General features: G+C 52.9%; 49 protein-coding genes (2 of these 49 only partly in view). 19 read left to right on the top strand and 30 right to left on the bottom strand.

Going from position 1 to position 57,671, the window contains the following annotated elements; all coding sequences use genetic code 11:
- From IT895_RS05665 to IT895_RS05650, 4 genes are all read left to right on the top strand, one after another.
- Positions 1-523, top strand: partial view of a tripartite tricarboxylate transporter substrate binding protein gene (locus tag IT895_RS05665; RefSeq protein ID WP_199284979.1) — the 3' portion only. It extends 458 nt beyond the left edge of the window; only the last 523 of its 981 coding nucleotides appear in the window; the start codon falls outside the window, past its left edge; the stop codon is at positions 521-523.
- Between the two features lie 11 nt (positions 524-534).
- Positions 535-1,002, top strand: a complete 468-nt coding sequence (locus IT895_RS05660; RefSeq protein WP_199284978.1) for a tripartite tricarboxylate transporter TctB family protein — start codon at positions 535-537, stop codon at positions 1,000-1,002.
- Between the two features lie 3 nt (positions 1,003-1,005).
- Positions 1,006-2,520 carry a tripartite tricarboxylate transporter permease gene (locus tag IT895_RS05655; RefSeq protein WP_199284977.1) on the top strand — a complete coding sequence of 505 codons (1,515 nt, stop codon included), beginning with the start codon at positions 1,006-1,008 and terminating at the stop codon, positions 2,518-2,520.
- Positions 2,521-2,610: 90 nt separating this feature from the next.
- Complete coding sequence (locus tag IT895_RS05650) at positions 2,611-3,498, top strand: NAD(P)-dependent oxidoreductase (protein ID WP_199284976.1); 888 nt, start codon at positions 2,611-2,613, stop codon at positions 3,496-3,498.
- 139 nt (positions 3,499-3,637) lie between these two features.
- Here IT895_RS05650 and IT895_RS05645 read toward each other — a convergent pair whose 3' ends face one another.
- From IT895_RS05645 to IT895_RS05630, 4 genes are all read right to left on the bottom strand, one after another.
- Complete coding sequence (locus tag IT895_RS05645) at positions 3,638-4,525, bottom strand: NAD(P)-dependent oxidoreductase (RefSeq protein WP_199284975.1); 888 nt, start codon at positions 4,523-4,525, stop codon at positions 3,638-3,640.
- Positions 4,526-4,602: 77 nt separating this feature from the next.
- Positions 4,603-5,655 (bottom strand): Ldh family oxidoreductase, encoded by a 1,053-nt coding sequence (locus tag IT895_RS05640; protein WP_199284974.1) that lies wholly within the window; start codon positions 5,653-5,655, stop codon positions 4,603-4,605.
- A 1,269-nt stretch (positions 5,656-6,924) separates the two neighbouring features.
- Positions 6,925-7,920 (bottom strand): GntR family transcriptional regulator, encoded by a 996-nt coding sequence (locus tag IT895_RS05635; RefSeq protein ID WP_199284973.1) that lies wholly within the window; start codon positions 7,918-7,920, stop codon positions 6,925-6,927.
- Between the two features lie 460 nt (positions 7,921-8,380).
- The gene (locus tag IT895_RS05630; protein ID WP_199284972.1) at positions 8,381-9,910 is read right to left on the bottom strand and encodes a UxaA family hydrolase; all 1,530 of its coding nucleotides are present in this window, start codon (positions 9,908-9,910) and stop codon (positions 8,381-8,383) included.
- A 187-nt stretch (positions 9,911-10,097) separates the two neighbouring features.
- Between IT895_RS05630 and IT895_RS05625 the strand changes: the two genes are divergently transcribed.
- The 5 genes from IT895_RS05625 to IT895_RS05605 all read left to right on the top strand — a co-directional run bounded on the left by IT895_RS05625 (position 10,098) and on the right by IT895_RS05605 (position 15,570).
- The gene (locus tag IT895_RS05625; protein ID WP_199284971.1) at positions 10,098-11,114 is read left to right on the top strand and encodes a TRAP transporter substrate-binding protein; all 1,017 of its coding nucleotides are present in this window, start codon (positions 10,098-10,100) and stop codon (positions 11,112-11,114) included.
- A gap of 73 nt (positions 11,115-11,187) precedes the next feature.
- Positions 11,188-11,691 carry a TRAP transporter small permease gene (locus IT895_RS05620; RefSeq protein ID WP_199284970.1) on the top strand — a complete coding sequence of 168 codons (504 nt, stop codon included), beginning with the start codon at positions 11,188-11,190 and terminating at the stop codon, positions 11,689-11,691.
- A 7-nt stretch (positions 11,692-11,698) separates the two neighbouring features.
- The gene (locus IT895_RS05615) at positions 11,699-12,961 is read left to right on the top strand and encodes a TRAP transporter large permease (RefSeq protein WP_199284969.1); all 1,263 of its coding nucleotides are present in this window, start codon (positions 11,699-11,701) and stop codon (positions 12,959-12,961) included.
- A 14-nt stretch (positions 12,962-12,975) separates the two neighbouring features.
- Positions 12,976-13,965 carry an AraD1 family protein gene (gene araD1 / locus IT895_RS05610; RefSeq protein WP_199284968.1) on the top strand — a complete coding sequence of 330 codons (990 nt, stop codon included), beginning with the start codon at positions 12,976-12,978 and terminating at the stop codon, positions 13,963-13,965.
- A 24-nt stretch (positions 13,966-13,989) separates the two neighbouring features.
- Positions 13,990-15,570, top strand: a complete 1,581-nt coding sequence (locus tag IT895_RS05605; protein ID WP_199284967.1) for an aldehyde dehydrogenase (NADP(+)) — start codon at positions 13,990-13,992, stop codon at positions 15,568-15,570.
- Between the two features lie 394 nt (positions 15,571-15,964).
- On the opposite strand, the gene IT895_RS05600 is transcribed toward IT895_RS05605, so the two are convergent.
- Genes IT895_RS05600 through IT895_RS05580 form a run of 5 tightly spaced genes read right to left on the bottom strand, consistent with a single transcriptional unit; the run spans position 15,965 to position 21,475 of the window.
- Positions 15,965-17,227 (bottom strand): Zn-dependent hydrolase, encoded by a 1,263-nt coding sequence (locus IT895_RS05600; protein WP_199284966.1) that lies wholly within the window; start codon positions 17,225-17,227, stop codon positions 15,965-15,967.
- On the bottom strand, positions 17,220-18,413 hold the full coding sequence (gene argE / locus IT895_RS05595) for an acetylornithine deacetylase (RefSeq protein WP_199284965.1): 1,194 nt from the start codon (positions 18,411-18,413) through the stop codon (positions 17,220-17,222). The genes IT895_RS05600 and argE overlap by 8 nt, the downstream gene beginning before the upstream one ends.
- A 32-nt stretch (positions 18,414-18,445) precedes the next feature.
- Positions 18,446-19,918 carry a tripartite tricarboxylate transporter permease gene (locus IT895_RS05590; protein ID WP_199284964.1) on the bottom strand — a complete coding sequence of 491 codons (1,473 nt, stop codon included), beginning with the start codon at positions 19,916-19,918 and terminating at the stop codon, positions 18,446-18,448.
- Positions 19,919-19,946: 28 nt separating this feature from the next.
- On the bottom strand, positions 19,947-20,450 hold the full coding sequence (locus IT895_RS05585; RefSeq protein WP_199284963.1) for a tripartite tricarboxylate transporter TctB family protein: 504 nt from the start codon (positions 20,448-20,450) through the stop codon (positions 19,947-19,949).
- A 59-nt stretch (positions 20,451-20,509) separates the two neighbouring features.
- Positions 20,510-21,475 carry a Bug family tripartite tricarboxylate transporter substrate binding protein gene (locus IT895_RS05580; protein ID WP_199284962.1) on the bottom strand — a complete coding sequence of 322 codons (966 nt, stop codon included), beginning with the start codon at positions 21,473-21,475 and terminating at the stop codon, positions 20,510-20,512.
- 283 nt (positions 21,476-21,758) lie between these two features.
- Between IT895_RS05580 and IT895_RS05575 the strand changes: the two genes are divergently transcribed.
- Complete coding sequence (locus IT895_RS05575; RefSeq protein ID WP_199284961.1) at positions 21,759-22,682, top strand: LysR family transcriptional regulator; 924 nt, start codon at positions 21,759-21,761, stop codon at positions 22,680-22,682.
- Positions 22,683-22,958: 276 nt separating this feature from the next.
- Here IT895_RS05575 and IT895_RS05570 read toward each other — a convergent pair whose 3' ends face one another.
- From IT895_RS05570 to IT895_RS05550, 5 genes are all read right to left on the bottom strand, one after another.
- Positions 22,959-24,185: a metal-dependent hydrolase family protein gene (locus tag IT895_RS05570; protein ID WP_085918916.1), complete on the bottom strand. Its 1,227-nt coding sequence runs from the start codon at positions 24,183-24,185 to the stop codon at positions 22,959-22,961.
- A 26-nt stretch (positions 24,186-24,211) separates the two neighbouring features.
- Positions 24,212-25,519: a TRAP transporter large permease gene (locus tag IT895_RS05565; RefSeq protein WP_085918917.1), complete on the bottom strand. Its 1,308-nt coding sequence runs from the start codon at positions 25,517-25,519 to the stop codon at positions 24,212-24,214.
- Positions 25,520-25,529: 10 nt separating this feature from the next.
- Positions 25,530-26,030 (bottom strand): TRAP transporter small permease, encoded by a 501-nt coding sequence (locus IT895_RS05560; RefSeq protein ID WP_199284960.1) that lies wholly within the window; start codon positions 26,028-26,030, stop codon positions 25,530-25,532.
- Entirely contained in the window at positions 26,027-26,656 is a 630-nt protein-coding gene (locus tag IT895_RS05555; protein WP_199284959.1) for a TetR/AcrR family transcriptional regulator, read from the bottom strand. The genes IT895_RS05560 and IT895_RS05555 overlap by 4 nt, the downstream gene beginning before the upstream one ends.
- 61 nt (positions 26,657-26,717) lie before the next feature.
- On the bottom strand, positions 26,718-27,854 hold the full coding sequence (locus IT895_RS05550; RefSeq protein ID WP_199284958.1) for a C4-dicarboxylate TRAP transporter substrate-binding protein: 1,137 nt from the start codon (positions 27,852-27,854) through the stop codon (positions 26,718-26,720).
- A 172-nt stretch (positions 27,855-28,026) separates the two neighbouring features.
- On the opposite strand from IT895_RS05550, the gene IT895_RS05545 reads away from it, so the two are divergent.
- From IT895_RS05545 to tal, 9 genes are all read left to right on the top strand, one after another.
- A complete protein-coding gene (locus IT895_RS05545) occupies positions 28,027-28,749 on the top strand; it encodes an AzlC family ABC transporter permease (protein WP_199284957.1) in 723 nt (240 codons plus the stop codon).
- Complete coding sequence (locus IT895_RS05540) at positions 28,746-29,057, top strand: AzlD family protein (protein ID WP_085918921.1); 312 nt, start codon at positions 28,746-28,748, stop codon at positions 29,055-29,057. The genes IT895_RS05545 and IT895_RS05540 overlap by 4 nt, the downstream gene beginning before the upstream one ends.
- Positions 29,058-29,270: 213 nt before the next feature.
- Positions 29,271-29,999 (top strand): SDR family oxidoreductase, encoded by a 729-nt coding sequence (locus tag IT895_RS05535; RefSeq protein ID WP_199284956.1) that lies wholly within the window; start codon positions 29,271-29,273, stop codon positions 29,997-29,999.
- Between the two features lie 177 nt (positions 30,000-30,176).
- Entirely contained in the window at positions 30,177-31,115 is a 939-nt protein-coding gene (locus IT895_RS05530; RefSeq protein ID WP_085918923.1) for an ABC transporter substrate-binding protein, read from the top strand.
- 61 nt (positions 31,116-31,176) lie between these two features.
- Positions 31,177-32,679 carry a sugar ABC transporter ATP-binding protein gene (locus IT895_RS05525; protein WP_199284955.1) on the top strand — a complete coding sequence of 501 codons (1,503 nt, stop codon included), beginning with the start codon at positions 31,177-31,179 and terminating at the stop codon, positions 32,677-32,679.
- Complete coding sequence (locus tag IT895_RS05520) at positions 32,676-33,656, top strand: ABC transporter permease (RefSeq protein WP_199284954.1); 981 nt, start codon at positions 32,676-32,678, stop codon at positions 33,654-33,656. The genes IT895_RS05525 and IT895_RS05520 overlap by 4 nt, the downstream gene beginning before the upstream one ends.
- A 69-nt stretch (positions 33,657-33,725) precedes the next feature.
- The gene (locus IT895_RS05515; protein ID WP_199284953.1) at positions 33,726-35,267 is read left to right on the top strand and encodes an FGGY-family carbohydrate kinase; all 1,542 of its coding nucleotides are present in this window, start codon (positions 33,726-33,728) and stop codon (positions 35,265-35,267) included.
- 9 nt (positions 35,268-35,276) lie between these two features.
- A complete protein-coding gene (locus IT895_RS05510) occupies positions 35,277-36,008 on the top strand; it encodes an SDR family oxidoreductase (protein ID WP_199284952.1) in 732 nt (243 codons plus the stop codon).
- Between the two features lie 17 nt (positions 36,009-36,025).
- Positions 36,026-36,979: a transaldolase gene (tal, locus tag IT895_RS05505; protein WP_199284951.1), complete on the top strand. Its 954-nt coding sequence runs from the start codon at positions 36,026-36,028 to the stop codon at positions 36,977-36,979.
- A gap of 19 nt (positions 36,980-36,998) precedes the next feature.
- On the opposite strand, the gene IT895_RS05500 is transcribed toward tal, so the two are convergent.
- The 16 genes from IT895_RS05500 to IT895_RS05425 all read right to left on the bottom strand — a co-directional run.
- Positions 36,999-37,997 (bottom strand): LacI family DNA-binding transcriptional regulator, encoded by a 999-nt coding sequence (locus tag IT895_RS05500; protein ID WP_199284950.1) that lies wholly within the window; start codon positions 37,995-37,997, stop codon positions 36,999-37,001.
- 106 nt (positions 37,998-38,103) lie between these two features.
- Positions 38,104-39,288, bottom strand: coding sequence for a hypothetical protein (locus tag IT895_RS05495; protein ID WP_199284949.1), 1,185 nt, complete (start codon positions 39,286-39,288; stop codon positions 38,104-38,106).
- A gap of 90 nt (positions 39,289-39,378) precedes the next feature.
- Entirely contained in the window at positions 39,379-40,284 is a 906-nt protein-coding gene (locus IT895_RS05490; RefSeq protein ID WP_199284948.1) for a glycosyltransferase family 8 protein, read from the bottom strand.
- On the bottom strand, positions 40,281-41,597 hold the full coding sequence (locus IT895_RS05485; protein ID WP_199284947.1) for an O-antigen ligase family protein: 1,317 nt from the start codon (positions 41,595-41,597) through the stop codon (positions 40,281-40,283). Before IT895_RS05485 ends, IT895_RS05490 begins: the two co-directional genes overlap by 4 nt.
- Positions 41,598-41,821: 224 nt before the next feature.
- Positions 41,822-43,246, bottom strand: coding sequence for an MBL fold metallo-hydrolase RNA specificity domain-containing protein (locus IT895_RS05480; RefSeq protein ID WP_199284946.1), 1,425 nt, complete (start codon positions 43,244-43,246; stop codon positions 41,822-41,824).
- A 223-nt stretch (positions 43,247-43,469) separates the two neighbouring features.
- Entirely contained in the window at positions 43,470-44,447 is a 978-nt protein-coding gene (locus IT895_RS05475; protein WP_199284945.1) for an IS110 family transposase, read from the bottom strand.
- Between the two features lie 305 nt (positions 44,448-44,752).
- Positions 44,753-46,720 (bottom strand): polysaccharide biosynthesis protein, encoded by a 1,968-nt coding sequence (locus IT895_RS05470; protein WP_199284944.1) that lies wholly within the window; start codon positions 46,718-46,720, stop codon positions 44,753-44,755.
- Positions 46,721-46,873: 153 nt separating this feature from the next.
- Positions 46,874-48,049 (bottom strand): DegT/DnrJ/EryC1/StrS family aminotransferase, encoded by a 1,176-nt coding sequence (locus IT895_RS05465; protein WP_199284943.1) that lies wholly within the window; start codon positions 48,047-48,049, stop codon positions 46,874-46,876.
- 65 nt (positions 48,050-48,114) lie between these two features.
- The gene (locus IT895_RS05460) at positions 48,115-48,735 is read right to left on the bottom strand and encodes an acetyltransferase (protein ID WP_233337379.1); all 621 of its coding nucleotides are present in this window, start codon (positions 48,733-48,735) and stop codon (positions 48,115-48,117) included.
- Complete coding sequence (locus IT895_RS05455; protein WP_199284942.1) at positions 48,735-49,331, bottom strand: sugar transferase; 597 nt, start codon at positions 49,329-49,331, stop codon at positions 48,735-48,737. Before IT895_RS05455 ends, IT895_RS05460 begins: the two co-directional genes overlap by 1 nt.
- Positions 49,332-49,341: 10 nt before the next feature.
- Positions 49,342-50,580: a glycosyltransferase family 4 protein gene (locus IT895_RS05450; protein ID WP_199284941.1), complete on the bottom strand. Its 1,239-nt coding sequence runs from the start codon at positions 50,578-50,580 to the stop codon at positions 49,342-49,344.
- Between the two features lie 87 nt (positions 50,581-50,667).
- Positions 50,668-51,786, bottom strand: coding sequence for a glycosyltransferase family 4 protein (locus IT895_RS05445; RefSeq protein ID WP_199284940.1), 1,119 nt, complete (start codon positions 51,784-51,786; stop codon positions 50,668-50,670).
- Positions 51,776-52,897 (bottom strand): glycosyltransferase family 4 protein, encoded by a 1,122-nt coding sequence (locus IT895_RS05440; protein WP_199284939.1) that lies wholly within the window; start codon positions 52,895-52,897, stop codon positions 51,776-51,778. The genes IT895_RS05445 and IT895_RS05440 overlap by 11 nt, the downstream gene beginning before the upstream one ends.
- On the bottom strand, positions 52,894-54,777 hold the full coding sequence (gene asnB, locus IT895_RS05435; protein WP_199284938.1) for an asparagine synthase (glutamine-hydrolyzing): 1,884 nt from the start codon (positions 54,775-54,777) through the stop codon (positions 52,894-52,896). The genes IT895_RS05440 and asnB (IT895_RS05435) overlap by 4 nt, the downstream gene beginning before the upstream one ends.
- Before the next feature lie 256 nt (positions 54,778-55,033).
- Positions 55,034-56,947 carry an asparagine synthase (glutamine-hydrolyzing) gene (gene asnB / locus IT895_RS05430; RefSeq protein ID WP_199284937.1) on the bottom strand — a complete coding sequence of 638 codons (1,914 nt, stop codon included), beginning with the start codon at positions 56,945-56,947 and terminating at the stop codon, positions 55,034-55,036.
- A gap of 7 nt (positions 56,948-56,954) precedes the next feature.
- Positions 56,955-57,671, bottom strand: partial view of a hypothetical protein gene (locus IT895_RS05425; protein ID WP_199284936.1) — the 3' portion only. 588 nt of this gene lie beyond the right edge of the window; 717 of the gene's 1,305 nt are visible here — the last part of the coding sequence; its start codon lies off the right edge, out of view; its stop codon occupies positions 56,955-56,957.

Genomic DNA, 57,671 nt, shown 5'->3' with positions numbered 1-57,671 from the left:
CTTTAAAGCTTCAGGTACGGGCCAAGGGGGTGTATGGCATCTAGCCTTTGCTGGCTTCCTGATGGATCAGGGACTTGAAGCTAACCGTGTTACATGGATTCCCAGTCAGGGAGCGGCACCGGCTATGACCGAACTCGCTGCCGGTGGTATCGACATTGTTCCTAGCTCAGTTCCAGAAGCGCGCTCAATGATCGAAGCAGGCCGCGCAAAAAGCCTAGGCGTAATGGCACCAGAGCGCATAGACAGCTTCCCGGATGTACCGACCATTAAAGAAGCCGTTGGGAGCGATTACCTAATAGGTGAATGGCGCGGTATCACTGGCCCTAAGGGTATGGATGAAGACATCGTTGCAACTCTTGAGGAAGCGCTCGAAGCTGCTTATAACAGTGACACCTATCAAGACTTCATGGCTAAGCAAGGTTTTGGTACCGAGTGGCGTAATGCTGAAGAGTTCGGCGAGCTAATGGTCGAAATGGATGCGGTGTATGGCAAGATTGTTGAGAATGTTGGGCTAAGTCAATAAGAGGCTAAGAAATGAGAGACCTCCTCTTGGGTCTAGCTTTTATGCTGCTAGGCGCTGTCGTGATTACTGTCGCAAGTCAGTACCCTACGATGGCTAGCCTTCAATATGGTCCATCTCTGTTTCCCTCCCTCATTGGGGGAGGGTTTCTTATTGGTGGTTTCGTACTTTCAGCAATACAGCTACCAGCACTAAAAAGTCAGTTGTCTAGCAAAGATGACAGTATCAGGATGTTCGACTTCCGACCCATCCTTTTGTCACTTCTTCCTTGCGCACTAATTATATTCTATATATTCGCAAGCGAGTTTCTTGGGGCGGCTCTTTGCTTGGGCATCATAATGCTAGTACTAATGCTTGTTAAAAGGACCTCCTTAATCTTGGCATTGTGCGTATCAGTCATCGCGTCACTCGTCATTTATTTCATATTCTCGCGATACCTATTGATCCCCCTTCCTGAAGGGCTACTGAATTTTTGGGGTTAGATTATGGAAGCATTTCTGTTAGGGCTCCAGCTAGTCTTCAATGTAGAAACGATGTTGGTCATCCTAGCAGCAGCCATTTTTGGTGTTTTCGTGGGTGCTGTCCCAGGACTGACCGCCACTATGGCTGTTGCACTACTGGTTCCGATAACCTTTTACATGGACCCTACTCCAGCTATCGCCGCCATCGTTACAACGTCGGCAATGGCCATCTTCGCTGGAGATATTCCAGCCACCTATTTGAATATACCTGGAACGCCATCCTCTGCTGCCTATGTCGGTGATTCAAATTTATTAGCACACAAAGGCAGAGCTAGAGAAACTCTGGGTATAAATTTAATCTGCTCTGTATTTGGCGGTTTATTCGGAACGGTAATATTGGTATTTGTTTCCCCCTCACTAGCTGAGGTTGCGCTCCAGTTTAGTTCTTTTGAATATTTCTGGCTAGCACTTCTGGGTTTAAGCTGCTCTATCTTCATAGCAATTGGCTCCAGAGTTAAAGCCTTCCTCTCTCTAATGATCGGCTTGCTACTCTCGACAGTCGGATTGGACATGATGAGTGGCGCCCCTCGCTTCACTTTTGGAATCCCAGATTTAATGGGGGGCATCAATTTCATTCCGGTAATGATCGGTATGTTCGCCCTCAATGAGCTCATGCTGTTTTATGGTTCGAGCAATGAAAAAAGGAAGTTGCCTTATTTATCCAAAGACAGTGTTTTTAAGCAGGCACCCAGACATGTAAAGGCCTATTGGCGCAATATGATACGCGGCAGTTCGATAGGAACGTTGATCGGGGCCCTACCAGGTGCAGGTGCTGATATCGCTGCTTGGATCTCCTATGCAGTTGGCAAAAGCCGCTCTAAAGAGAAACAGGCCTATGGTACCGGTCATATCGAGGGCATTGTCGATGCCAGCTCCGCCAATAACTCCGGCATTAGTGGCGCCTGGGTTCCAGCGTTGGTATTCGGCATTCCTGGCGACTCGATAACGGCCATTGTGATAGGTGTGCTTTACATGAAAGGCATGAACCCCGGCCCAACCATTTTTATGGATGGGACCGGATTAATCTATGCCCTATTTATCGTGTTCTTTCTAGCAAATTTAATAATGTTGCCGATTGGCTTTGCAGCAATAAGATCCGCCAAGGTATTCATATTGACGCCCCGCAAGATCCTGATGCCAATCATTTTGTGCTTTTGCATTATCGGTGCCTTCTCGATCAATAACTCGATTACAGATGTCTGGATAATGCTTCTGATCGGTTTCATTGCCTCTATCCTCGTCAGGTGCGACTTCCCCATGGCTCCCGCAATTCTTGGCCTGGTACTGGGGACTACATTGGAAAACAGTTTCATGAGCTCCATGCTGAAGAGCAACGGCGATTTACTGAGCTTCTTTTCCCGCCCGATTAGCGCCGGTCTTGGTGCGCTCGTTATCTTGCTGTGGTTCTCTCCTTTGTTAACAATGGCCTACAGAAAAATCAAGAATAATCAAGCTGACAAAGCACCAAGAAATTCATGAAACGCTATACACCGAACCAATTGGAAGGTTGATTAAAAACGCGACAAATACTTCTCATGCTTTATTTTCTTTTAACGGTGACAAGCAGTAATGAGTAAACAAATAACCGTAGGTTTTATTGGCACCGGCATAATGGGTGCTCCGATGGCCGCAAATCTCGCTGAGGCAGGATATCAAGTACGGGCCTGGAATCGCAGCCCTGATAAAGTTCTAGCGCTGTCATCGTTGGGCATAGAAGTTAGCGAAACACCCCAGCACGCGACCGAGCAAGCAGACGTTGTTGTGGTGATGCTCAGTTCAGGGCCTGTTTGCGATGAAGTAATCCTTGGCCCCGGCGGATTGTTGGCATCAATGAAGCCGCACAGCACCTTGGTGGTCATGAGTTCGATCCCGGTCGAAACAGCCCAGAATCAAGCTCGTGCGGCTGCTGAGCAGAGCATTGGTTACCTGGATGCCCCCGTATCAGGTGGAGAACAAGGCGCCAAGGAAGCTAAGCTTGCGATTATGGTCGGTGGTGAAAATGATGTATTCGATCGGACGAGCGCCCTACTCAGTATCCTAGGGAAACCCGTGCGCGTCGGGCCGGCCGGAACCGGACAACTGGCCAAGTTAGCCAATCAATTAATAGTCGCTAATACCATCGCCACCGTATCAGAGGCCGTAATACTGGCCGAGCGTGGTGGCGCTGATCCGTCCAAGGTACGTGAAGCACTACTAGGTGGTTTTGCTGATTCAACCATATTGCAATCACATGTACCACGCATGATTGCTGACGATTTCATCCCCGGCGGCCCCTCTAAATGGCAGCTTAAAGATACGCAAACAGCCATGTCACTGGCCGAAAAACTGTCGCTTGAACTTCCTGTATCATCACTGGTTAATGAATTGTTCACTGACCTTGTCGCACACGGTGACGGTGAGCTTGACCATAGTGCCTTAATACGAGAACTAAAACGCAGAAACGGGATGTCAATATAGACAGGGTCTCACTAATTAACCCTGGCTGCGAAAATAAGCGCAAGGACATGTCTCCAACTACGACAACTTTTTCTATAACTGGAGGCACGAGAAACTTGAGAAATTCGGATCACACCGGACTTTCGCCTAGCTGTTATTTCTAAGCATTGCGGCGAGTGCAGGTATCGTAAGACTGGGGAACAAAAGCGTCCGGTCCTATGTCAAGCATGGCATGATTTAGGTACTCGCACAGGGCGGGAAGCATGCTAGCCTTAGTCTGATAGTTGACCAAGGTCTCAGTGAGATAACGCATATCTTTCTCGGCATTTCCGATGCTGAACTGCAGCCGAGTACACTCTCCTTTCAGAACCCACTCCATGATAGGCGCCAGCATGGCACTATTTGCCCCGCCCTGAGAGCAAATCTCCAGTAGCTTGTGCTGGTCGACCTCCATACTGGCAGCCATGCCCGCGGCCTCAGAAACCAATGCCGCCGCACCCAAAGACAGAAAGTTGTTGATCAATTTTAATTTATGCGCAGAACCTAGTTTACCGACATGAAAGATGTTCTCAGCGAAGCACTCGATGACCGGTCTGATGAGAGCTACTGTATTCTCTTCCCCGCCCACCATGACGTTCAGGCGCCCCTCACGGGCTTCCTTGGGCGTCCGGGCTAAGGGCGCATCGACCAGGGTGATGCCTTGGAGCGATGCGAGCTCGGCGAGGCGTTCCGTTGATTCGGGATGCACCGTCGAGCAATCAACGACAACCAGCCCGTCCTGCCCACCAGCCAGCAGTCCCTGCTCACCAGTGACAATCTCTCTAACCTGTTCGGATGTCGGAACACAGATGAAAACGATATCGCTATGCCTGGCCATCTCCGCAGCCGTTGTGACCTCTACTGCGCCTTCAGTGCACAACGCCTCCAGTGGCTCCCGGTTTCGATGAACCATAACGGCCAGTGGATAACCGCTGCGCACTATATGTCCGGCCATCTCCCTTCCCATCAGCCCCAGACCAATGAAGCCTATGCGTGTCGTCTCTTTCATACTTCCCTCCTGAATCGTCGTTTGCGCACGGCTCACTTTCAAAGCCGTGTTTTCAAGGCCGCGCTTTCAATGCCTTGTCACACTGCCTGCGGAAAAGACACCCCTAACCGCTCGGCCCACTCGGTAAGCGCCTCGGGCACTCCGTCCGGGAGAGGAACCCCCTCCTGCATATAGGTATCATGGAGTGCCAGCCCCCTTTCACCGGGAATCCTCACTGACGGATCGCCTTCGGCGACGGGATTGGTGCGACAGGCATCGACTAACGCCCCCGTTTCACGTTTGAAAGCTTCCAAACCACCGAAAGCTTCCGGATCCAGCACCTGTACCATGACGGAGGCCCCCCACTGGTTCGGCGCCTGCACACGACCGAAGCCCGCCAAGCCCGAGGTCAGCGCCTCCACCATCAGGCCAAGCGCATAGCCTTTATGGCCGTGGTCAAGTCCGCCGATGGGCATAATGCTGCCCTTTGGCTCGTTAAACAGGACGATGGGGTCATCGGTTGCGTGGCCCTGATGGTCCTTCAGCCATGGGTAAGGTAGGCGACTGTTTTGCTTATTGAGACGGCCGACCATGCCATTAGTGGTAATGGATGTGCTGACATCTAAAAGAACCGGGCCTGAATCAGTTGGGTAGCCCACCGCGATGGGGTTGGGCGTATGGGTTGCCTCTAAGCCGCCATAGGGCGCTACGGATTTGGTGGCCGGATCAGAAGACTCGATCACTACCACCAGGTCACGATCAGTTGCCCATTTGAGATAGGCGGCCAGACAAGCGATATGATTCGAGCGGCGAATCACCACTGTCCCCGTGCCACATATCTGCGCCATTTCCTTGGCTGACTCCAGCGCTTGTATAATCAGCCAAGGCCCTGGCAGATATCGTCCATCCCATGTCTCCACCGCTGCACGTTGGGAAATCACCTCCGGCCCACCGGACACCGCCATCCGTCCGGACTGAACTTCCCCAAGATAGGGAGCTAACAACTGGAGTCCGTGCGTGGTATGCCCCATCAAGTCACCAGCGACTAGTATCTCGGCCACCACTCGCGCCTTGTCGTCATCGAGTCCGGCAGCTGCGAGCAACTCGTTGCTGAAACGGGTCATCTTTTGAACGTCGTAATGCTGGCTCATATCCTATTCTCCTAGGTGTTGGTTGTTCAGCGTGAGGCGACTCGAAAACATCACAAAGGAATTCACCGTTGATTTCGTTTTTCCGCCGTGTCTTTGGGATTCCGTCGACGCTGCAACCTGCCCTGCACTTCCCGTGTACATAAATAATAGGCAGTGCGATCACTGGGTTTTCGACGATTTTGAGGCCTCATGCTCTTGTTATGGATTATAAGGGCGTAATAGAGCCATGGAGACTGGCATTATCTTCACTCTATTAATTAATGGCTTTGTTATTAAATTACGCTCTATTCACATTTCATCGCCATACTGCAGCTCAATGGCATCAGCAAAGCTCCGAATTACAGTACCAAAGAAATGCACTTGCACTTACACTTACCCAGGCTCCCGGAATGAAGGATATTTAAAGTGGTGGTGTTCAAGATTCGCGATTGAACGAAACATGTACTGCTCGCCACTCGCAAAATCGTGCAGCCATAAAAGCGAGCCATTGCGTTGGATAGAGAAGTTACCGGCCCACCTCGGGTAATTCACCGATAACCACCTCAGGATCGCTCAAATCGCGCAACTTAGAATGAGCTCAATAAAGGTAATTCTGTTTTTCCGTAACGTGAACGGAAAATTCGTTGCTAAATGCATAACCGACTCGAAATACTTCCCAGCCCTACATCTACACAGGGCAATTCCTAAAAAACGCATATTTTTTTAATTAATATATTCCTTAATAAGTTTATTATTAATAGGCTTCACTGTTCGTGTGGCTCACCCCATGAAGCCATAGCGTGCTTGGCACATAAAATCAATCTAGATGAAATGAACATTGCATTCAATGCCCATAATATAGAACGATAGTCTAATGCTCTTAGCCCGGACTTCTCATAGCACCTCAGCCAGTACCGCGCTCAAGCTGTAACACCCCTAAACATTTATTGGATCTACTGATGTTGCCTACTTTTTTAACCTCTTCCCGTCGTTCAGACACACCTCCTCTCTCTCCATTGCGCCGACTGCCTGCAACATCTTAATGGCCTCGCGCGCACTCGACTAATGCCCAGACTATGGGTGAGCTCGTTTTCTAAGGGGAGATAATCACCAGGTTTTACTCCGCCAGAATCAAAGCCGCTATGATCCGCTCAAGAACCTGCATGGCGACGGAACTTCGTTCCATGGAATCGCCCTCATCATCCACTTATCGACAGACACCGCATCCGCCGACCGGCTACCAAACGTTCAGGTACTGCTGATGTAAGTCGGTACTGATTGCCATCGGTTTCAACGCGTGCGTACGGCGTCCTTGTGAATGAGCCGGGGTAAATACTCCGGAATTTTGACTTCCGGGTTGTCTCGAAATTGCTCCAAACGATGCTGCACCTTCGATTCAGACGCCGTGAGGTGCCTGAATAGGGATTTGCTTGCTTGTTCTGGCTTTCGTGAAAGCATTAAGCTGAAAACTTCACGATGTTCATCAAAGAAAGGATCGCTTTGAGGAAAGTCGATTTTGCCCCCCAGCAGGTGCTTGCTGATCAGCAGTATGGGACGTGTACGTTGCAGCATTGTCACGACCTCATCGTTTCCACCTGCCACCATGGCATGCTGATGAAGATCATTTTCCAGTTCGTCGAGAAGCCCCCCCTGAATGTTGGGGTATTGGTTTTCTGCACTGTCAAGACGCTCGATATACCGCTTGATGTCGGAATCAGGCAGCCGACCAGTGGCTTGAGCGATCATGAAAGGCTCAAGCTGCTGTCGGGCCTCATACAGTTGGTGTAGACGGTCGTCATCAAGTGGCACCACCGTCCAGCTGCTGTATTTGTTGTTTTCAACCAAACCCAGGGACTGAAGATAAAGCAGGATCTTCTGCGTGGTGGTTCGGCTGACGCCAAGTGACTTGGCTAACTTCAGTTCGTTCAGCTCCATGCAGCCCAGCATCGAGCAAAGAACGATGTCACGCTCAATCTCTTCGGCAAACTTCCTCCAGGAGTCGGTGCGCCGGACAGATATCTCTCCACCGGATAGTGTGAAATCTTCCTCGGTAATCTGTCGCCGGATCACCTCTTCCGGTTGGTTCCCGACCAGATATCCTCTTCCGTCGAAACGACTGATTTTCCCTTCATCGTGAAGCCGTTCGAGCGTTTGGCGTACTGGAGAGCGACTTAACTTGAAAAGCTCAGAAATATTGCTTTCCAACAGCACAAGACCAGTTTCAAGGCGGCCACCCTCTATGCTCTCGGATAATATGTGGTAGAGCTGATCTTTTAGAGTACCCATTTCGACTCTCCGATACCTTGTTATTTCTGCTTTTAGCATCCTTCCCTCAGGGCAACGCGCCTGGCAATGAGGGAAATGACGACAGCGAGGACAGTGCCCGAGGTTGTCACTGCTCACCAGCATGTCTATTCATGCTACCGGGTGGGCGTAAAGGCCAGCAGTAGCCTTCGCAAACGCCGTCAGGTGGCCACCTGGCCTTGATGGTAGCGTATCCATCTCGTCCTGAAAGGTCGCCCCTAACAGATTCAACGCTTCCCACTGCCTGTCGTGTTAGACAATGCGGGGTGGGAAGTACAGACCTCTCTAACTATCTTTGACACCATACGCTGGCGAGAAGCAGCGTGGACGAGCGGCCTCAAGCAGCGCGTTCCAGGCCCGGCCCGACGATGGTTCGTGGTCATGACTGTCTTGCCGGGCACGTGTCCTGGCATTCTGACATCGCAACTGCCGACGGGTGCCCCTAGGTCACGGCGCCGACCATCCACGGGACGAATTCATTGTTCCCATATCCAAGTGTTTCGCTCGCACTCAATTCTCCTGACGCAGCCGCGATGATCTTCTCAAAGATTATTTCGCCGACTTCCTCGACACTTGCTGTGCCATCAGCGATAACCCCACAGTTGATGTCCATGTCTTCGGCCATGCGCTCATACATGGTGGTATTAGTCGCAAGCTTGATGGACGGAGTTGGCTTGTACCCGGATACAGAGCCTCGTCCGGTGGTGAAGCAGACCATGTTGGACCCGGAAGCAATCTGCCCAGTGACAGATACCGGATCGTAACCAGGGCTATCCATGAAATTGAAACCGGGTCGAGTACGAGGCTGGGCATACTCGAGGACATCATTGAGGCTGGTGGACCCACCTTTAGCAACTGCCCCCAGCGACTTTTCCAATATCGTGGACAGGCCTCCGGCCTTGTTTCCCGGAGAAGGGTTGTTATTGAGCTCTGCACCATTGATTTCTGTGTAATGCTTCCACCAGGCGAGACGGTCAAGGAGCTTGCCTGCCACTTCTTTGCTCACTGCCCGATCCAGTAGCAGGTGCTCGGCTCCATATATTTCAGGAGTCTCGCTGAGAATCACACTTCCACCGTGCTTGACGATGAGATCCGCGGCGTGCCCGAGCGCCGGATTGGCGGTTATCCCGGAGTATCCATCCGACCCACCACATTGGAGGGCTACGGTGAGGTTGCTCAAAGAACTGGGTTGACGCACTGACCTTGGATGGCTGTGCGCCATGTCTAAGATCTTGTTGCGTGCCAGCTCAATGCTTGCCCTGGTGCCGCCAACGTCCTGGATATTGAAATAGTAGAGACGAGATGTATCGGTCAATCCTGATTTTTCCACCAGTTGCTTGACCTGGTTGGTCTCGCAGCCCAGACCGATGATCAGAACAAATGCGAAGTTCGGATGCCTTGCATAGCCTGCGATGACCCTCTCCAGAAAGGCAAAACCTTCTGTATCGGTGTTCATGGCACAGCCTGAGCCATGTGTCACCGGGACGACACCATCATAACCGAGCGCTTCAACTTCGCCAGACGCATTTAGCTGTTCTGCGGCCATTTTCGCGACGGTAGCTGAGCAATTTACCGTGGAAAGGATACCAATATAGTTGCGTGTACCGGTCTGACCATCCGAACGAAGGTAACCATTGAAGTACCTGCTGCTGGGTTCAGTGTTGGTCATCGGAGCTGGAGTAAACCCTTCCAGGGATGTGGTGCGCTCGAGCATCGATACATTGTGTGTATGTACATGCTCGCCCTGGGCAATGTCACAGCTGGCATTGCCGATGACCTGCCCATATTTGGTAATGCTGTCGCCAGCAGCTATTGCCCTCAAAGCAACTTTGTGTCCCGCATCAATATTCTGCAAGGACAGGTTGGAGTCATCGTCAATCGGCATGCCTTGCGGCAGGGCACGAGTAGCGACCCCTACATTGTCCTGGGAATGCAAACGAATGACAGCGGGCGTGTTGTTGATTAACTGCATGGACGGCCTCTGGAAGAGAAATCACAAACTGGCGGAAAGCTTATCAGCTTTGGAAAGCATGACGATTAGACTATAGTATCAAAAAATGATCATTGCGCGCAATGATCATTTGATTTAACTTTGGCCCCGCATGCTGCCCAGTTGCCCACAGCAGGGCAGATGAAAAACAGCAACAACAGGTGACACAATGAAAAAAGCAACAGCATTTTTGACGGCTGCGACCCTTACGCTTTCAAGTGGTGCCATGATGGTTGCCACGGCCAACGCCCAGGCAGCGACTTCACTGCGCCTTGCACACACCTTCAACCCTGGAGAAGCCAGTTACGAATTGCTGGATACATTAGGCGATCGGGTAGAAGAAAGAACCAACGGCGAACTGAAGATTCAGGTATTCCCGAGTGAACAGCTTGGATCGGAAGTACAGCTGCTCCAACAGTCAAAGAATGGTTCCATCGATATCGTTGTACCGGGCTATTCCGGTGCCAGCACTCTTCTCCCGGCCATGGAAATTTCAAACGCGCCTTTCATTTTCCAAAGCTGGGATGAGGCACGTCATATTCTGGAAGGGGACGCCTATCAGCCGATCTTCGATGAGCTGAAGGAGCAACACAACCTGGTTCCCCTGGCAAAGACTTGGTACTGGGGATGGCGCAACCTCACCTTAAATGGTGATGAAGTTCATAGCGTCGAGGATATGGAGGGGCTCAAGATTCGCGTGCCCGAGTCGCCGGCCTGGGTAGAAATGGTGAAGGCGTTCGGTGCTTCCCCGACCCCGATCCCTTTCAGTGAGGTATACCTGGCCCTGCAGCAGGGTACTGTTGATGGCCAGGAAAACCCGATTCCCACCATCTATTCTCGCAAGTTCTATGAAGTTCAGGATCAGTTGGTCATGAGCAAGCACATGCTGCAAAGCCAGGTTGTGCTGATTAATTCTGAGAAGTTCGAGTCTCTGTCGGACAGCAATCAAAAGATTCTTCGAGAAGTGGTTCAAGAGCTGGCCCAGGAGAACTATGAGCTGCAGACCGAGCGTGAGGACTCCATGCTTGAAGAGCTTCGTGACGGCGGCCAGATCAACGTTGTCGAAGACATTGATCGCGCGTCTTTCGAGCAAGCCTCCGAGCAAGCCAGAGAAAACCTGGTCGATCGCTGGGGTGAAGAAGACTATCGCCGCGTCATGACAGCGATTGAAGACTACCGCAACTAAATACTGCCATCTTTCCGCCTTGTCTCGCCGGCTTTTAGCCACGGGCAAGGCGGGGATTGGTCAATGGTGAAACATGACTAGTTTTCTCGTGAAGGTGAACAGCGGTTTGCTTACGACAGAGAAGGTGACCATCGGGGTGATTCTGGGCATGATGGCACTGCTTCTCACTTTGGGAGTGGCATTTCGATACATCCTTGGCGCTCCTTTCGTATGGAGCGAAAGTGTCTCGAAACTGCTGATCGTCTGGTTGACATTTGTGGGCACTAGTGTGGCTTTCGCTGAAAAACAGCACATCACTGTGGATTCAGTGGTATCAGCCATGCCGGGCAGCGTAAAAACAGTCGTCCATACGCTGGTCCTACTCATCTCCATTGCCATCCTTGGCAGCATGGCGTTTCTTGGATACGAGTACTGCCTGACGGTGGTCAGCAGTACATCTCCAATATTGGGTATATCCCTTGCCTGGTTCGCTTATGCAATGCCGCTGTTCTTTGTATTCAGCGTTTTTCACTTGATTGCGAACGCTATCGTTGAACGCTCTTTCAATGCGTTCGAAACAGATATGGAAAATGTATAGGTGTGAAATGCTGATTATTATACTCGCCGTACTGTTTTCCTTGATTCTTCTGGGTATGCCGATTGCCCTGGCGATGATGGGTGCCTCTGTTTTATCCATCATCTCTCTGGATATTCCGCTGAATGTACTGGCACAACGGGTGTCTTCCGGGGTCGAGTCCTTTCCGTTGCTGGCCATACCTCTTTTCATGCTCGCCGGCGGCATCATGAACAAGAGTGGTATCAGCGAAAGGCTTTTCGATTTCACAAGGTCCCTAGTCGGCCACCTGAGAGGCGGACTTGCCCACGTTAACGTCCTGTCCAGCGTCCTGATGGCCGGCATCTCCGGTTCTTCTCTTGCTGACTGCGCCGCGACGACACGGGTCATGGTTCCTCAAATGGAACGCAATGGCTATGATCGTGGATTTTCGGTTGCTCTCACGGCCTCTTCTGCCACGCTGTCGCCTATCATTCCCCCTTCAATACTGATGGTCGTTTATGGCTGGCAGGCCAATATCTCCATTGGCGATCTTTTCATTGCAGGGATCCTGCCTGGCCTGCTGATCGCCTTCCTGCTAACCCTTCTTATCACCGCCATTAGCATCATCAAGCAATACCCGAAGGATGAAGGTTTCCAACGCTCTCGCGTAGCCAACTATTTCAAGCAGTCGGTATGGGCGTTGCTCATGCCCGTGTTGATTATCGTTGGATTCCGCATGGGCATCTTCACCGTCACCGAAGTTGCTGCGGTCGCCGTTGCGTACTCCTTCTTCGTAGGGAAGTTTGTTTACAGAACATTGAGCTGGAAGGACATGGGAGAGCTGCTCGTCTCCACGTCGCGTGAGGCGGCTTCCATCTTAATCATTATCGCTGCTTCGGCGCCTCTGGCCTGGTCGCTGAGCATATTGCAAGCGCCTCAGGAGGTGGTCACATGGATCACCGGGCTGACGGATGACCCTCTATTGGTTCTGCTGCTGCTGAACCTGGCGTTGTTGGCCATTGGTATGTTCATGGAAACCATCGCCGTGATCATCGTCCTCGTGCCGATACTCATTCCTCTGCTGAATGCTCTGGATATCAGTCTTGTCCATTTCGGCATCATCATGCTGTTCAACCTACTGATTGGCCAGATTACCCCGCCGCTCGGCGTCCTGATGTTCGTAAGCTGCAATATTGCCAAGTTAAGCACGCTGCAATTCCTGCGCTCGTCTCTGCCGTTCTTTCTGGTGCTGCTGCTGGCCCTTCTGGTGATCACTTACGTTCCCGGCTTATCCCTGGCATTCATCAACTAACAAGGTCGACATCCATGCATATTGTACAAGTGGTAAATAAGGGTAATGAGGTCGTGGCAGCTGTCGTCAACGGCGATGAGCTCGAACTGCTATCGCAGCCTCTCTACACCATTGCGCTTAAGGCCGCGAACAGCGGCAAAAAGCTCGTCGAGTCGTTGGCGGATTTTCGCACGGCTGACACCATGTCCTACGACACGGCCATCCGCAATGGATGCCTTCGCGTGCCGATCACCCACCCCGAGCCTGCGAATCTGCTGCTGACCGGAACCGGCCTGACTCACCTTGGTAGCGCAGCGCCCCGTAGCCAGATGCACACAGGGGAGAAAGACGAGTCTAAGACGGCTCAGCCGACCGATACACAGCGCATGTTCGACCTTGGCGTTGCCGGCGGAAAGCCCGCATCGGACGAGGTGGGTGCGCAACCAGAATGGTTCTACAAGGGCACAGGGCATACCCTGCGTGCGCCCTTCGCCGAGATCACCATGCCGGACTTTGCCCTGGATGGTGGCGAAGAAGCCGAGCTTGCAGGCATTTATATCGTCAATGACGAGGGACGCATCTTCAGAGTCGGCTTCTCCCTGGCCAACGAATTTTCCGATCATGTGACAGAAAAGCAGAACTATCTATACCTGGCTCATTCCAAGTTGCGTGACTGCAGCATCGGCCCTGAAATCTTCGTTGGCGATCTGCCGGAGGAGATACACGGGAGTGTTTCCTTGCACCGCAATGGCGAGCAGCTGTGGCATCGCGCTTTCATGAGCGGTGAAAGGCATATGTGCCACTCGGTGAGCAACCTTGAATACCACCATTTCAAATACGCGACGTTCTGCCAGCCCAATCAGCTACATATCCACTTCTTTGGTGCTGCGGTGTTGAGCTTCGGTGACGGAATCGCACTCGAAAATGGCGATGAGATGCGCATCGAGTGCGACATCACGACTCGCCCACTGAGCAACGTACTGAAGCGCACCCCCGCGGCGAAGCCGACCATCGAGACGCTGTAACACGAGATTTGAAGGAGATTATTGATGTACACATTGGAAGGCAAGCAACTGATCGGCAGCCAGGCCATCACGGCTAAGGGCGAGCCCATCCACGCGATCAACCCGGCCACCGGCGAGACCCTCAAGCCCGGCTACCCGGCAGGCTCCAAGGCCGAAGTAGAGCGCGCCTGTGAACTAGCATGGGCTGCCTTCGACCGTTACCGCGAGACCGGTCTCGAGGCGCGGGCGGCGTTCCTCGAAACCATCGCCGACGAGATTGAGGCCCTGGGCGACGCCCTGATCGAGCGCGCCATGGCGGAATCCGGCCTGCCCCAGGCCCGGATCGTCGGCGAGCGCGGACGCACCTGCGGTCAGCTCAGACTGTTCGCTTCGGTGGTACGCGCCGGTGAATGGCTCGACGTGCGCCACGACCCGGCCTTGACGGAACGAGAGCCGATGCCACGCGTCGACCTGCGCCAACGTCACATAGCCCTGGGACCGGTGGCGGTGTTCGGTGCCTCCAACTTCCCGCTGGCGTTCTCGGTGGCCGGTGGCGACACTGCCTCGGCGCTGGCCGCCGGCTGCCCGGTGGTGGTCAAGGCCCACTCCGCCCACCCTGGCACCTCCGAGCTGGTCGGCCGCGCAGTGCAGAAGGCGGTGGCGCGCTGCGAGCTACCCGAAGGCGTGTTCTCGCTGCTCTTCGGCTCCGGCCGCGAGATCGGCCAGGGCCTGGTCAGCGATCCACGGATCAAGGCGGTGGGCTTCACTGGCTCGCGCAGTGGAGGCACCGCTCTGATGCAGACCGCCCAGGCCCGTCCCGAGCCGATCCCGGTATACGCAGAGATGAGCTCGATCAATCCGGTGTTCTTGATGCCCGAGGCGCTCAAGGCCCGCGGCAAGGCGCTGGGCGAGGCCTTCGTCGGCTCCCTGACCATGGGCGCAGGCCAGTTTTGCACCAACCCGGGGCTGGTGATCGCCATTGATGGCGAGGCGCTAGACAGCTTCATCGATGCCGCCGCCGAGGCGGTCGAGGGCGCGGGCGCACAGACGATGCTGACGCCGGGCATATTTGATGCCTACCGCAAAGGCGTGACCACCCTCGCCGGGAGCGACAAGGCCCGTGAAGTGGCGCGCGGCCCTGCCGGCGACGGCCCGAACCAGTGTCAGGCCGGCTTGTTCGTGGCCAAGGCCAGCGATTTCCTCAATGACGAGGCGCTCCAGGCCGAGGTGTTCGGCTCGACCTCCCTTGTGGTCAAGTGCGCCGATCTCGACGAGGTCAAAACGCTGGCCGAAGGACTGGAAGGTCAGCTGACCGCCACCCTGCAGATGGACGATGGCGACATCGACACCGCCCGCACCCTGCTGCCGGTGCTCGAGCGTCGCGCCGGCCGGGTGATGGCCAACGGTTGGCCAACCGGGGTGGAGGTTTGCCACGCCATGGTTCACGGTGGCCCTTACCCTGCCACCTCGGACTCGCGTACCACCTCGGTGGGCAGCGCCGCGATCCATCGCTTCCTGCGTCCGGTGTGCTACCAGAACCTGCCCCAAAGCCTGCTACCCGAGGCCATTCAGGACGGCAATCCGGTCGGCGTAAGCCGCTTGGTCGATGGTCAGCGCGAAGCCTAAAGCGAGATACAACGGTGGAGTAGAGGCTTGATCAATGCACTTTGTTTACCGGCGTTTTACGCGGGATAATGGAGCTATCCCAGTCAGTTAAGCCTATTCTCTATAAGCTGATCATGAGGCTTTCCCGTGTCAGTGTGACTGACACGGGAAGGTCCAGTCGTTTCAGCGACGCCGTTGAAGCCATCGCTAATCCCCTGCCCCGGAATTGAGATAATCCGGAACAAGGCACTCCTTAACATCATTCAACGAATTTCTTCACCTTACCGCCTTACTCCTGACGAGGAAACGCTACCCCTACCGTGACACAGTGATGTCGACGTCACCCCCAGATTGATTAGCGGCCTTCTCAACGTTGTTGTATCTTCAGAAACCAAACGTTCTTCCACAAAGTGTCTCAGCCTAAATAGTGATCGAGACTTTTTAGCGCTTTTTGTATCACGCGGCAGCCATTAGACGCCTGCTGCTGAGTGATAAGCTCTTCCGGGCAGTGGCTTCTCCCTTCGTGACAAGGAACAAACAGCATGCCAGTCGGGGCGATTTGTGCCATATAGACAGCGTCATGTCCGGCGCCGCTAGTCAAGCTCATGGAATCCAAACCGCAGGCTTGGGCGGCCTCCCATATTTTTGACTGAACGAGCTCTGCACAAGGAGTCGGAAGCCCCTCACTGAGTGGCTTTGCGATAATCTCAAGACCAAGGGTTGAGGCATTGCGCTTTGCTTGGTCGAGGATAGGCGGAAAGAAGTTTTGGAGCAGATGAGTATTATTACTTCGTACTTCCAGCACCATCTCAACTTGCTCTGGAATCGCGTTGGTCGCGTTGGGAGAAACGTTCAAGCGACCCACTGTCGCAACCAGATAATGATCTCCGGCGCTCTGACGCTGCGCTTCTTGCTGGATCGCTTTGATCAAACCCGCTGCTTCCGCGAGTGCATCACGACGTAGCTCCATTGGCGTGGTGCCAGCATGATCGGCCTGACCCAAAACCTCAATATCGTAGCGATGAATACCGACGATATCGCTTACTACACCAATGGGCACATGGTTTTCTTCCAGTACGCGTCCCTGCTCGATGTGTAGTTCCAAAAAAGCAGCAACATCACCCTGCTGCCGCAAAGGCGTAACCAAAGCATCCGGGTTACCCCCCATACGACGGATAGCATCGCCTAAACGCTCACCGCCCGGCTCTCGAAAATTGAGCATCTCGCCTGTCAGAGCACCCACCATTCCACGGCTACCGACGCACGAGATGCCATATTCACTTGGTTCTTCGGATAGAAAATCGATAACCTGGACATCATGCCGTAACGGTTCACCCATTTCCTTCAGGCTCTGCACCGCTTCTAGGCCGGCGAGAACGCCAAGGATTCCATCATAGCGCCCTCCGCTGGGCACCGTATCAATATGGCTGCCAATGACTAACGGCGCTAACGAAGGTTCGCTACCTGGCAGAGTGCCAATCAAGTTACCCGCATCATCCAATCGAGTCGTAAGCCCAGCAGCATGCATAGCCCGCTTGAGCCAGTCGCGCCCCTCCTGATAGCGTTCTGTGAACGCTCGACGCGTCCAAGGCCGCTCAGGATCGGTAATCGTCGATAATGCCTCAAGGTTCTGCCATAGACGTTTGGCGTTAATGGTCGTGATGATGTCCTTATCCATGTGTCATCCAACCCCCCAAGGTGTCGAAGAACTCTAGGCACTGAGTAAGTTGATCAATCTCAATGAACTCGTCAGGTTTATGAGCTTGGCGGATCGAGCCTGGTCCAATGATCACGGATGGAATGCCGCCATCAATCTCAAACACCCCGCCTTCAGAGCCATAAGAGACCTTACCGCCACGCGGCGGCAGAATCGGCTCTATAAGTTTAAATAGCTCGCTGCCCGTGGCATCGTCCATGGCAGGATAAGAGAAACGCTCCTGCCACTCGATGCCCGCTACTGTCGAGGCATTGCGCATTTCTGGCAGCAAAGTGGCTTCCACCTCGTCAATTAAGGCCCGCATATCGCCCCAAGCAGCCTGCTGATCGATACTACGAAGCTCGAAAACAAACTCACAGGTGTCAGGCGTTACGTTGGTCGCGACACCACCGTTGATCAAAGTGGCCAACGCAGTCGCATGGGGTACGCTAAAGTCATGGTCGAAAGGTCCCTCACGCTCATATCGTCGTGATCGGTCACTGATCATGGCGATAATACGTGACGCATACTCCACGGCATTGACGTGCTGTGGCGCAAAAGAAGAATGCCCCCCTTCTCCTCGCACCGTGACCTGCATGGCAATCTTTCCCTTCTGGCCATTAACAAGGTGCATTTCGCTAGGTTCGCCAATGATGGCCAGACCAGGCGGGACTTCCAGCCCGGCCAAGTGTTTCGCGATCGCCGGAGCCCCTATACAACCCACTTCCTCATCGTGGGAAAAACAGAAATAGAAGGGGCGCTGCAAGGGGCCTTGTATCAGTGCGGGTGCCGCTGCCATTACGCAAGCTGCGAAGCCTTTCATGTCGCAACTGCCACGTCCAAATAGCCGACTTCCCCGCTGCTCCAGGTGAAACGGATCGCTCGTCCAGCGCTCAGGGTTAGCCGGTACGACATCGGTGTGCCCAGACAGCACAATACCAGGCACATCTTTAGGACCAATGCAGGCGATCAGATTGGCTTTCTCACCGCTCTTGTCATAAAGCACCGTGGTCTCCATCCCTAACTCGTCAAAGTAGCGCTTCAAGTACGCAATGATCTCGAGATTTGAATGGGCGCTGGTCGTATCGAAGCCAATTAGATCCTCAAGATGGGAAACGGCAGTAGCAAGCCGAGGATGATCTTGGAGCTGAGCGCTGCTGGCGTGCATAACGTCTAATCCTTTTGAAAGTGAATAAGGTGTCAGGCCTTGGCTTTCTTAAGCTGCTGGCGAATAGTGATCACAATCACGAACACCGCTAGCGAGGCGAACAACCAGGTGATAGGCGATGAAACCAGAATGCTCGGGTCACCTCGGGAGATGGCAAGGGCACGGCGGAGGTTTTCCTCCAACATTGGCCCCAGGATGAAGGCGATCAGAAACGGGGCTGCGGGGATCGCGAACAAGAACATGAAGAAACCGAACACCCCCATGGCCAGCAACACGATCACGTCGTACATGCTGTTGGAAATCGAGAAGATGCCAAATAGGCACAGAACCAAGACGATGGGTGCCATTAGGCCAGGCGGAATCCGCGAAATGTGCGAGAAAAAGCGCATGGTAGCCTTACCAGCACCAAACAGCAGGACTGACGAGAACAGCATGCCGATAAACAGCATGTAGACTTCGTGAAGGTTGGTCTCGAACAACATGGGGCCTGGTGTCATTCCGTGAATCATAAAAGCACCAAGCATGACCCCGGTGATCACATCACCTGGCACACCAAGCGCCAAAAGCGGGATCATCGTCGAACCGCAACAGCCATTGTTGGCTGACTCAGAAGCCGCAATGCCCTCGACCTCACCCTTACCAAAGTTTTCGCCGTTCCTGGAGCTACGCTGGGCCTCACCGTAGGACGAAAACGCCGCCGCTGACGGCCCAATACCCGGTATTGCCCCCATGATCACACCGATCATGCTTCCTTTAAGCATCGACTTCAGAGAACGGCGAAACTCTTCGCGGGTAACGCGGTTGTCGCCAAGCTGCATGGCCTTTTGAGTCTCAGTATTTCGAAACACCACTATTTTAAGCAGCTCAGGAATCGCAAACAGACCGATTAACACCGGCGCCACAGCCAGTCCGCCGCGCATGTCCATGGTAAGGTCGAAACGGAAGGAGCCGTACATGTCCTCACCGACGGTTGCCAACAAAAGTCCCAGGCAAGCAGATACCAGCCCCAGAATAAGCGAGCGACCCGAAACCCCGGACACCGTCGTCAGTGCGAATACCATCAGCATAAAGTATTCGGGCGGCCCGATTCGCAGTGCAAGGAGGGCAAGTGGTGCCGCAATAAAGATCAACGAGATATTGGAAATGAAGTCACCTGTGCACGACGAGTAAAGCGCCATGTTGAGGGCCTTCCCCGCCTTACCCTGGCGGGCTAGCGGATAGCCATCCAGGGTTGTGCAAGCTGCCGACGCAGTACCAGGGGTTTTGATGAGAATCGCTGACACCGAACCGCCGTAAGTCGATCCCTTATAGAGTGCGACCAGCAGTAGGATGCTGGGGATGGGCTGCATATAAAAGGTAAACGGCAGCGCAAGCGTTACGGCCATGGTGCCAGTCATGCCAGGAATGGCGCCGATGATCACGCCGCCCCAGATACCCGCGGCCATGATCAGGAAATTTTCGATCGTTGCGACTGCCTGAAAGGCAATCAACAGGTCATTGAGCATGGTGATGGTTCCTGTAGTGCGCGGTGCGTCAGAAGCCTAAAGCTTTGAGCAAAGTGCCGGCAGGGAAGCGCGTATTGAGCGCGCTGGAGAAGAATAGGTGGAGTAAAAGCGGTAGCCCCACGGCAACGCTCAACGATATCCATTTATGGTGCCAATAGCCTGTCAACACGAGCACTGCAGCCAGTAGCAGGATGCAGGCTAGAAGAAAGCCAAGCAGTTCAACAGCAACCACGAATAGCGTGAAGGCCAGCACTGCCAAACCGAAACGTGCCATCAACTTACCCAATGGCGTATCACCACGGATCTCGCTGGCCGCCTCAGGGTCGGCGATTGCCTCGGTTTTCTTAGATAGCGACAGTCCAAGCAATAGCAAGCCGAGCAACATTCCAAGAATTGAGACCGCCCTTGGCCACATATCAGGGGGTGGTGCAAATCCAGGAATGAAATTGGGGCGGGGCACATAGATAGGGATTAGCACAAACAACACTAACCCAAACAGCATCGTTACGATCACGCCGCGTGTAATACCCATATGCCCCTCCCAATGCTTGTTATCGCCTCATAAGTCGGATGACTTACGTCTGCCACTGATCACTCCAGGTAGCCAAATTCTTCAGCAAGACCGCGATAGAACTCATACTGCTCTTCGGCATAAGTCGCCATATCGACGCTACCGATCGTTGAGATCGATCCACGGTCATCAGCACGGCTCAGCCAAGTGTCACTCTCAGCGACCTCTGCCAATACGCCGTCCCAAGTCGTCACGACCTCTTCGGGCAGGTTGGGCGGACCGTACAGAGCGCTCCAGCCGACGACTTGTCCGGCCAGTTCATAGCCAAGCTCTTCAGCGGTGGGGACATCAGGCAACGAGTCCATGCGCTCCGGTGCGTAAACCATCAGGGGACGCATATCGCCGCTTTCAATGTGCGGCATCAGTGACCCAGCAGCGATCGCCAAGAAATCAACATGCCCACCGAGTAGCGCAGTTGCCAAAGCACCACCGCCACGGAATGGCACCAGCGTCGCGGCAGAAAGCGGATCCATTCCCGCGTCAGAAAGTAGTGTCTGCACGGTAAAGCCATCAATAGCGGTCGCGCCTGAAGCCGCATAGGCCATAGCACCTGGATTGCTTTCGACTCCCTCAAGCAACTCCTCGACGCTTTCATAGGGAGAATCCTCGGCTACCGCCAGAATCATCGGCGTGGCTTCTAGAGAACCAAGAAAAGTGTACTCGTCCCAATCGACGCTGCTGTTCTCGTTCACGGCGGGTGACAGCGCCATACCCACTCGAGCCAGCAACAGGGTATAACCATCGGGTTCAGACTCCGAGACCGCACGGGCACCAGTCATCCCCCCAGCGCCGGACTGGTTTGACACTGTGATTGGCTCGCCAAGGAACTCCCGAGCGGATTCAGCCAACGCTCGACCAGCAAGGTCAGAGGCACCGCCAGGGCCATAGGGAACAACCAGCGTCACGGCTTCGGACGGATAGCTTTGCGCATGGGCCGTACACGTCACCATTAGACCCACTGCTGCGAGGTTCAATATGCGTTTCATTCCTGTCTCCTTGATTATTTTTGCTTGCGCTACGTCTGGGCACTCAGTGCTACACGCCAAACGAACAGACTCAGCATAGACAGGTATGAAAATAATTGCAATAAACTGTCTCAGCATGCATTTTAGTACTAGCAAGACTACAAAACTGCATGCCAGACGATGTTGTAGGATGTAAATATGAAGGGGAAAGGCACGCTAAAGACTCAGGGCTCTTTGGGTTTAATTGGGGAAAAAGCCGACACCGTCAATGTATATACCTGGCTAAAAGCCTCGAGGAGGAGAAATGAAACTTAAAGAAATTGAAGCCTTCGATGCTTTTATGAAGCATGGCACGACTAAAGCCGCCGCCGATGCATTGGCAATCAGCCAATCGATGGTAAGCCGCCTCCTCAGCGGATTAGAGGAAGAAGTTGGTTTTGTTCTGTTCAAGCGAACACGTAACCAGATTGAACCAACCGCCGAGGCCTTCGCCTTCCATGACTCAGCACTTCGGTTGATATCGAGCATACGCGACACTCAAAAAGATGCTGAAGCCATCGCCAACAATCAAGTCGGTAACGTCGTGATCGCTGCACAACCGATCTTTTGCGATACATTTCTGCTTGATGTGATTAAACGTTTCAAAGAGCGACACCCCAAAGTCGGGGTTCGCCTGATCGATGTAGGAATGCAGGAACTACTCAAGATGATAGATAATAACACCTGCGATATGGCGCTTGGCATTACCCTTGAAGCCGATACCTATGGCGCCAGCGTGACTAGCTTAGCGCGCTGTTCTGCCCGCTGTATCATGCACCGAAAACATCCGCTGGCTGCGCTCGACACCGTGCCAATTACCAGCTTACAGAACCAGACCTTTATTGAACTAATGCCTGATAGCCCACTGCGGTCACGGGTCGACTACATCATGCAAACCATTGATATAAAGAGGAACATTGCAGCAGAAATTCGTCCTATGCGCGGCGTCTGTGCACTGGTCGATCGAGGGGTAGGCATTGCCGTCGTTGACCCCATTGCTGAACTATTACTGCCAGGTACTGATGTCGTCTCCAAACCTCTTGACCCAACAATAGAATGGGAAATTGCCCTTCTAAAATCTAAACGCAGACCGCTAAGTAACGTATCCGCAGCCTTTTACGATGAACTAGAAAAAGAAATTGCCAACTTAATAAATATGGGCATCATGCAGGAAAGACGACACGTTTAAATAAATAGAGATCAGCCATGATCGAGCCACCAAAGGCTATCGCCCGACGAAGTCTGGCTACTGCAGTGGCTGGGAGACTACTTAGAACTATGTGGGTGCGAGGTTCGTAAGAGCCCAATTCATTGGGCGATCAGAAAGGATCAAGCCACCAATGCGATCCCCCGGAGAAGCCTTGTATTGACAAAGACCGGAAGACCCATGGTAGCCAGTTCTTGACTAAAGAGGCCTTATAAAGGCCTCTTCAGTCCACATCACAACGTTCACTACAGCGTGTTATTACAGCGTGTTTTTATAAAAGGCACCGTCTTTCATGATGAGCATCAGTTGTTCATCCGGCTGGGTGAGCACATTGATGTCATCCAATGGATTATCCTTGAGAATAATAATATCCCCGCGTGCGCCTGGAACAATCTCGCCAAAATCGCCAACGTAATCAAAGGCATCAGCGGCATTGCAGGTGGCGGTACGGATCAACTCATCGGTTGGCACCACATCCTTGCGCAGATGAAATTCATTGAGCTGATGACGCTGCATTCGGCCCAGCAAATCCGTGCCGAATAGCATCTTGACGCCATGGCGTTGTGCCATTTCCAGCGCCTTACCACCCGCATCAAGAACATCAAACACCTTACGCTGCAAGTGCTCCGCCATACCGGCCTCCACACCTTCCTTGGCCAGGGCATCATAGGTGGCAAGCGTTGGCGTCAGGTAGGCGTCGTGCTTGATGAACAAACGGCAGCTCTCTTCATCCATCAGGTTCCCGTGCTCAATGGTTTTGACGCCCCGGGGAATCAGCCGGTTGATGGCGCGCGCCGTGTAGGCATGGGCCATGGTATGGATATTGGCGGCCGTCGCTTCCTCGACGATCGCGTCGATTTCCTCGATGGAAAACTGGGTGCTATCGATACGATCCGTGGGCGATGAAACGCCGCCGGACGCCATGATCTTGATCTGGGTGGCCCCCTTTCTGATTTCGTCCCGGGCAGCACGACGCACTTCACTGACACCGTCGCAAACCCGGCCCAGGCCAGAGCAACAGAAGCAGCCTTCGAAGGTTTGCTGCCCCGGCCCGCGCATATCAGCATGACCACCGGTCTGGGAAAGCGCATTGCCCGCGTACATGATGCGCGGCCCCACCAAAGCCCCTTCATCGACCGCCTTCGCCAGGCCGTAATCGGCACCACCGGCATCCCGCACGGTGGTAAAGCCACGCATCAGCATATCTTCAAGCAGCTCACTCGACTTGGCGCCGACATAAAACGGCGAAAGCGTTTCAAGCAAGGCAAAATTGGGCGTGATGGCCGTCACATGAACATGAGAATCAACCAGGCCCGGCATCAGGAAGTGCCCACGGACATCGACGACCTGGTCATCGTCGCCCTCTAAGGGGGAATCACTAACCGCAACGATACGGCCCTCTTGTACACGCACCTGCTGGTTGGCAAGTACTTTACCGTTACGCGTATCAATAACGTTGGCATTAATAAAACGAGTCGATTTCATTGGAATTCCTTTTGATAGAGCGAGCGTTAAAACATTTTTTGTGGGAGATAAAGTGACAGTGCCGGGATCAGCACGATCAGTAACAGAGCGATAACGTCCATGACGATGAACCAGCTTACGCCCCTGAAGACTTCCGAAAGAGTGACGCTTTTACCCAGCGCGCCCTTGATGACATACACATTCAGCCCGATAGGCGGCGTCACCAGCCCCACTTCAAGCAGCTTGACGACGATAATCCCGAACCAGATCAAGTTGAGATCGGCGCCTTCGACCAATGGCAGGATCAGCGGCAGCGTGAGAAGCAACAGGCCGATGGAGTCAATGAACATACCCAACACCAGATAGATCAGCGCGACGGCGAGAATGATCCACCACGTCTCGGTGCTGACCCCCAGAATCAGCTCGGAGAAGGCAGCAGGCACCCCACTCATGGCGAGAAAGCGGGTGAAAAAAAGCGAGCCAATCAGGATAATGAAGATACTCGCAGTGCTTACCGCCGTGCTGACCAGCGCCTCCTTGATCGCCTCCATGGTGAGGGACCGTCGCGCAAAGGCGATGACGGCCGCGATGGTAGTGCCCACAGCGCCAGCTTCCGTAGGCGAGAAAACACCCAGAAAAATCCCGCCCAGCACAGAGCCGATCAGAAGAGGTAACGGCCAGATATCTTTAAAGGCGTCCCATTTCTCGTCCCAGGTGGAACGCACATCAACGTCGCCGGCCAAGCTCGGGTTAAGCTTGGTCCGCACCATGATCATGGCGATATAGAGCAGCGCCGAGAGCACCCCCGGAATAAAACCGGCCATGAACAGCTGGCCCACCGAAACCTGAGCGTAAACACCGTAGAGCACCAGCAGCACACTGGGAGGAATCAAGGAGCCCAAGGTGCCTGACGCCGCCACCGTACCTGTAGCCAGCCCTTTGTCGTAGTGGTGCTTGAGCATCTCGGGGACGGCAATGCGCGACATGGCCGCCGACGTTGCAACGCTGGAGCCAGAGGCGGCAGCAAAGAAGGCAGATGCCATCACACTGGAGACGGCCAAACCACCAGGCAACCGAGCCAGATAAAGCCGCATGGCATGGAACAGCCCCTGGGTCATGCGGGTGCTGGTACACAAATAGCCCATGAACAGGAACATGGGCGCGGCCGTCAGTTCCCAGGTGCCCGCAAAGTCGAACGGCGTGGCAGAAATCATGCCCCAGGCCACCCGCATGTTGGTCAATTCACTGATGCCGATGATCGACACAAGTCCCAGGGCGATGCCAATGGGCACCCGCAGGGCGATCAGGGCCAAGGCGATGGCAATACCTGCCACGCCTATTTCGATATTACTCATGGGGGTACTCCTACAGGGCTCGGCGTAGACGCAGCGCCTTGATCATATTGGCGATGATGGCCAGGCACATGGCGGCAAAGCCAACCGGTAACGCCCAGCGGCTAGGCCAAAGATAGAACTGGAAATTCGCCATGGCAGTTTCCAGTCGTATTGTGGCCTCTAAAGCATCGAGGAAGCTCTTGTAGCAGAGCATGCCGAAATAGATCAGGCCGAGCGAACTGGCAAACAGGTAAAGCACTAGCTGCAAGGAAGGAGGGAGTCTTCCGGCCAGTACATCGACACTGATGTGCTCCTGCTGGAGCTCGACATAGGCCAGCGGCAGGAAGACCACCGCGACCATGTAATAGAAAGAAACAAATTCCAGCGTCCCCGCGAACGACTTTCCGAACACGTATCGAAGCGCTACGTCCAGCGAGACATGCAACGCCATCAGTATCAAGAAGAGCGTTGCCAGCACCAGGGCGCTTTTGGCAAACCAGTAGCTCAGAGACTCGAAGCGCTTGATGATCATGCGGGCTCACTCCTCGTCGAATCTGAGGCAGAAAAACCCAGTTTCAGAAGCGTCTCTTTCCAGAAAACCAGCATATCCCTGTAGAGCTCAGGGTCATCACGCCATATGCTCTGAGCCCCCATGCCTCGCATCATGCACAGGGTGGCATTAAGAGCGACCCGGTTCTGATGCGATGTGTGTTCCGAGCTGGAGACTAACTGCTCCCAGATTTTCTCCAAGGAGTCATTGAACCTTGCGGCAAGCGGCACCAGTGCACTCATGATGTCGGGATCGGTCCGCGCATTGGTGAGGAACTCCAGGGTCACCATGTACATGTCCCCCTTGAAATGCTCATGCAAGGCTTTCAACAGGCTATCGAAGTTCATCCTGCCTTCGCTGACGCCTATCGCCATTTCCCGGACGCTTTCAACCTCACGGTTGAGCAAATCCTCGAGCGCGGCCTGCATCAACAACGTTTTAGACGGGTAGTGATGAACCAAAGCGCCTCGAGAAACACCGGCCTGACGCGCGACATCAACGGTAGAGGTCGCACGAATCCCCTTGGCAAGAATGCATTCAATCGTTGCCTGCGTGACCCGGGTCTGGGTTTGGTGTGAGCGTTCTTCCTGGTTCTGTCGCTTTGTCATGGCGAACCCTTCCCTATCTCGGCCATGGCCGCCTCATTGAGGCGGCCTTGCGGCTTAAGCATTAATAAATACCGTAGTCTGCAGGAAGTTTGTCGAAGATTTCTTCCATGGCCAATTCCGCTAACGCCTCTTCGTCTTCGCGGTCAACCTCACTGATCAAGGCTTCCCACTTGTCATAGGTGGCCAGGAAATCATCGATCAGCGCTTCCGGGTCTTCGACGCCGTATTGATCGCGGGCCTTGTCATAGACGTTTTCCAGCGCTTCATCGCGGAACGTTTCCACCGACGCCATCAGGTCGTCTTCAGGCTCGTAAATATTGTTGCCGTTTGCTTCGGCCTCTTCCATGGCGGCTTCAGCCGCGCCGATGTATTGAACCACCATGCGCGTCATGGCCTTGGCGCTTGCTTCCTTGAAGACCTCACGCTGCTCATCGCTAAGGTCGGCCCAGAAACCCGCGTTGAAGCCCCACTGAGGGCCGGACCAATACATACCGGTAGGCAAAAGAGTGGTGTGTTCGGCGACCTCCCACAGCGAGCGATCCACCAGATCATTGACCGCATTGGTCGCACAATCCAGTGACCCGCGGTCGAGCCCGCTGTACATCTCGCTGGAAGGCACGTTGACCGGCGTGCCCCCTGCTTCCTCGACCCATGCAGACACCGTGGAACCGGCCGTGCGGATGCGCTTGCCACTCAGCTCTTCAAGGTTGCGAACGGGTTCACGACACATCAACACATAAGGCGGGGTGTTGTAGGCGCCCAGGTAGACGATACCCAGTTCTTCCCACTCGGCAAGTTGCGTGGGATTGTTCAAACTGAAGTCGGTAACAGCCAGAACACTGATCAACGGATCCGAATAGTTGAACCCCAGTTCCTGCACGGCATTGGCTACCGGCATTTCGGAAGGCGTGTAAATAGCCGCATGATGAGCGACTTGAGCAATATTGTCCTGGATCCCTTGCAGGCTGGCACGGGGGGCTAGCAGCACCGTCCCGGTATACACCTCGGGTTGAAGTTCACCATCGGAAAGCTCTTTGACCGTCTCAGCCCACTCGATGTAACCATAGCGAGAGAAAGGGTGCTGCTGGTCATAGAAGGAATTGGCAATGAAGGAAGTCGATGCTTGTGCTGAAGCTACGTAGGCAGGAAGCGCCAGAGCGGCGACGACGAGCGGTAGCGTATTGCGAGTAACGTTCATACAGTTTCCCCGGCCGAGTTAATCGACAGTTTGTTGCTATTATCTTGCTGTATATAAGGCGGCACCTAGCGGATTGGCGAGTGCACGATATTCAATGTAGACTTCAAGAAACAAAAAAACAAGCAGGTCTGTTTGTTTTATAGTGGCCTGCCGTTTTGAGAAAGGTTACGCGATGACATCAAAGGAAAACCCGACTCGACTCGATAGAGCGGGCACCTGGAAAGGGATACGCCTGATGCTGCCGCTGGCGGCTTTCACGGTGGCGTTTGGCTTGGCGTTCGGCGTTGCGGCCGTGCATCAGGGGCTAGCCGATTGGGAAGCGATGCTGATGAGCCTTTTTGTGTTTGCCGCCCCCTCGCAGTTTGCGGCCCTAGAGCTTTGGCACACGCCCCTGCCCCTGCTGGCGTTGGCCGCGATCACCCTGGCCATCCATACCCGGCATATGCTGATGAGTGCAGCACTCTACCCCTGGCTCAAGCCACTGCCGCGCCGTCAGCAATTCGCCATGGTGATCCTGCTCACCGACTCGAACTGGGCCATGGCCCTGGGGGAATATCACCGGGGGGAGCGTAACCTGGGCGTTCTGCTGGGGGGAGGGATCGCGCTATGGAGCGCTTGGGTGGTAGGGACCGCCATCGGGCTGGTATTTGGTGGCGGCATCACCGAGCCAGAACGGTTCGGTCTTGACGTGATCATGCTCTGCTTTCTACTCATGATCGTGGTAGGAGGAAAGCCCCGGGCCATCATGGCCGTCCCCTGGCTGGCGGCCGCCATCAGCGCGCTCATGGCGTACTGGTGGCTCCCCCCCTATCTGCACGTCATGGTAGGCGCCCTGACGGGGGGAGTGATCGCCGTGCTGTTGCCCGGGCGCTGGTTCAGGGAAACTGGCTCATGAGTTCGCTGCAGGTCTGGCAATCGTTATTGGCGATCTCATTAATGGCCCTGATCGCCTACGGCTCCAGGGTCCTGGGGCTGTTGATCATGGCAACGGTGCCTTTAAGCCCCCTGGTACGGCGCTTCGTCGATGCCATGTCAAGTTCAGTGCTGATTGCCGTGATAACGCCCATGATCGTGCATGGAGACGGAGGCGCGCGGCTTGCAGCCGTGGCCGCCGGGGCGGTAGCGATTGGCCTGCGAAGCCCCCTGGTATCAATCGCGGTAGGGATAACCTGCGCGGCATCCTGGCGGTGGTGGTTTTCCTGAAAGTAAATGACAAAACCTAGTGGGCACTTGCCCTCCCCCCAGCCCCCACGCTAGACATTGGTCTACCCTCCATTGATTTGCCCATGGCGGACGACTAGTGTTCATTAATGTTGACGTTAACATTCGAGAGATATCAGCACTCACCCGCTGTACAAATGTTTGTCTAACGTCAAGTTGCTTTAACGACAAAAGACAATTAAAGGAGAGAATTTGATGGCTAATGAATTGGAAGGAAAAGTAGCCGCCGTTACAGGCGCAGCGTCGGGAATAGGGCTTGCGACGGTAAAGGCGATGATTGCATCAGGCGCTCGCGTCGTACTGGTTGACCGCGACCAGGCCGCACTGAAGGCAATCTGTGAGGAATTGGGCGATGCGGCGATTCCGCTGGTCATGGACTTGCTCGATCCCAAGGACTGCGCAACGCTGCTGTCACAAATCCTGGAGAAAGCCGGCCAACTCGATATCTTCCACGCCAATGCGGGTAGCTATATCGGGGGTGACTTGCTTGACGCTGACCCAGATGCCATTGACCGCATGGTGAGCCTCAATGTCAGCGTCGTGATGAAGAACGTCCAGAACGTCTTGCCACACATGATTGAACGCGGAACAGGCGACATCATGGTGACAAGCTCGGTCGCCGGGCACTTCCCCGTCCATTGGGAGCCGGTCTACGCCTCCTCCAAATGGGCCATGAACAATTTCGTTCAGACCGTGCGGCGCCAAGTCCTGAAACATGGCATCCGGGTGGCTTCGGTGTCACCGGGTCCTGTCAACAGTGCCTTGCTGGCTGACTGGCCAGAAGAAAACCTGCGCAAGGCGAAAGAGTCAGGCAGCATTATTGAGCCAACGGATGTATCTGATGCTGTCATGTACATGCTGACTCGCCCACGCAATGTCACCATTCGTGACATGGTGGTCCTGCCCAGCAATTTCGATATGTAAAGTAAACCTCGGAGAGAGTCATCAGGCGCTAGTAGACATTGGTCTGAGTTCTATTGCTTTGTCATCAGGACTCTTCTAGCTTTTAAATGTTGACGTTAACATTTCAATAAATGTCAGCTTTCTCGCATCATTAAATGCCACAAAAGCAATGCCACAACAAAAACCCTGGAGCCAACCATGAAAATTAATGATATCGCAGCCCCCTTTCGCAAGACGGCCATCGTCGCCGCCAGCGCCGCCGTTTTGACAGCGGGAACCGCAACGGCCGATGAGCATAACCTTAAGATCGGCATGTCTTTTCAGGAACTTAACAACGAATACTTCGTGACCATGCAAAAGGCGCTCGAGAGCGCCGCGGAGAGCATTGGCGCCGAAGTGATCACCACCGATGCCCGCCACGATGTCTCCAAGCAGGTCAGCGATGTCGAGGATATGATCCAGCAAGACATCGATATCCTGCTGCTCAATCCCGCCGACTCGGTCGGTGTTGAAACGGCGGTGCTGGCCGCAGAGGAAGCAGGCGTCACCACCGTTGCCATTGACGCTCAGGCCGAGGGTCCCGTGGACGGCTTCGTGGGGTCAAAGAACTACGACGCCGGTTATAAAGCCTGCGACTACCTGGCCCAGGAACTCGGCGGAGAAGGTCAGGTGGCGCTACTGGATGGCATTCCGGTCGTGCCTATCCTTGAACGCATCGAAGGCTGCAACGATGCGCTTGCGGAATACGATGGCATTGAGGTCGTCGACAAGCAGAATGGTCGCCAGGAGCGTACCCACGCCATGTCCGTGACCGAGAACATGATTCAGGCCAACCCCGAGCTCGACGGCCTGTTCAGCGTCAACGACATCGGCTCCCTGGGGGCCCTGATCGCCATCAACTCCAGCGGCAATGATATCAAACTGGTGAGCGTCGACGGCCACCCCGAAGCCGTTGCCGAGATTCAGAAAGACGACTCGCAGTTCATCGCCACCTCGGCACAATACCCCGCCGACATGGTGCGTGTGGGCCTGGGCCTGGCGCTGGCCAAGCATTGGGGCGCTGAAACCGCACCCGCAGAAATCCCCATCGACGTCGAGCTGATTGACCGAGATAAAGCCGCCGATTTCAGCTGGTAACCCTGATACCACTGACGCTGACAACGTGTGCCGCCGCCAGGCGGCACATGAGGGTATTTCCATGACTCCATTACTTTCCCTGAGGCACATCTCGAAGTCGTTCCCCGGGGTGAAGGCCCTGCAAGATGTGTCGCTCGATCTCCACGCTGGCGAGGTGCATGCCCTGCTTGGCGAGAACGGGGCTGGCAAGTCGACGCTGATGAAGATTCTCTGCGGCATCTACCGTCAAGATGAGGGAGACATCATCATTGATGGCAAGCGCTGCGAATTTCACGGTTATCAGGATGCGCTCGACTCCGGGATCGGCATTATCTTCCAAGAGTTCAGTCTGATCCCCGACCTGGACGCCGTCGACAATATTTTCCTGGGACGTGAAAAACGCAACCGACTAGGGCTACGTGACCGACGTGGCATGGTCGCCGAAGCTCAGCGCCTGTTCGAGCGCCTCAAGGTGAGTATCCCCCTGGACTGCCCTATCGTGGAGCTGAGCGTCGCCGACCAGCAGTTTATCGAAATTGCCAAAGCACTATCGCTGGATGCACGCATCCTGGTGCTTGACGAGCCAACCGCCACCTTGACGCCCAGCGAAGCCGACCACCTGTTCAGCATCATGCGCGAACTGCGCAAGCAAGAGGTCGGCATGGTGTTCATCTCTCACCATATGGAAGAAATCTTCACCATCTGCGATCACGTCACCGTGATGCGTGATGGCGAAAAGGTCTATGACGGTGACACCGCCTCGACCACCCCCGATGACCTGATCGAGAAGATGGTCGGACGGCGTGTGGACAACCTGTTCCCCGAATACCGGTGCGATGCCGACCACGCTGACGTGGTGCTGGACATTGAGTCGCTGCGCCTCGACCCCGGTGGTCCCGAGTATTCATTGAAACTGCATCGTGGCGAGATCCTTGGCTTCGCTGGCCTGGTAGGCTCCGGTCGCACGGAACTGGCCATGGGACTTATCGGTGCGACACGTCCCGCACATGCCAAGGTCACTATGGAAGGCAAGCCGATCAAGCTCCGCCACCCGGCAACCGCCCTTGAGCAGGGAATCGGGTTACTACCAGAAAGCCGCAAGACCCAAGGACTGGTCCTGCCATTTTCTTGCCGCGATAACATCTCCCTGAATAACCTGGCGCAATTCCAGGGCGCCTTACCTTTTATCAAACGCCGTCAGGAATCAAGTACTGCCGCCGACCTGATGAACTCGGTGCGGGTGAAAGCACCTAGCCCCGAAACGCCGGTCGACAACCTTAGTGGTGGCAATCAGCAAAAAGTGGTCATCGCCCGCTGGCTGGGACACCAGTGCAAGGTATTGATCTTCGACGAACCTACCCGCGGCATCGATGTTGGCGCCAAGTCGGAAATCTATGCCTTGATGAAGGAGCTCACCGCACAGGGCGTGTCGATCATCATGATCTCCTCAGAACTACCCGAAGTGCTCGGCTTGTGTGACCGCGTCGCGGTCTTCTATCAAGGCCGGATAGCCGCCGAACTCGAAGGCGAACATCTCAGCTCACAATCTATCATGCACCATGCTACTGGGGGACTCAGCGCATGAACCAGCTTGCATCTACTCCCGGCTCCGCCCGTCAGTCACTCAAGATGCGACTGGCTCGCTGGCGCCGCACGCCAGTCTTCTACCCGTTGATCGGTTTCATCGTCGTCTTCCTCGCCATGGGATTGATCAATGACAACTTCCTGTCAGGCAGCAATCTGGCCAACCTGGTGCGCCAGTCGTCGATCATCGCGATCATCGCCGTCGGCATGAGCCTGGCCATCCTCACCGGCGGCATCGACCTGTCGGTCGGCCCGGTCATGGCGCTATCAGGAACGCTCATGGCCGGCATGATGGTAGCCGGGTTGCCACCGTCGCTGGCGATCGTGCTCGGGCTCTTGGTAGGTGCCGCTTTCGGGGCCTTCAATGGTGTCTTCGTCGCCTTTGCGGGGATGCCCCCGATCATCGTCACCCTGGCGACCATGGGCATCGCCCGTGGCCTTGGGTTGATCTACACCGGCGGCTATCCGATCTCCGGTCTGCCGGAGGGGTTTGCCTTTTTCGGGCGCGGCAGCGTGGCCGGTATCGAGACGCCGATCCTGATCATGATTGCCGTTTATGCCGTCGGTTATGTACTGCTCAGCCATACATCGACCGGTCGCTACCTGTATGCCATCGGTGGCAACGAGGAAGCGACCCGGCTGTCCGGTATTCGCGTCTCCCGCTACAAACTGCTGGTCTACACCCTGAGCGGTACCACGGCCGCTATCGCCGGGTTGATTCTGACCTCACGGCTCATGAGCGGGCAGCCCAATGCGGGGGTCGGCTTCGAACTCGATGCGATCGCCGCCGTAGTGCTGGGGGGCGCCGCCATCACCGGCGGGCGCGGCATGATCCTGGGTACGTTAGTCGGCGCCATGCTGCTAGGCGTGCTCAATAACGGCCTCAACCTGATGGGCGTGTCGCCCTATCTCCAGACCGTCATCAAGGGCCTGATCATCCTGCTGGCGATCTATATCAGCCGCAAGCGCACGCTGTGAATCCCGACATACGCTTTGGCGAGATTCAGCCCCGCGTCGATAGTCGAGAGTCGAGAAAAGGAGAGCTGCATGGAAACTGTGATCGGTATCGATATTGGCACCCAGAGTACCAAGGCGCTAGTGCTCGATGGCAAGGGCCAGATACTGGCCGAACATAGCCGGGGTTATCGCGTTGACACGCCGCATCCACTCTGGGCTGAACAGTGGGCGGATGTGTGGTGGGAGGCGGTGCTCGACTGCCTTCGCGACTGCCTGGCTGACCCGAGGGTCGACCCCCAGCATGTCAAAGGTCTATGTGTCAGCAGCCTTTACGGCGGTTCGGGTATCCCGGTCGACGCGGATATCCGGCCCGTCTATCCCTGCCTGATATGGATGGACCGTCGGGCTGAGGCTCAGGTGCAGTGGGTGAAGGCGCACGTCGACCTCAGCCGGTTGGGGGATATCACCGGCAACGGCGTGGACAGCTACTACGGGTTCACCAAGATGATGTGGCTCAAGGCCGAACGCCCCGAGGTCTGGGAGCAGACCTGTTATCTGCTGCCGCCCAACAGCTACATCAACTACCGCCTGAGTGGCGAAATCGCTATCGATCACAGCTCAGCCGGTAATATCGGCGGTATCTACGACCTGGAAAAACGCGCCTGGTCCCCCGAAATGCTCGATGCGCTGGGTCTCGATCGAGACAAACTGCCGAACCGGCTGGTGGACTCGGGAGCGACAGTCGGCGGCCTGGTGCCATCGCTGGCCGAATCGCTAGGGCTGCAAGCCGGTATCCCCGTGGTCGCCGGAGGCGTCGATGCGGCGATGGCCACGCTGGCGGCAGGGGCGACCCGTCCAGGCAACCACGTCGCCATGATAGGGACCAGCATGTGCTGGGGGGTGATCAATCGGCGCGTCGATGCCCGGCAGGGGCTCATCAGCATGCCGCATGTGCTGAACGGCGACCAGGACCTTTACACCTTCGGCGGGGCCCTGACCGCAGGTGCTTCCGTCAGCTGGTACGTCGATACCTTCTGTGGTGAGGACAAGGCCGCCGCCGGTGAGAGCGGGAGTGCCTTTGAACGTCTCGAGCCGCCAGCGCGCGAACTACCCCCGGGGGCCAATGGCCTGCTCTTCCTGCCCTACTTGATGGGCGAGCGCAGCCCCGTATGGGATGCCCATGCCAGCGCCGGTTTCATCGGGCTCAGCCTTTATCACCAACGCCATCATCTCTACCGAGCCGTGCTGGAAGGCGTGACCTTCGCGCTACGGCACAACATCGAAGCAGGCTCCCAACAGGGAGTAACCCTCGACGACCACCTGATCGTGGTCGGCGGTGCCACTCAGTCGGATCTATGGATGCAAATCATCGCCGACGTGACCCGCATGCCCGTCTACACCTACCGGGAGAGCGTTGAGGCCGCCCTGGGGGCTGGCCTGCTGGCCGGTCAGGCTTGTGGTTTGCTCGACCTCGCCCAGCCGCTACAGCATGGCACCCTCGTCGAGCGCGCCACGCCATGCGAGACGGCGGCGTGTCGATACGATGAACTCTTCACACTTTATTGCCAGCTCTATCCGACGCTCAAGCCGATCATGCATCAGCTCAATACCCGCCACACACAGAGCGAGTGAACGTATTCCATGAATTTCGAACTGCAGAATCAACGCATTCTCGTCACGGGCGCAACCAGCGGTATCGGTCTCGACATTGCCCAGGCCCTCGCTGAGCTGGGCGCCGAATTGGTGCTGTTTGGACGCAACCGAGAGAAGCTCGCTGAACTCAAACAAGCGCTGGGGGCTCACACTCTGGCCGTCGATATTACCGATGAAGCGGCGGTCACCGCGGCCTTCGCTGAAATGCCTGTCATTGATGGCCTGGTCAACTGCGCGGGCGTCTCGATCCTCGACGACGTTCTCGACGTCAAGGCGAAAGACCTTGAGCAAATCATGGCCACCAACGTCACCGCCAGTGCCGTGGTCGCCCGGGAGGCAGCACGTCACATGATTGCGAATGGCCGCCAGGGCAGCATCGTCAATGTCTCCAGTCAGGCGGCCATGGCGGCCCTGCCGGGGCATCTCGGCTACTGCGCGTCCAAGGCGGCCATGGATGCCATGACGCGGGTGCTGTGTCTCGAACTTGGCCCCAAGGGCATTCGCGTCAACAGCGTCAACCCGACAGTGACACTGACCCCCATGGCCGAACGCGCCTGGTCAGACCCCGCCAAGCGCGACCCGATGCTGGCAGCCATTCCCCTGGGGCGCTTTGCCGCTCCTCGTGAAGTGGCGCTGCCGGTTGCCTTCCTGCTCAGCTCGGCGGCCTCAATGATCAGCGGTGCCAGCCTGCCGATAGACGGCGGCTTCACGTCTCACTAATGCCAAGGGGAAACTCCATGACCTATCAGCTCGATGCGCTTCGTCAGCACTCCATGGTGGTCGCCGACACCGGTGACCTGGAGGCCATTCAGCGCTACCAACCGCACGACGCCACGACCAACCCGTCATTGCTGCTCAAGGCCTTTGAGCTACCGGGTTACCAGGCATTAATTGATCAGGAACTTGCTGCCGTCAAAGGCGAGACCCGCGACCAGCAGGCAGAACATGCCGTGGATCGCCTCGCCGTGGCCATGGGCAGCGAGATTGCCAAGCTCATCCCCGGTCGCGTATCCACCGAAGTGGCCGCGAAGCTATCCTTCGACACCGAGGCCAGCATCCGCAAGGCCCACGAGCTGGTGGCGCTCTACGAGAAGCGAGGGGTGGCCAAAGACCGAATATTGATCAAGTTAGCCTCCACCTGGGAGGGCATTCGTGCCGCAGAAGTGCTGGAGAAAGAAGGCATCAACTGCAACCTGACCCTTCTGTTCAGCGATGCGCAGACCCAGGCGTGTTTCGATGCGGGTGTGTTCCTGGTGTCTCCCTTCGTCGGCCGCGTCACCGACTGGTACAAGAAGGAGACCGGGCAAACCTTCACCACCGAAAACGACCCCGGCGTACAGTTCGTGCGTGGCGTCTGCGAGCGGGTCAGTCAAGGCGGTTACGATACCGTGGTGATGGGCGCAAGCTTCCGCACCGCCGACCAGGTGCTGGCACTCGCCGGGTGCCCACGGTTGACCATCTCGCCGGTGTTGCTCGAAGAACTGGCGACGACATCGGGCGACGTGAAGGCCAATGTACTGATGACACGCAATGGCGGCCCACGGCCAACAACGCTCAACGAGCCTGCTTTTCGTTGGGGACACAATCAGGACGCGATGGCCAATGACAAGCTGGCCGAGGGTATCCGCCGTTTCGCCGATGACCAGTCACGCCTTGAAGAGCAGATTGCCCAGCGCTTGGCTGCCCTGTGATATTAAGTTCCCGCGCGACTTACTGGATCAGCGTGGCAGAGATCGTGACCTCACGGCCATCGGTGGTGGGGTCTTTTATTTGCTCGAAGAGCAATCGAAAGGCTTCATGCCCCAATTGGTAGGTGTCGTGCACTGCGCAGGGGATCGATACATCGAAAATATCGGCATAGGGAAGCCTATCGATGCCGACGACGAGCACGTCATCCCGTGATACGTGGGCATCGTGCAGGGCCCGCATCGCCCCCAGCGTGATCAACTGGTTGAAACCGAATACGGCGTCGGGGAGCTTATCCTGGCGAAGATGGGCGGCCATGTCGCGATAGGCAGGCTGTAAGGTATAGTCGCCTGGGCGTTGCTTCAATGACAAAGGAACGCCCGCCTCCTCATAAGCCGCTTTGAGCCCAGCCAGCCGATGCCGTGTGATTTGCGAGCCGCTGGGGCCTGTTAGTGTTAGCACGCGCTCGATGTTCTTCTTTACCAGCCACTCGCCAAGCAATCGTCCGGCCAGGTGGTTGTCCAGTACCACACGGCTGAAGTCCGTCACATCCAGCGTTCGGTCCAGCATCACCACCGGCAAGTTGGCCTTGCGCAGCCGTTCCAGATAATTGGGTCGGTAACTGGCATCGTCAGAAACGGGCGACAGAATGATACCCGCCACCTGATAACTGAGCAGGGTATCGATCGCCACCTCCTCAAGCTCTGGCGAGCCATCGGTGTCGATCAGCATGATGGTGTAGTCATGCTCCTTGGCCGCACGTGAAATTGCCTTGATCACTTCACTGTAAAAAGGGTTATCCACGCTGGCTGTCACCAGCCCAATGAGCCTGTTCTTGCGACTTCGAAGATGGCTTGCGAAGGCATTCGGTACGTAGCCCAGCTCGTTTGCCGCAGCCAGTATTTTCTCACGCGTCTCTGGCCTGACCTTCTCAGGCTTTTTCAATGCACGCGACACCGTCATGTTGGTCATGCCCACATGTTTGGCGATATCGGTGATAGTGACTTGGCTGCGTTTCGTCATTTACGACTCGTATATCAAGACCCCTGGTCGACCGCCTGCTTGACGGCCTTGATTCTGAATCTCCAGTGTAACAGGGATAGTTGATCGCTGGCGCTGGCTCTCAACATCACAATATTTCGAAAGGCGGCTCTTCATCACGGATATATGCCATAGCCACATGAAGCGCCATCCAACCTTCATAGGTAAACATTTCCTGGGGGGCTTCTAAAGGCGAATTCAGATGTGGTCTCAGTTGGCTATCCTCAGCCAGATCATCAACCGACAGGAACTCCCAGCTCTCCTCCGCGCCAACCATCTTTTCTTTAAGCTCATCCAACCCCATTTCTGTTTCCGCAATAAAGAAAAGCTGAGGCTTTCCGCCTCTGATAAGCTCCCTTGAAAACGCTAATGGCGTTAATGAATACTCGCTTTTCAAAAGACCGATTTCGCTATGGATCTCCCTAGCCATGCCATTGATAAAAAATTCAAAATCAATATCAGCGAGGTTAGTGTCATCCATATCCCAGGAGAAAACCCCAGAAGCAGAACAGTGGAATTTACCTTTTCCATCAACCATCACCGCCTGCTCGCTACCCCTAATGGGAATTAAAACATCCTCTCCGCGACTAACAAGCACGACCGCCACGCCCAGCGTATTGGCAAGAACAGAATTTTTCAGCCTTGGAAGCGTGCCTTTCACAGTCTTTTCGATATCATTTCTTAATGTATATGATGCGGTTTCACCTAAAGCCCCAGAGGCCCAGTCTAATGTTAAGTTGGTGCCGACCTGATCGAAGTACGTGGCAGGCTGTATAACGATCTCTCTTTTCTCAACATTCATATCGGCAATCTTGACGGTAACATCATTCTCCCAATCTCCGTCACTTGCTTTCCTGACCTTGCCTATCTCTTTAAAAAGCTCAATCGACTTATCGAAATGGTTTTTTATTCTAACGGGAGGCGTATACTTGGCCTTCAAAAACCTTACTTTAATCTCATTGACATCAACACCAAATTCAAAACCAGCATCCCCCTTCTTTAAGGGAACTGTCTCAACATATGGAGCTTGACAATAGACGACTTCCTTGGCGTTTTCATATGCATTATAAAAAGAAATAATCGCCCCCAAACTCTCTTGTACAAAAGGGCTGGTCGTGTCTTTAGCATCAAAACCTTTCCTTGAAGGCTTGATCTTGCCATTCTCCATCAAGGGGATGTTGACGTTCACGCCAGCAAAACCGATAGAAATATTCTTGTTTTCTTTCAAGAACCTGGCAAAGTAATTTTTAACATTTCCAATGGCTGCTTTCATCGACGCCCCCTTAATGAAACGTATCACATTAAATAAAAAAGCGCTTGGCTTTGCCAGGCGCTTTTTTATTAACTGCATGCACAGACTAGACTAGGATGCCGTGAGCCGACGACGTCGGCGAACCTTGGGCTGCTTGAGCACCATCCGCATACGTTCAGACCAGGGTAATGACGACATCAATGCCTTTCTATCGATGGGCCATGGGGTATGGCTTGAATAAGCGATGAAGTCTTCCTGAAACGGATGGACACATGTTGGGTGCCACGGTTTAACAGCGCCGATAAAGTGTACAATCCGCGGATTGAGAACCGCCGTTTCAAGTGCAGCCAAATGCTTGTGCAGATGCGGATAATGCTTCTTAACCGCCCTGTAGGCGGTTGGCTGAAAATTCCACGACAGCGGCAGCTGATAACAGTCACCCTCCAGCACGTGATTCAGGGCATCCTGGTCGGGATACCGAGCGTTATCTCCATTCTGCTCAAGGTATGCCAGTGCCCTCTCCCCCACATGTCGACTGCGCCATGCCGCCAGGTCGATGAGCATAACCCCTGAATTAAAGTAGTCGTCCGGGTTCTTTCGAGTCGCGCTAATGGACGTATTGCATATATCCATAGCAGCCGCCGCGGAAAGACCGTGAAGCGACAAAGCCCATAAATCGGACAGATCACTGCGAACCAGTACGTCACAGTCAAGATAGATGACGCGTTCGCAATCATCAGGCAGGTATCGATGCATGAGCAGCCGGAGTAAGGCGGCCGTACCAAACCGACCGACCTTGAGGCCCTTTAACGCTTGTACATCGACGTCGATAATGTCGAGTTCTGCACCGCCCGCTTCCACGAACGCATGCAAGCGGTGTCTGGTTTCTTCACCCATGTCCGGCGTCAGCATAAAAAAGCGGATCTGGCCTGGATCGGCTGCATTGTCGATAATCGACGCCATCACCACGGCACCGTACCGCGCATAGGCTTCATCGGCACTCAGAACCACATTCATCGCGTTACCGTCCTGGCATTTTCATTTTTACCGAACATATAAAATGACATCCCTACGCCACCGACAATAACAAAGAAATACATGCCTGAATTAAAAATCACGTAGGACTCAAACAGGTTAATGATAAAGAAAAACACCCACGAGACGAGCAGCCCCACTCCCCAGTGTTTGTGGGGTGTAGTAAGTAATGTCACTGTACCTTTTAAGATCATGGCGGTGAGAAAGGCAATGGCCGCCAGGCCTAATACGCCATACGCCAGGAGCAATTCCAGGTAAGAATTATGAAAATGCCCAAACCTAACTTTTAACCAATCGGGGAAAGGCCCTTCATCAATTAGCGCCTCTCGGCTCTTAGCCCCCCACCCCGTCAGCGGCCTTTCCTGAATCTTGTCCAAGGCGTACGACCAGGTATGCACGCGTATGCCAATACTGGTGAAGGGAACATCCACCATTTTGCCTGCTGCAAGAGCCTCCATCACTTCCTGTTCTTGTAGGAACCGTTTTTCAATAACGGGCGCTACTGTGCTTAGCATAAACGCCACCACGCCAAGCAGAACGACAAATGACAGCAGTAGCTTGGGGCGAGGCCAACCTGGCCGTCTATGCGTAAGTAAACGCAGCAGGCTAAAGACGATCAAACCTAAAAATATCAGCCCCAGCGCCAACCAGACAGCCCGGGTTTGTGTCACGACGACACCCGCAACCCCAAGTACCGTCAAGGCAAATGCGACTCCCCATTCATACTTGGCAGCACTGATACCTATGCATTTGATAAGCCAACCCACCCCCATGATGAGCAACAGGCCAAAGTAAAAGGCAATGTGCTGCGCGTTGGTATAACCGAAATCAACACGGTTACCCGCCAGACCCGCACGCCATGCGTCAACACTTGAGTTCAACGCCAACGAAACAAGAATCCCCGCGATAAAGACCAACAGCAAGTACTTGGCGGCTTTCGCGGACCCCCGAATCCACCAAGCCACGGCAATACATAAAAAAAGCTTGGCTATATGCCGTGCCGCTTTTACCTGACCGTCCGCCACATTGGGAAAGCGGTCAACCGCAAAAAAATAAACGCCTATCTGGAGAACAACAAACGCAAGCAGAAGGAGAAATACCTTATGCCACTTAAATGCGGGGTCAGCTTCTTTAAACCATGCAATGGCAAAACACAGAATGAAAACCGATTCTGCGGAACGAGAAACGTCAAAGTTAATCAGCCATGCAAACGCGTAGATGGTTAACGCAATCCAGCCAACGGCATGATTTTTTGCCAGCCAACCGCTTTGCGTCTCTTTGTTACTGGGCTGCATCTACGATGCTACTCCTGATGTGAGCTGTTCATTCGTTCAGAGGTACCCGTTGGGTCATGCGAACCTCATCAGGTACCATCAGTCGTTTTTTAAAGGGGGCACAGGATACCAGAAATCGTGCTGCAGCCCGCTAATTTCATCGCAACATGGCATATAGCCTAAACACGGTTCCCAGGTTGGCAAGCCCAGTTCTCAATCAGCCAAAGCGGCTCAATCCAGACAGGTTATTCATACACTGAAGGCAACACCACGTTAACCTGCCGGCCGGCTTTCCGGGCCATGGCGTTAATCGCATCTTTCAAGGCGTGGCGGGCGTGGTCATCACCGTGCACCAACCTTACCTCGCGCGGCCAGCGGCGCATGCGCTTGATGAAGTTGAGCAAATCGCGTTGCCCGGCATGGGCGGAGTACCCGCTGATGGTGGTAATCCCCGCACGAATATCAATGCGCTCACCATCGAGCTCGACCCAACCACCCTCCGGCCCGTAACGCTGGATATCCCGCCCTGGCGTGCCCGCCCCCTGGTAGCCCACAAACAGTACCTGATGGCGCGGGTCACCGAGCATTTCTTTCAGGTAATTCACCACACGCCCGCCTGTGCACATACCGCTGGCGGCAATCACTACGGCGGGTCGGCCACTTTCCGCCAGGTAACGAACGGTTTGCTCGTGGGTCGCGTGGTCATCCACCGTGTACACATTCTCGAAACTCAACGGATGCCGCCCCGAGCGCAAACGGCGCTGGGCTTCCGCATCCCAGAAAGGCTTTAACGTGCGGTACACCTGCGTAAAGCGAGCAGCCAGGGGTGAATCCACAATCACCTCCAGCGAGCGCCAGCCGGATTTGGGGGATGCAACATGCACGATGGTTTCCAGCTCGTAGAGCAACTCCTGGGTGCGGCCAATGCTAAACGCCGGGATGATCACCGTTCCCCGGTTAGTCAGCGCTTGCTCGATGGCGGTTTTCAACGCCTGCCCGCGCGCTTGGCGACCCTCATGATTACGGTCGCCGTAGGTGGATTCCAACACCAACACATCCGCCTGATACGGCGACTTAGGCGCAGGCAACAGCGGTGTATGCGGTGCGCCCAAATCACCGGAAAACACCACGCGCTGCTTGTTGCCACGGGCGGTATCGTTCAGCACTACCTCTACGTAGCTGGAGCCCAGAATATGCCCCGCCCGCTTGAGTTTTACCCGCATGGTCAGCGCGTCGTCCTCTACCACCGAGTGCCATTGCCCGTAAGGAATCGGCACCAACTGCATTTGCAACTGGGCCTGGAACTGCTCGATCAACCGCACATTGCGGGTAAAGCCAATCTTCAAGGCATCCTCAATCACCAGCGGGAGCAGCACGGCGGTAGGCTCGGAACACAGAATCGGTCTTTTGTAGCCCGCCGCCAACAAGTACGGTAAACGGCCCACATGGTCGATGTGTACGTGAGTAATCACCAGCGCTTTCACGGTGCTGATATCAAAGCCCACCTCAAGCTGCGCCAGGCTATCCTCTGCGGCATCTTCCCCCTGAAACAATCCGCAATCCACCAGTAGCGAGTGCTCACTGTTGGCCATCAACTGATGACAGCTGCCGGTGACCCCACCCGCCCCACCGTGATGACGAATCTCCGGCCATGTTCCCTGCGCATCCATGCGAATCTCCTTATCTAACAACCGCTAATAAGAAAACTAACACAGCCAAATAAAAATCGCCCAACAAGCCAGCCACCCACAAAACACCTATCATGAGGGTCTATGTAGGAGCTCAACTCGTTGAGCGATCAGCAGTCATCCCGCCACTCAAAACCATCACCAAACAAAGCAAGGTATCGGCGGGTTTGTAGATACCGTCTCTCGATACCAACTGCAAGGGGCTTTATGTCCCTTGCGGCCGATATTCGCTTTGTGACTTCAACACCCCAAAAGCGATGTGTACCAATTTGCGCATAGCCGCCCCCAGCGCCGACAACGTTGGCTTGCCACGGGCTTTGAGTCGTGCAAATTGCTCGCTGATATCAGGATTACATCGGGTCGATACGACGGCGGCCATATAAAGCTTCCGGCGGATGCCGGGCGCCCCTGTCTTGGAAAGGTGGGACCGTAACTTCACCGATGAGCCTGATTCTTTCAGTATTGGCACGAGGCCCAGGAAGGCGGCTGCCTGGCGAGCACTGCGGAAGTCTCGACTGCGTAGCGTAGCCACCAGACGAGCTGATAGGACGTTTCCGATGCCGGGGATACTCTCGAGTAGTTTGCGATCCTGTTTAAGCGGCGGGTGCGCCTCGAAATGGTCAGCGATCGCCTGCTGGAGCCGCTGTACTTCTCGCTCAAGGGCGACCAGCATATAGCTAATGGATTCGCTTGCTTGAGTATCGGTGTTGAATTCAGCCTTCTCCAGGCGGTTACGCTCGCGCTGCAGGTCGTCTTCTACGGCCTCTAACCGGTTGATAAGGCGCTTGAGCTCTCTCACCTCCGTTGGATCTGGTTGCCACGGTTGAGGGTTCCGTTCAATCCCATAACGGGCAAGCATCATGCTGTCTTTGCGGTCAGTCTTGCTGCGGACGCCCATCCCCTTGGCGTGATGGCGCACCTGGGCAGGGTTCAGTACGTACACGGTGACACCAACGTCATGCAGCCAGTAAGCTAAAGGCTCATGGTAAATGCTGGTGGCTTCCAGGTAGACATGCAGGTTGCTGATATCTTCGCCGGTCTGCCTGACAAGCCAGTCGAGCAAACCTGGGTAGTCCTGATGGCGGTTGGGGAATACTTTCGTTTTCACCTTCCCCTTGCTCAAATCGCGCACCCACAGGCAATCAAGTTTCTGTTTGCTAACATCAATGCCGATATATGCCATCTCGTTGTCTCGCCTTGTTCGTACAGCCTCTTTCGTCGTGCGAAGGGCTTTGGATACCGTCCAAATTTACGAGATAAGAAACCAGAAAGGGCCCATCTACGAAGCAGGGTCAATGCCCATCAGGAGCCCAACGGGTTACCCTTCTGGCCAGAGAGAATGGTAGCTAATCATTCCCTCTTGAGAGACACAAGGAGCCCAATTGATTGGGCGATTAGAAATGATCGAGCCCCAAAAACTATCGCCTGGCAAGACTAGCTTTCACAATGACTGGGTGCCGTTGGAATAGCGATCAAAAGCTTATCGGCTCAATGCTTAGCAGGCCTGGCTTCAGCTTCATCAATCATGTGTTGATAATTGGGCAAAAGATCACACACATCGCCGCTGTGGGCGAAACCACTGACACCACGCTTAAGCACCGCGCAGGCACGATGGCTATCAAGACTTCGTTCTGCTTCGCGCAGCTCTTCCAATAACACCAATAATTCCTGATGAGGGAGTATCTCTTCATGGGCACGCAGGATTTTCGGGTGCAACGTTCCGACCACGTTGTCGCCTATCAAAAGCTCCTCATAAAGTTTTTCGCCGGGGCGCAGCCCACTGAAAACGACCTCTATATCGCCATCCGGGTTTTCGGCATCTTTCACCTCAAGGCCGGTAAGCTGAATCATCCGCCTTGCCAGGTCGACAATTTTCACTGAGTCGCCCATATCCAGTACAAACACATCCCCGCCTTCAGCCATGGAGCCCGCCTGTATGACCAACAGGGCCGCCTCAGGAATGGTCATGAAGAAGCGAGTGATATCGGGGTGGGTCACTGTAATCGGCCCGCCCTGCTCGATCTGACGGCGGAAAAGCGGTACCACCGAGCCACTGGAGCCAAGCACGTTGCCAAAGCGCACCATAGAGAAGATCGTTCTATGTTTATCCTTCATCGCATAACGCGTGGCCAGATCCTGCAGTACCAGTTCAGCCATGCGTTTGGTCGCGCCCATTACGTTGGTGGGGCGCACTGCTTTATCGGTAGAGATCAACACACAGCGTTCGACACCCAGCTTAGCGGCGCTTTCTGCAACGGTTTGGGTGCCGCGCACGTTATTACGCACCCCTTCCAGCACGTTGTTTTCGACAATCGGCACATGCTTATAAGCGGCGGCATGGTAAAGGGTCTGCACACCGTAATGGCTAATCACAGCCTCTACGCGATTACGATCGCAGACATTACCCAGCAGCGGAACGATAGGAAACGCCTCGCCCATGTCAATGCGTAGCGCCTCAAGCTCTTGCTCAATGGCGTAAAGGCCAAACTCACTGATTTCAAAAAGAATCACCGCCTTCGGCTTGCCGCGCATTACTTGGCGGCACATTTCGCTGCCGATGGAACCACCCGCACCAGTAACCATCACCACCTTGTTACGAATACTGGCGTTGATCAGCTCCTGCTGAGGTGGCACCGGGTCGCGTCCCAGCAGATCCTCCAGTTCAACCTCTCGCAGCTGGTCGACACTCGCTGTACCCGAAATAATCTCTGGCATGGAGGGCACGGTTTGCACACGAACAGGCAAGTCCGCCAGTTTATCTAGCGCGTGTTTGCGCTGTGCTTTCGTGGCAGTCGGCAAGGCAAGCAGCACCCGTCTAATGCCCAACTGCTCAACAAGCGCCTTGAAACCATCAGGGTTATGCACCTTCACACCCTTGATCGTACTGCTCCAAAGGGCCGAATCGTCATCCAGAAATGCCGCAGTATAAAACTCACGCCCACTGGAGAGCGCCAGGGCCAGTTGGGCACCCGCCCCGCCAGCGCCATAAATGGCCACGGGTTCCTTCTCGGTATAGTGTTTTATTAACCAATGATAATAACTGCGAACAATCAGGCGGGTGCCACCCACATACACCAGGGTAACCAACGCGAAGTTAACCGGCACCGAACGGGGGAACTGTTGCCACTGATAGAAGTAAGCCGCCGCCCACATGAGCACCGCCATCAGCAGCGAGCCCTTAACCACCGCCCAGAGGGCCTGGGGACCCATGAAACGGACCACGGCACGATAGAGGCCCAGCCGGGCAAACACGAAAACACCAGCCGGGGGCACGATAAAAAACAGCCACCAGAAGGGTTCGATATAGCGCTCTGGCCACCATTCAGCAAAACGCAGCGCGTAAGCCGACCACAGCGCCAAGGGCAGCGCCACAAGGTCGGCAGCTACCATGATAAGTCGCTTCTTACCCCGGCTGAGCCCGGCAATGGAACGATGTAAGCGTCCTGATTTAGTCATGCGGAATCCTTCCGATCAGGGACCGTCATTGCGATAAAGGTAGCGATTGTAATCCCTAGCCCACCTCAAGAACACCTATGCCTAAAGGGTACCGATGAGCATAGTCCATATTTTCATCAACCATAGGTGGTGATGATGCTTTTCGTTACCACCTTAATTGGCCGCTTGAGCCATCACGTCTTCCAGAACATGGCAGGTTTTCTCTATATTCGACTCGGTTAAAGTGGGGTGGCAGAGAAACATTAAACTGGTTTCCCCCAATTCCCGAGCCACTGGTAACGGTCGTTCAGGTCGCCATCCCGTATCGTCAAACGCTTTTTCCTGATACACCTCAGAACAGGAACCGGAGAAACACGGAACCCCTGCTGCCACAATTTCGTTCTGAATACGGTCGCGATCCCAGCCTTCAGCCAGTTGTTCCGCCTCAACAAACACATAACACTTATAAGCCGCATGGCTGATGTAGTCTGGCATTTCTGGGATATAAAGCCCTGGTAGCCCCTTGGTACACTCCCAGATTGTATTGGCATTATGCTTGCGTGCGGCAGTCCATTCCGGCATACGGCCTAGCTGTATACGCCCAATGACAGCCTGCACTTCCGTCATCCGGAAATTGGTGCCAAAGCTTTCATGTAGCCAACGGAAGCCTGGTGGGTGCTCTCGCTCATAAACTGCTTCCCAGCTCTTGCCATGATCCTTGTAGGACCACATACGGGACCAAAGCTCACGATCATTGGTGGTTACCATGCCACCTTCACCGCCGGTCGTCATGATCTTATCCTGACAGAAAGACCAACAACCCACATGACCGATGGAACCTACTGAGCGGCCCTTGTAGGTGGCACCGTGAGCCTGGGCGCAGTCCTCAATCACGTAAAGGCCCTTCTCGCGTGCAAGCGCCATGATGCCATCCATCTCACAGGGCCAGCCGGCCAGGTGAACGCAAACAATGGCGCGGGTCTTTTCTGTCAGCACTTCCCTAACGGTGGCTGCGGAGATATTCTGGTTATCCCTCTCTACATCGGCAAACACCGGTACGGCCCTGGCCGTCACGATGGACGACACCGAGGCCAAAAAGGTCCGGGACGTAACAATCACTTCATCCCCAGGGCCAATTCCTAGGCCATTCATGGCGAGGTCCAGGGCATTGGTGCCATTGGCCACCGCAATGGCATAGTCAGTCTGGGCGAAGGAGGCAAACTCTTTCTCGAACTCACGACCTTCCTGGCCGGTCCAGTAATTCACTTTGTTGGAAAGTAAAACCTCTGACACCGCATGGGCCTCTTCATTGGTAAACGAAGGCCATGGAGAAAACGGACTATTTAACATGAGAGCTCAATATCCCTGTCAGTGTTTAGTGCGCGTATTGATAATGCTTACAACGCGCTCAAAAGTTAGGGTGAAAGTGTTTTCGCAGGGTTGCCCATTACCGTTGCACCAGGGGGAACATTACGTGTAACCACCGAACCCATTCCTACGACGGCACCAGTGCCCACTGTTAACAACTGGCGTACCGAAGCACAGGCGCCTACCCATGCTTCACGACCGAGGTTGACGCCGCCCGCCAAGGCCGCATTCGGGCTCACATGAGCGAACTCACCAACAATACAGTCATGCTCGATTACGGCGCCGGTATTTACAATGGCTCCAGCACCTACAACTGCACAGGCATTGACGACGGCATTGCCAAAAACCACGACTCCTTCGCCAAGAGAGGCATGAGAACTAATAACGGCAGAAGGGTGGACAATCGTTGCCAGCTTGGCCCCGGCATCACCAAGGTGCTTTTGCTTCTCCGCACGGATATGATTGCTGCCAATAGCAACGATTACACCGTCAAAGTCGGTTATCCGATCCAGCAACCACGTGGTATCGCCATCAACAGCCCAAGGGCCGTTATTTTTCAGTGTGGGCCAGGCATCATCAAAAAAAGTGACGCTGCCCCAGCCCAACAGTTCAGCAGCATCAGCGACTACTTTGCCATGCCCGCTAGCGCCCAGAACGGCAAGATGCATCAGTCTTTGTTCCCGGTAAACTTGGACATAGTTGCTTCGCCCTCACCGCTCACCCCATCACGGGCCACTACCTTTTTCACCGTGAGAAACAATATCTTCAAATCAAGCAAAAACGTCCGATTATCAACATACCAGACATCCAGCTTGAACTTATCTTCCCAAGAGATAGCGTTCCGACCATTAATCTGTGCCCAGCCCGTAACCCCAGGGCGCACTTCATGTCGGCGGTATTGCGCTTCAGAATACAGCGGCAAATATTCCATCAAAAGCGGACGTGGGCCAACAAGGCTCATATCGCCTTTTAGCACATTCCACAACTCGGGAAGCTCATCCAAACTGGTTGATCGAAGGAACTGGCCGAATGGCGTCATTCGTTGAGCATCCGGTAACGGATTGCCTTGTGAATCGAAAGCGTCCTTCATGGTTCTAAATTTAATCATTTGGAAAGGACGCGCATCCTGACCAGGACGCTTTTGCACAAAAAAGATGGGCTTTCCTAGCCTAGCCCAAATCATCACAGACAACACCAGCAAAATAGGTAGTCCAATCAGCAGTACTAAAGAAGATACCGCAACATCAAATATTCGCTTCAACATACTTTACTCATTACGTGTGGTCACTAAGTAGCTGCTTAACCAGAGCGTCATACTTATGAGCAAGCACGGCGTATTCGTGCTTCTCCATAGCAGCCTGATGCCCATTTCGCCCCATCAACAAACGAGCCTCCTCATCCATATCTCGCAGCTCTTTTGCAGCTTTCGCGATGGCTTGGGCATCTTCCGCAGGGACCGTAATACCTGCCCCATACTCAGCAACGGGATCGAACTGGCCAGAATATGCGTGCAGAATGGGTTTGCCTGAGTAAAGGTAATCAAAAAGTTTGTTTGCCGCTATTCCGTGGTCATAAAGGCTAGAGCGCTTCCAACCGATAAAACAAGCATCACACTGAGCGAGTACTGACTGAACCTGATTTTTTGGAACCGCATCAAGAAATATAATGTTCGTGAGCTCTAGTTCATTGGCACGAGCCTCCAATGACGCTTTACTGCGACCTCGGCCAACCAAAACAAAATAGATACCCGGTTCACCCTTCAAAAATCTGGCCGCCTCGATTAGAGATTCAAGCGCGTTAGCAGCTCCCATTGTACCCGCGTAACAGATGCTGAAACCCTTTGAAGGTATACGCTCGGTTATCGAAGCGGGCAATGGCTCGGCATCGCGAACTTCTTGAAGGGAGAACCCGTTCGGTATCCAAGTAAACCGGTCAACAGGTAAGCCACGTTCTTTCATGTGCTCACCCGCCCCTTGAAGATTTGAAACGGCGTGATCCGCTGTTCGATAAGCGTAATTTTCAATCCACTGAAGAAAGCGGATGAAGGGATGTCGTTTTGAGAATCCCCCGACCTCTTGAAATGTTAACGGCCATATATCCCGTACTTCAAAAATCAGTTTCGCCCCGGTACGCATTGCCAACCATCTTGCACCCAGGTAACCAACTAACGACGGTGAAGAGTAAACCAACACATCCGGCTTCTCGCCTACCCGCTTCTCAAGACGACCTACCTGCCATGCGAAGGTAAACCAGTTCACAATCCTTCTCTTATCATGGGCATGGGCATATTGGCGTGAAGGCAGGCGGATAAAGCGAAAGCCCTCAAACATTTCCTGCTCAGGCGCTGCGGAAGCAACATCCGAATCAGCCATTAAATGGGTCCAACGAGACGAGACCAACGTGACGTTATGCCCAAGCTTCGTCAACTCTCTGGCCAAATCACGATGACGACCGCCAATGCCTGTTGAAGGTAGCGAAGCGTATTGATTGATTATCCATATATTCTTAACCATACCTATACCTAAGTTTTTAAATGCAACGCTACCATTTAATTAACACTAAAAATAAAAATAAATTTCTTTATCAAAACAATAAATGCATTAACATATTATTGAGTTGTAAAAATCAAACAGCTTTTTCTCTTCAACATCCCAATTATAATACTCTTGAATTGCACGTTGACCATTGAGGCCCATTCTTTCTGCTTCTTCCGGATGAATAACAAAATAATCGATAGCTTTAGCAATAGCTTTTGGTTCAAGTGGATCAACGCAAAGACCACATTGGCTACCTTCGATGATTTCCTTCCATAGCGGAAAATTAGAAGCAATAACAGGTAAACCGGCTGCCATGTACTCGAACATTTTAACCGGTAAAGCATCAAGATAATTAATGATTGGATTCAGAGTGACCAATCCAGCAACCGACTCGCTTAGTATTTGCTGTACGCCTTCACGATTAAGCCAGCCGCGAAAATCCACTTTTTGCCAACCGGCTTCGCTTCGCACAACCTTCTCAAAACTGAGTTGGGTGAAATTACCACCCATTGCGAGTTGCACGCCTGTTTCAGTCAGCGCCATGGCTTGTACTATTTCATGAATACCTCGCACACGGCCTAGGCCTCCCACATACGCAACCTGACTCTTCTTTTGTACCCAACCCACCGTGCCGGACGAAAACTCGCCCAACAAAGGGTAGTTGTTGATGTCGACAGATCGCACACCCATAGCCGTAAACTTGTCACGAATGTAGGGGGTGGCTGCAATCACAGCATCCAACTGGCGGCAGGCGTACTTTTCATAAGCCGCAAAGGTATTCGAAAGCAGCCACTTAGCGGGTTTATTGAGGTAGTGCTTGCCGCGAAGCTGCTTGGGTACGTCTTCGTGGGCATCGAAGATGACCGTTTTACCAAGTTTCTTGAGCTTGAGGCCAATGGGAAGTAGCTCAGGATCGTGCAGATGGTAAGCATCCGAATCCAAAGCCAATGCCTTAGCCAGCACACGGCTAGGCGCATTGCGGATGCGGTCCATCCTACCTTTGGAAGCACCGACATCGTAGATAGCAACACCGTTTTTCTCCTCATCGCCAATCCCGTCAGCGACCACAAAAGAGACTGTGTAGCCATTGTTAGCAAGAGAGGTGCACTCTTTTAGAAAAATGCGCGTGTCTATGCGGGGGTGCACGGAGGTTAGGTGGGCGATACTAGATTTAGAGGGCATTATAAATCTCTTTAAGAACTTTTTCCTGCTCTTCCCAGCAGTATTTTTTGCTGGCTTCAAAAACGTTTTCCTGAATGGCAGAATAATCTTGGGCTAGGGAATCCATAATGGCTTGTCGAAAACCTTCGACCGTATTGGATTCAGCAACAATACCAACACTCTCTGTTTCTACCAACCGCTTCATTTCAAAGAGATTTGAAGTTAGTACTGGAAGACCCGACATAAGGTATTCAAATACTTTATTCGGTAAGCAGTAACGATAGCTAAGACAAGAATCTTCTATGAATGAAATCCCATAATCTGCCGAGCTAGTGTAGTTCAAAAGCGCTTCCGGCGTAACTGCTGGGTGGAAGAATATTGTATTATTATCTCTTGCTTGATGTTGAATTAGCTGTTCGAGCGAGCCATAACCCATACAGATCAATACATTTTCATCCGAATCTAGATTAGAGAAAGTTTCTAACAGCAGCTCAATCCCACGACCTTTACTCAGGGCCCCCTGATACAAAAAAATTGTTTGATCGATACGGATATCGAACTTTTCACGGAATAGATTGAGCTTGGGTTGATTATAGTAGGCAGGGCAGTTCAGGACCAAATGAGGTTTAGGAATGTTGTAAAGGTGGGAATATTCGTTGGCTATAGAGTCGCTGACAGTGATTACACTATGAGCAAATTTAATCAAGGAGCCTTCAAGCCACTTTTTGAGCCCTATCGAGAATTTAGCTTGATTAGGGACATCATTTATGGCGAATTCATGAGAATCATAAATCAAAACTATCTTTGGTCGTGTTAACTTACAGAAAACTCCAACAAAAAGACCATTGAGATCATTGCAATGTAGAACATCCGACTTTCTATACAATAAGATGAATCTAATAACAAACTCAATCAACTTGATTATTTGAACAAGTTTATTTTTAGACCAGCCTCTAGACTTCAACTTAATTCGATGAACTCTTACATCACTTACTTTTTCACGTTCTTCGAGAGTTGCTTCATGCAACGCGACAACCTGCACATCATGACCTATTGACAATAGCGTGCTGGATGTTTTCATTACACGACTGTCATTGATAAAACTATTTAATACTAAATTGACTATTTTCATTTAATACCCATTAAGGTACACCAACGCAAGTAATTCACCCAACGCCATACACGTCCATCAAACGCTCTGTTTCCTTCTACCACCTCTTCAAATTCTTTTAAAAGCTCATCTCTTTTTAAAAAAGGTAGCGCAGGTGCTTCATTGATCCACCCCCTAATAACGTCCGCCATATCGAGCAACCAGGCCGACTCGGGCGTTGCAAAACCAATTTTATCTTTTCGATCCAAATGGTCATCAGGCACAATACCACGCATGGCTTCGCGAAAAACATGCTTGGTTACACCCTCATCAGAAATAAGGTAATTCTCAGGCAATGATAGTAAAAATTCTGCAAGTGGTAAGGTTAGGAAAGGAACACGACTTTCTATTGAAAAAGCCATAGAATTGCGGTCGCCATGACGCAATAGCGAAGGTAATCCACGGCCTGTTAACGCATTAAGTAGAGCCTCTTTAACTCGCTTACCCTTGTTCTCTTTTGACAGTGGCGCACGTTTTTCTTGAAATACAACACCTTTACGACGTAGATAGTCCGCATTCAACCAACATGGCCGAAAATCACGTCCCATTTTCTTACGTGCTGTTTCGTAGAGCCAATCAGGTAGCTTAATTCGACCAAGGTATTGCCATGCCAGGGAATAACTACGTCCAGGTGATTTTGCCCAGTGTTTTGCATAACGATGAGCTGCCCCCCATCCTTCTGTCTCTAAAATGCTTAATAAACGATGCCCTGGGTAGCCTGAGTAACCGGCTAATAGTTCGTCAGCACCTTGACCATCAAGAGTAACAGTAACACCAGATTCTTTTGCTAATTTAAATACACGATACTGAGCATAAATACTTGTTCCACCGAAAGGCTCACCTTGCATTAAAAGCATCGAGTCTAGTTCTGCACACATCTCTTCTTGACTAGCAATAACTTTGTGGGGCACAGCCCGCATCTTCTCGTTCAGAAGGTCCACCCATTTTTCTTCTGAGATACGCTCATCACTAGCTATATAGCTAAAGGTTTTGAGGGGAAAGTCCGGCTCAAGGTAACGTACTGCTGAGACAACTGAAGAAGAATCTACCCCCCCCGATAAAGCCACGCCAAATGGCACATCACTTCGCAAGTGAAATCTTACACTATCTAGAAACATTGACCGTAGTTGACTCACTGCATCATCAAAGCTAATTTCACTATCTTCTCTTATATCAGGTTGCCACCAGCATACTAAATTTGAAGAAGTTTTTTCTTTTAGATTATAGGTAAAATAATGGGCAGGTGGTAAATGCTTTATACCTTCTACGAAGCTATCTTCATTAGAATCATAATCACCATGGACTAAGTAGTCGTATGCACGCTGCAAGTTTGGTTTTACCGCATCAGATCTCAGATGAAGTAATGGACTCAACTCTGAAGAAAAAATTAATTCATTATCGTGAAGTGCATAGAAGAAAGGCTTAATGCCAAAAGCATCTCTGACAAGGAACAGTTGTTGATCTTGGTGATCGCAGAAAACAAATGAAAACATACCTATCAAGCGAGGTAAGCACTCAACGCCCCATTCTATCAGAGAATACAGCAAAACTTCTGTATCAGAGCTTGTCAAAAATTCATATCCATAAAGTTTTAGCTCTTCGCCTAATTCTTTATAATTGTATATTTCACCATTGAAGATAATCGAGTATCTACCACATTTAGATCGAAATGGTTGTGAAGCAGAATCACTTAAATCAATAATGGAAAGGCGTGTATGCCCTAGGTATAAAAAATTACCCTTTATTTGATGTTCCACAAATGAACTATGATCTGGTCCTCTATGATGAATCAAAGCCAAGGCATCATTAACTAAAACAGCATTTTTTTGCTCTTTAAAAAAACCGCCCAAAAAACCACACATTAAATATACTCACTAAAAAATATTTAAGAATAAAAACAACCAAACCTGAGAACAACTAAAACAAAAACTTTCACCACGCTAAAAAAGGAAAACATACAATTATACTCTACCAAAAACAACGGCTTCAGTACAAATGCACACTCTACAAAAAACCATCATCTATAAATGAAAGAATTTTTAGAGCTCGCTAATTGCTTATTTGATCAATGGAAAAGTGACACATCGATTCGATAAAGCTAAGATTTAGGGATGCTACTCAACTGCTGAATTTTTCCTTCTCCCAAGCAAGAAAATTCAACCAGCGCCAACACCTGAAGTTAAAATCAGCTTTTCCATGAACTACTTCACACCACTCTTTTTCAAGCTCGCTTTTTTCAAAGCAATCAACTTGTTCCGCGAAAGTGAATAGTTCCTGCACCCAGTCATCCATTTTCAATAGCCAATCTTTCTCAGGTGTAGCAAACCCAATCTTATCTTGCCTGTCAAGGATAGAATCTGGAACGATGCCTCGCATAGCCTCACGGAACACATGCTTACTGCAACCGTCATTGGAAATTAGATATTCTTCTGGAAGTGAAAACAGGTACTCTACCAAATCAACGTGAAGGAAGGGCACACGACTCTCTATTGAAAACCGCATTGAGTTTCTATCCGCATACCTAAGAAGATGCGGCACACTTGAATTTGTTAGATGCTCATAGAGACGGCTTCGGAGCTTATCACCCCCGGAATTCACCCTTGACAAGTTAGGTCTGCATTCAATCTTATGTTCTTTCAGCCAATACTCAGATACCCATTTTGGCGGAACGCCTTTTGATAAAATCTTGCGTGCAAGCCAACGCAGTGAGTCAGGTAGTAGCTCATTTGCGGCCATTACCCCTAAACTCTTCTTCCCTCGATCTGGCCAAATACTAGATGCAGTCCAAAAGCGGTATGCATCAAGCAAACGCAGCGAGGAGATCAACGTTGCAAGTCTGCTTCCCTGATAATAAACATAACCACCGAGCATCTCGTCCGCACCCTGACCATCTAGTATGACTTTGATACCCTGAGCCTTCGCCTCGCGGAACACACTATACTGAGCATAAATACTTGTACTACCGAATGGTTCTCCCTGAGTTTTGATCAAATCATCGAGATCATCAACTAAACCCTGTTTCGTAGCCCGAACTTTATGTGAAATGCAATTAGCGTGAGAATTTACAATATCAATCCACGGTTCTTCACTGATATTCTCATTCTCCGCTATAAAGCTGAAAGTATGAATCTCCTGACTGGGGTACAGGTGTCGCATAGCACACACAATAGCCGATGAATCGATACCACCCGATAGTGCAGCACCTACAGGCACGTCACTTCGCATATGCAATGCAACGCTCTCTAGAAACAGCTCTCTAACCCGATCAACAGCTTGGTTAAAATTTGTCGAGGTCTTTCGGTTGAGGCTTATCTCCCAATATCTTTGTGGGTCAATAGAATCATTGATTCCATCTTCCGGGTTCACTCTTGCATAAGAAGCAGCAGGCAAGAAGCGAAGATCTTTATATAATGATTGTTGGCCGCGATCACTCGCTCCAACCAGAAGATAATCATATGTAGCTTGTGGAGAGCTTTCAGTACTTACACCTGGCAACATAAGAAGGGGGCCTACTTCAGAAGCAAAAGCAAGCCCACCTTCCCAATGGCACCAGTAAAAGGGTTTGATTCCAAAAAAATCTCTAGCAATAAAAAACTCGCCCGTTTCTATATCATAAAATACAAAGGCAAACATACCTCTGAAGCGCCTAGGTGCCTCATCGCCCCAGTGGATCATTGAGTACAGTACAACTTCAGTGTCAGTTCCTGTTTTAAAAGTGTAACCTTCCTTTGTGAGCTGGCTTCGTAACTCCTTGTAGTTGTATAACTCCCCATTGAAGACCAGCGCGTATCTGCCGTCCAGAGAAAACATGGGCTGATGCCCTGCATCGGTTAGATCAAGTATTGAAAGGCGAACATGTCCAAGCAACACAGGGGCATCCAATGTTGCCTCATCTTTTCCAGATTCAAGCCGATCTTCACAAATGGCAGACCACCCCCGGTCATCCGGCCCCCTATGGTTTAACGTGTCAAGCAAGTTCCCCATATTGACCGGTAGCTGCTTATCATTGATGAGCACGACGAAGCCACACATATAGTTTTCACCCTAATAAAATTCGTAGTTGACCTTGCGTAAAGTAAGACAAGGCAAGCAATGCAATCAAGATTGCAAAAGCGTTCCCTCGGATATAGAAGTTACCTTTCACAGCCCCTTGCACAAGATGAAACCAGATGTGGTTTAAACCAGATACAACGAGAAAAGATAAAATAAAAATCGGAACAAGAGTCCTCCAGTCTGTTAATACAAACTTCACCATCAGAAAACAGTACGTCACATAAACAGACTTGAGTAGAGCTGGATCGGGTATTAGATAACGAAAAAAAACTGGAATCGAAAAAACACAGACAGAGAACAAGAACATCAAAAAAGCCGAAAAAACAACACTTCCACTCCAGGCATAAAATAGTCCTAATGACACTGTATTCACAGTTCCTCGATACTGATCACCGTATATGTGGCTATAAACAATTTGGTCTGATGGTATACTAGTTACAACTTCGCTAAGGAATGGATGATAATTGGGAAACGTTTGGTAATAGTTTAAGAGCGTAATTGGTCCTACATAAAAAATCCGCTTAATCAAGCCACGTACTGATGCCAGCAAAGCATCTACACTTACACCAGAATAAAAATTAAAGTTTTTCAGGAAAACCAACATTACTAATAAAAATAGTACTAATACTCCTACGCTGAAAGCGAACTTATATGAAAATTTTCCTTTTCGCAGACCATGTGCCAATGTAAACATCGCTATAAT

Source organism: Halomonas sp. A40-4, assembly GCF_015767635.1.
Taxonomy (GTDB): domain Bacteria; phylum Pseudomonadota; class Gammaproteobacteria; order Pseudomonadales; family Halomonadaceae; genus Vreelandella; species Vreelandella janggokensis.
This window is presented reverse-complemented; position numbering and strand designations above follow the sequence as displayed.

What these genes read in the sequence shown, in the direction of transcription:
- IT895_RS05660 (WP_199284978.1), top strand. Translation starts at nt 535, where the DNA reads ATGAGAGACCTCCTCTTGGGTCTAGCTTTTATGCTGCTAGGCGCTGTC.
- IT895_RS05655 (WP_199284977.1), top strand. Translation starts at nt 1,006, where the DNA reads ATGGAAGCATTTCTGTTAGGGCTCCAGCTAGTCTTCAATGTAGAAACG.
- IT895_RS05650 (WP_199284976.1), top strand. Translation starts at nt 2,611, where the DNA reads ATGAGTAAACAAATAACCGTAGGTTTTATTGGCACCGGCATAATGGGT.
- IT895_RS05645 (WP_199284975.1), bottom strand. Translation starts at nt 4,525, where the DNA reads ATGAAAGAGACGACACGCATAGGCTTCATTGGTCTGGGGCTGATGGGA.
- IT895_RS05640 (WP_199284974.1), bottom strand. Translation starts at nt 5,655, where the DNA reads ATGAGCCAGCATTACGACGTTCAAAAGATGACCCGTTTCAGCAACGAG.
- IT895_RS05635 (WP_199284973.1), bottom strand. Translation starts at nt 7,920, where the DNA reads ATGGGTACTCTAAAAGATCAGCTCTACCACATATTATCCGAGAGCATA.
- IT895_RS05630 (WP_199284972.1), bottom strand. Translation starts at nt 9,910, where the DNA reads ATGCAGTTAATCAACAACACGCCCGCTGTCATTCGTTTGCATTCCCAG.
- IT895_RS05625 (WP_199284971.1), top strand. Translation starts at nt 10,098, where the DNA reads ATGAAAAAAGCAACAGCATTTTTGACGGCTGCGACCCTTACGCTTTCA.
- IT895_RS05620 (WP_199284970.1), top strand. Translation starts at nt 11,188, where the DNA reads ATGACTAGTTTTCTCGTGAAGGTGAACAGCGGTTTGCTTACGACAGAG.
- IT895_RS05615 (WP_199284969.1), top strand. Translation starts at nt 11,699, where the DNA reads ATGCTGATTATTATACTCGCCGTACTGTTTTCCTTGATTCTTCTGGGT.
- araD1 (WP_199284968.1), top strand. Translation starts at nt 12,976, where the DNA reads ATGCATATTGTACAAGTGGTAAATAAGGGTAATGAGGTCGTGGCAGCT.
- IT895_RS05605 (WP_199284967.1), top strand. Translation starts at nt 13,990, where the DNA reads ATGTACACATTGGAAGGCAAGCAACTGATCGGCAGCCAGGCCATCACG.
- IT895_RS05600 (WP_199284966.1), bottom strand. Translation starts at nt 17,227, where the DNA reads ATGGATAAGGACATCATCACGACCATTAACGCCAAACGTCTATGGCAG.
- argE (WP_199284965.1), bottom strand. Translation starts at nt 18,413, where the DNA reads ATGCACGCCAGCAGCGCTCAGCTCCAAGATCATCCTCGGCTTGCTACT.
- IT895_RS05590 (WP_199284964.1), bottom strand. Translation starts at nt 19,918, where the DNA reads ATGCTCAATGACCTGTTGATTGCCTTTCAGGCAGTCGCAACGATCGAA.
- IT895_RS05585 (WP_199284963.1), bottom strand. Translation starts at nt 20,450, where the DNA reads ATGGGTATTACACGCGGCGTGATCGTAACGATGCTGTTTGGGTTAGTG.
- IT895_RS05580 (WP_199284962.1), bottom strand. Translation starts at nt 21,475, where the DNA reads ATGAAACGCATATTGAACCTCGCAGCAGTGGGTCTAATGGTGACGTGT.
- IT895_RS05575 (WP_199284961.1), top strand. Translation starts at nt 21,759, where the DNA reads ATGAAACTTAAAGAAATTGAAGCCTTCGATGCTTTTATGAAGCATGGC.
- IT895_RS05570 (WP_085918916.1), bottom strand. Translation starts at nt 24,185, where the DNA reads ATGAAATCGACTCGTTTTATTAATGCCAACGTTATTGATACGCGTAAC.
- IT895_RS05565 (WP_085918917.1), bottom strand. Translation starts at nt 25,519, where the DNA reads ATGAGTAATATCGAAATAGGCGTGGCAGGTATTGCCATCGCCTTGGCC.
- IT895_RS05560 (WP_199284960.1), bottom strand. Translation starts at nt 26,030, where the DNA reads ATGATCATCAAGCGCTTCGAGTCTCTGAGCTACTGGTTTGCCAAAAGC.
- IT895_RS05555 (WP_199284959.1), bottom strand. Translation starts at nt 26,656, where the DNA reads ATGACAAAGCGACAGAACCAGGAAGAACGCTCACACCAAACCCAGACC.
- IT895_RS05550 (WP_199284958.1), bottom strand. Translation starts at nt 27,854, where the DNA reads ATGAACGTTACTCGCAATACGCTACCGCTCGTCGTCGCCGCTCTGGCG.
- IT895_RS05545 (WP_199284957.1), top strand. Translation starts at nt 28,027, where the DNA reads ATGACATCAAAGGAAAACCCGACTCGACTCGATAGAGCGGGCACCTGG.
- IT895_RS05540 (WP_085918921.1), top strand. Translation starts at nt 28,746, where the DNA reads ATGAGTTCGCTGCAGGTCTGGCAATCGTTATTGGCGATCTCATTAATG.
- IT895_RS05535 (WP_199284956.1), top strand. Translation starts at nt 29,271, where the DNA reads ATGGCTAATGAATTGGAAGGAAAAGTAGCCGCCGTTACAGGCGCAGCG.
- IT895_RS05530 (WP_085918923.1), top strand. Translation starts at nt 30,177, where the DNA reads ATGAAAATTAATGATATCGCAGCCCCCTTTCGCAAGACGGCCATCGTC.
- IT895_RS05525 (WP_199284955.1), top strand. Translation starts at nt 31,177, where the DNA reads ATGACTCCATTACTTTCCCTGAGGCACATCTCGAAGTCGTTCCCCGGG.
- IT895_RS05520 (WP_199284954.1), top strand. Translation starts at nt 32,676, where the DNA reads ATGAACCAGCTTGCATCTACTCCCGGCTCCGCCCGTCAGTCACTCAAG.
- IT895_RS05515 (WP_199284953.1), top strand. Translation starts at nt 33,726, where the DNA reads ATGGAAACTGTGATCGGTATCGATATTGGCACCCAGAGTACCAAGGCG.
- IT895_RS05510 (WP_199284952.1), top strand. Translation starts at nt 35,277, where the DNA reads ATGAATTTCGAACTGCAGAATCAACGCATTCTCGTCACGGGCGCAACC.
- tal (WP_199284951.1), top strand. Translation starts at nt 36,026, where the DNA reads ATGACCTATCAGCTCGATGCGCTTCGTCAGCACTCCATGGTGGTCGCC.
- IT895_RS05500 (WP_199284950.1), bottom strand. Translation starts at nt 37,997, where the DNA reads ATGACGAAACGCAGCCAAGTCACTATCACCGATATCGCCAAACATGTG.
- IT895_RS05495 (WP_199284949.1), bottom strand. Translation starts at nt 39,288, where the DNA reads ATGAAAGCAGCCATTGGAAATGTTAAAAATTACTTTGCCAGGTTCTTG.
- IT895_RS05490 (WP_199284948.1), bottom strand. Translation starts at nt 40,284, where the DNA reads ATGAATGTGGTTCTGAGTGCCGATGAAGCCTATGCGCGGTACGGTGCC.
- IT895_RS05485 (WP_199284947.1), bottom strand. Translation starts at nt 41,597, where the DNA reads ATGCAGCCCAGTAACAAAGAGACGCAAAGCGGTTGGCTGGCAAAAAAT.
- IT895_RS05480 (WP_199284946.1), bottom strand. Translation starts at nt 43,246, where the DNA reads ATGGATGCGCAGGGAACATGGCCGGAGATTCGTCATCACGGTGGGGCG.
- IT895_RS05475 (WP_199284945.1), bottom strand. Translation starts at nt 44,447, where the DNA reads ATGGCATATATCGGCATTGATGTTAGCAAACAGAAACTTGATTGCCTG.
- IT895_RS05470 (WP_199284944.1), bottom strand. Translation starts at nt 46,720, where the DNA reads ATGACTAAATCAGGACGCTTACATCGTTCCATTGCCGGGCTCAGCCGG.
- IT895_RS05465 (WP_199284943.1), bottom strand. Translation starts at nt 48,049, where the DNA reads ATGTTAAATAGTCCGTTTTCTCCATGGCCTTCGTTTACCAATGAAGAG.
- IT895_RS05460 (WP_233337379.1), bottom strand. Translation starts at nt 48,735, where the DNA reads ATGCATCTTGCCGTTCTGGGCGCTAGCGGGCATGGCAAAGTAGTCGCT.
- IT895_RS05455 (WP_199284942.1), bottom strand. Translation starts at nt 49,331, where the DNA reads ATGTTGAAGCGAATATTTGATGTTGCGGTATCTTCTTTAGTACTGCTG.
- IT895_RS05450 (WP_199284941.1), bottom strand. Translation starts at nt 50,580, where the DNA reads ATGGTTAAGAATATATGGATAATCAATCAATACGCTTCGCTACCTTCA.
- IT895_RS05445 (WP_199284940.1), bottom strand. Translation starts at nt 51,786, where the DNA reads ATGCCCTCTAAATCTAGTATCGCCCACCTAACCTCCGTGCACCCCCGC.
- IT895_RS05440 (WP_199284939.1), bottom strand. Translation starts at nt 52,897, where the DNA reads ATGAAAATAGTCAATTTAGTATTAAATAGTTTTATCAATGACAGTCGT.
- asnB (WP_199284938.1), bottom strand. Translation starts at nt 54,777, where the DNA reads ATGTGTGGTTTTTTGGGCGGTTTTTTTAAAGAGCAAAAAAATGCTGTT.
- asnB (WP_199284937.1), bottom strand. Translation starts at nt 56,947, where the DNA reads ATGTGTGGCTTCGTCGTGCTCATCAATGATAAGCAGCTACCGGTCAAT.